Consider the following 57,046-nt stretch of genomic DNA (forward strand, 5'->3'; position numbering starts at 1 on the left):
CTTTTTCCTGGTCGCCGGTTTTTTAGCCGCAGCCGATTTCTTCGCAGGCGCGGCCGCTTTGCGGAAGGGCTTCCTGGCGCCATTGCCGCCCTTGGCTTCCTTTTCCGCAATGAGCGCCACCGCATCCTCGATCGTCACCGATTGCGGATCCTTGCCCTTCGGCAGCGTCGCATTGACCTTGCCGAAATTCACATAAGGCCCGTATTTGCCGTCGCGCACGACGATCTTGCCGCCGCCGGCAGGATGCTCGCCAAGTTCCTTGAGCGCAGCGGCTGTGCCGCCATTGCGGCCGCCTTTGCCCTTCAATTGCTTCTCGGCGATCACGGAGACGGCGCGATTGAGGCCGATCGAGAACACGTCCTCGATGCTGTCGAGATTGGCGTAGGTGCCGTCATGCAGCACGAACGGCCCGTAGCGCCCCAGCCCGGCCGAAATCATCTTGCCGGATTCCGGATGCTTGCCGACGTCGCGCGGCAGCGACAAAAGGGCGAGTGCCTTTTCGTGATCGATCGAATCGACAGTCCAGCCCTTGGGCAGGCTGGAGCGCTTGGCATCCTTGCCGTCGCCGCGCTGGATATAGGGGCCGAACCGGCCATTGCGCAGCGTGATCTCCTCGGCGGTATAGGGGTCCTTGCCGAGCACTTTGGTGCCGTCTTCGCCACCGCCGTTCTCGCCATTGGGATTGGCGGCGTCGCCGAGCTGGCGGGTGAAGGAGCATTCGGGATAGTTCGAACAGCCAACGAAGGCGCCGAACTTGCCGAGCTTCAGCGACAGGTTGCCGGTGCCGCATTTCGGACAGATGCGCGGGTTCGAACCGTCTTCCCGCGCGGGAAAGACCAGCGGCGCCAGTTCCTCGTTCAATGCATCGAGGACGTCGGTGACGCGCAACTCCTTGATGTCGGCGACGGCGCCGGAAAAATCCTTCCAGAAATCGCGCAGCACGTCCTTCCATGCGAGCTTGCCGTCGGAAATCTCGTCGAGCTTTTCCTCCAGCGAAGCGGTGAAGTCGTACTCGACATAACGCTCGAAGAAGCTTTCGAGGAAGGCCGACAAGAGCCGGCCCTTTGCCTGCGGCACCAGCTTGCGCTTGTCGATGGTGACATAGTCACGATCCTCGAGCGTCTTCAGGATCGCCGTATAAGTCGACGGCCGGCCGATGCCCAACTCTTCCAGCTTCTTGATCAGCGAAGCTTCCGAATAACGCGGCGGCGGCTCGGTGGTGTGCTGGGTGGCGTTGATCGCCTCGCGTGTGAGCTGCTCGCCGGCACGGATCTCGGGCAGGCGGCGGCTTTCCTCGTCTTCCGAATCTTCTTCCTTCTGCTCGATGTAAGCGGCAAGGAAGCCGTCGAAGCGAACAACCGAGCCTACAGCGCGAAGCTCGGCGGTGCGCGGGCCATTGACTGCCTCTATCTCGACCGTGGTGCGCTCTATCTCGGCCGGCTGCATCTGGCTGGCGATGGCGCGTTTCCAGATCATCTCGTAAAGCCGCGCCTGGTCGGCGTCGAGATACTGCTTGACGGAAGCCGGCGTGCGCATGAAATCGGTCGGACGGATCGCTTCGTGCGCCTCCTGGGCATTCTTGGCCTTGGCGGAATAGTAGCGCGGCTTTTCAGGCAGGTATTTAGGGCCGAATTCCTTGGCAATCGCATCGCGTGCGGCAGAGATCGCCTCCGGTGCCATCTGCACGCCATCGGTCCGCATATAGGTGATCAGGCCGGTGGTCTCACCGCCGATCTCCATGCCCTCATAGAGCCGCTGCGCCACCTGCATGGTGCGGTTGGCCGAAAAGCCGAGACCCGATGAGGCTGCCTGCTGCAGCGTCGAGGTGGTGAAGGGCGGCCCGGGATTGCGCTTGGTCGGCTTCGCTTCGACAGACGCCGCCTTGAAGCTGGCGCCTTCGAGCATCGCTTTGATGTCGTCGGCCTGCGCCTTGTTGGAAATGTCGAGCTTTTGCAGCTTCTTGCGCTCGAAGGCGGTCAGCCGCGCCTCGAAATTTTCCTTGCGCGGCGTACCGAGAATGGCGGCGACCTGCCAGTATTCCTCGCGGATGAAGCGCTCGATCTCGGATTCGCGGTCGCAGACCAGACGCAGCGCCACCGACTGGACGCGGCCGGCGGAGCGGGCGCCGGGCAGCTTGCGCCACAGCACGGGCGACAGCGTGAAGCCGACGAGATAGTCGAGCGCGCGGCGGGCGAGATAGGCATCGACCAGCGGCGCGTCGATCTGGCGCGGATTGGCCATCGCCTCCAGCACGGACGCCTTGGTGATGGCGTTGAAGACGACGCGGCTGACCGGCTTGTCCTTCAACGCGCGCTTTTGCTTCAGCACTTCCAGGACATGCCAGGAGATCGCTTCGCCCTCGCGGTCCGGATCGGTGGCGAGGATCAGCCCGTCGGCGTCCTTGACCGCCTTGGCAATATCGGCGAGACGCTTTCCAGACGCGGTGTCGACGGCCCAGGACATGGCAAAGTCCTCATCCGGACGCACCGAGCCATCCTTGGCCGGCAGATCGCGGACATGGCCGAACGAGGCCAGAACCTTGTAGTTCTTGCCGAGGTATTTGTTGATTGTCTTCGCCTTGGCCGGCGATTCGACGACGACGACGTCCATACGGTCTCATATCAGTTGTGATGCGGCAGAAGAATTCCGCTGCGCGCGACGAAATCTCGTTCAATGTGTCGCTCACATGGCCGCGCTTTTGCATCCGGTCAAGGCCAAGCAGTCAAAATGCGGCCCTGTACCGAATGCGCAACCCAGCGGCGCGCCATGCGATTTTCCGCAATCCTGGATAAGGGAAATGGCCAGCCTATCACTGGACAAGCCCGGCAATTGATCCTGGAGAACGGGACAAACTCTCCCGCGGATATAAGAGAAACATCGAGCACGCGCCAGCCCTGCTTGAACAGATGCTGTGAAGCGCGCAATCGGTAGCCCGGCATTTTGCTCGGACAGTCGCAAGGAAGTACCGTGCTGAAAAGCTGGCCGCCGGGGCGGTTGGGTCGAGTTCCCAGCGACCAGCCGTGTTACCGCCGGTTACAGCCGATCAGAAGCTCAAGGCCTAGTCGGCCTTGGCGATATGCCAGACGCCGCCGACACCCTCGCCGGTCACGTCGCCGGCCTTCTTGTCCTTGATGAACGTGTAGAGCGGCTTACCTTCGTAGGCCCACATCCTGGTGCCGTCGGTGCGGTCGACGATCGTCCACTCGCCCTCGGCCTTGGCGTTGGCGTCAGCCTTCAGCGGCGGCCAATTGGCGGCGCATTTGTCGTAGCAGTTCGACTTGCCCGCCTCGTCCTTGTCGTAGGTGTAGAGCGTCATGCCGCTGGCGTCGGTGTAGATCTTGGTGCCGCCGACCTCCGCTTCCTTCCACGCCTCGGCGGCGAAGGATGCGGCAGTGCCGAGCAAAAGCGCGGCCATGCCAGTTGCGATCGTTTTCATGGATTTCTCCCTGGATCATTCGAAAAGCGCGCGGAACAACGCAGCTTCGTATGATCAACGCTGCCTGGCTGCCCTTTCTTCCCGGGCGGGCGTCGACTTGCTACCCAATGTGATGGGGCCACGCGATGGTGATTGGCGGACGGCTGTTGTCGCGGCTATATGGCTGCGCAGTCATCGGGAGACGGAAATGGCATTGGACGTCGGCTATGTCAGTGCGATCGGGGCGGGAGCGATTTCGTTCCTGTCGCCTTGCGTGCTGCCGCTGGTGCCACCGTACCTGTGCTATATGGCCGGCGTGTCGGTCGACGATTTCCGCGGCGAGGCCGGCATTACGGCAAAGGCCGGTGCGCGAGGCGCGCTGGTTAATTCCTCCATCGCCTTCGTGCTCGGCTTCTCGACCGTCTTCGTCGCGCTCGGCGCCGGCGCCTCGACCATCGGCCATCTGCTGCGAGTCTGGCAGGAGCCGCTGGCAATGGCGGCCGGCGTGCTGATCATCCTGATGGGGCTGAATTTCCTCGGCGTACTGCGCATCCCTTTGCTTTCACGCGAGGCGCGCTTCCAGTCACAAGGCAAGCCGGCCAGCCTGATCGCCGCTTATGTCATGGGATTGGCCTTTGCCTTTGGCTGGACGCCCTGCATCGGTCCGGTGCTGGGGCCGATCCTGACGCTTGCCGGCGGCCGCGAGACGGTGGGCGAGGGCGCGCTGCTGCTTGCCGCCTATTCGCTCGGCCTCGGTATTCCCTTCCTCGTTGCGGCGCTGTTTTCAGGCGCCTTCATGCGCTTTCTCGGGAAATTCCGCGTCCATCTCGGCCGCGTCGAAAAGGCCATCGGCGCGTTGCTGGTGGTCGCCGGCGTGTTTTTCCTGACCGGCGGCGTGCAGGCGGTGTCCTATTGGTTGCTCGAGAATTTTCCGGTGCTGGGGCAATTGGGATAGGTTTGCCGCCCGGCCGAAGCGCGAGGCCGTAGCTGCGGCGCAAGGCACCGCAGCTACGCGGTCCATTCACCTTCGAAATAGCCCGGCTGGTCGATATCGGCGATGAGCCCGGGTCCGCTCGGCGCCCACCCCAGCAGCGCGCGAGTCCGCTCGCTCGAGGTCGGGACATCCATCGCCGCGAACATCGCGAACCAGCCAAAATGATCGGCGGCTTCTTCCGCGGACTTGGCGACGACCGGCACGTTCAGGCGCCGGCCGATCACGCCGGCGATGTCCTTGAACGGCACGCCTTCTTCGGCGATCGCGTGATATCGCCCGCCATCGGCTCCATGCTCGAGCGCAAGCCGGTAAACGCGGGCGGCATCGAACCGATGCACGGCAGGCCAGCGATTGAGCCCTTCGCCGATATAGGCCGACACGCCCTTCTTGCGAGCGAGGTCGATGAGAATAGGAACGAAGGCGTGGTCGCCTTGGCCATGGACCGACGGAGGAAGGCGCACAACCGACGCGCGCACGCCGCGTGCCGCCAGCGCGGCGGCTGTCGCTTCGGAGGCGCGGGGATACGAAGCGGAAGAGGGGACAGGCGCATCTTCCTCGGTCGCGATACGGCCCCGCGCCTGGAGCGCGGTTCCGGAGGTGACGAGCAGGGGCCGCTCGGAGCCTTCGAGTGCACCGCCCAAGGCCTCGATGGCGCGCCGGTCCATCTCGCAATTTTGCGCGAATTTCGAGAAGTCGTGGTTGAAGCCGGTATGGATCACTCCATCAGCTGCCGCTGCGCCCCTGCTGAGGCTTTCGAGGTCTTCGAGGTCACCTCGATGCACCTCGGCTCCGGTGGCTGCAAGCGACTTGGCCGACGCCGCCGAGCGGGCGAGGCCGAGCACCTGATGGCCGGCGCCGATGAGTTCTTGAACGACGGCAGAACCGACGAATCCGGTCGCTCCGGTAACGAAAACACGCATCACGACTTCTCCTTGTTCGTTTCTGACCACGACCATTTTCGCGGCTCAGTTGTGTCGTGATAGGCGCTTGAGAAAATACGATCTATGCGGCAAAGTCCGTATTATCTTCGCAATCGTCCGGAATGACCTGTGGATCCCCTTTCAGATGTGCTCTCGCTGCTGAAGCCGCGAAACTATATGTCGGCCGGTTTCGATGCTGGTGGTGAATGGTCGATCCAGTTCCCCGACCAGCAGCAAAGCATCAAGACCGGAGCGGTGATCTCCGGCCGGTGCTGGCTATTAGTGGAGGGCGTTGCCGACGCAGTGCGCCTTGAGACGGGCGACTGCTTCCTGCTGCCGAGTGGACGGCCTTTCCGCCTTGCAAGCGACATGAGCTTGTCGCCTGTTGAAGCCGTCAAGATTTTTCCGCCAGCGCGGGCCGGCGGTGTCGTGACCCACAATGGCGGCGGTGATTTCTTTCTGGTCAGCAGCCGCTTCGCGCTTGGCGGCAATCATGCCGGCATCCTGTTGCGGATGCTGCCAGCCATTGTGCATATCCGCAAAGAGTCGGACCAGTCGGCGCTGCGCTGGTCGGTGGAGCGGATGATGCAGGAGCTGCGCGAGTCACAGCCGGGCGGCTTTCTGGTGATCCAGCACCTCGCCCACATGATGCTGGTTCAGGCGCTGCGGCTGCATCTTTCGGAAGGATTGAAAGGCGGCATCGGCTGGCTCTTTGCCCTCGCGGACAAACAGATCGGCGCGGCGATCAGCGCCATGCATGACGATCCGGCGCATGGCTGGACGTTACAGGAACTGGCGGAACGGGCCGGCATGTCGCGATCGACCTTTGCGCTCAGATTCAAGGAGACGGTTGGCGCGTCGCCGATGGACTATTTGACGCGCTGGCGAATGCTGCTGGCCGGCGACCGGCTGACGAATTCCAGCGATCCCGTCGCCGTCATAGCGCTTTCGCTCGGCTACGAATCCGAAAGCGCCTTCAGCACAGCCTTCAAGCGAGTCATGAACTGTTCGCCACGGCAATACGGCCGTGGCCGAGCCTCCAGTTTCGCATCACGCAACGAGGCGGAAGCCGCCTGAGCCGATCGGCTTGAGCGTGTCGCGGGTTGGAGGTTCCACCGTCTCACCGGAATTTAACCGCATTGGTGCAGCATGGCGCCGGTGCTACTAACGCTTCGATTCCAGACCCCTTTCAACGGTTGCTGTCCCCATGAGCCAGAGATCCTGCCTGTCCATCATCCTCGCCGCCGGCGAAGGCACGCGCATGAAGAGTGCAGTGCCGAAAGTGCTGCACACAATCGCCGGCCTGCCGATGGTTGCCCATGTCGTCAAGGCGGCCGAAGCCGCCGGCAGCGGCGAGTTGGCGCTGGTGATCGGCCATGGCGCCGATGAGATGCGCAAGGCCGCACTCAAGTTTGCGCCGAAGGCCGAGGCTTTCGTTCAGGAAAAACGTCTCGGCACCGCGCACGCCGTGCTTGCCGCACGCGCAGCAATATCAAAAGGTTATGACGACATCTTGGTGATGTTTGGCGACACGCCGTTGATCGATCCGGAAGCGCTCGCGGCGGCGCGGCTGAAGCTGGCGGAAGGTGCGGCCGTCGTCGTGGTCGGCTTCCGTACGGAAAATCCTTCGGGCTACGGCCGGCTTATCGAAAAGGCCGGCAAGCTCGTGGCCATCCGCGAGGAGAAGGACTGCTCGGACGAGGAGAAGAAAATCACCTTCTGCAATGGCGGGCTGATGGCGGTCGCCGGCAGGCACGCGCTGAAGCTGCTCGATCAAGTCGGCAGCAAGAACGCCAAGGGCGAGTATTATCTCACCGACATCGTCGAGATCGCCGCTGCGCAGGGACTTGATGTCGTAGCCACCGAAGCCAGTTTCGAGAACGCGCTCGGCATCAACAACCGTGCCGAGCTTGCCCAGGCGGAAGATATCTGGCAGCAGCGCCGCCGGCGCGAGGCGATGCTTTCTGGCGTTACGCTGATCGCGCCCGAAACCGTGTTCTTCTCGCACGATACCGAGATCGGTGCCGACACGATCGTCGAGCCCAATGTCTGGTTCGGACCGCGCGTGAAAATCGCCACGGGCGCCAAGATCCATGCCTTCAGCCATATCGAAGGCGCCACCATCGCGTCGAATTGCGATGTCGGGCCGTTCGCGCGGCTGCGGCCCGGGGCCGATCTGAGAAACAAGGCCAAGGTCGGCAATTTCTGCGAGGTCAAGCAGGCGATCGTCGAGGAGGGCGCGAAGGTCAACCATCTGACCTATATCGGCGATGCCCGCATCGGCGCCGGTGCCAATATCGGCGCCGGCACCATCACCTGCAATTATGACGGCTATTCGAAATTCTTCACCGATATCGGCGAGGGCGCCTTCATAGGCTCGAACTCCTCGCTGGTGGCGCCGGTGTCGATCGGCAAGGGCGGCTACATCGCCTCGGGCAGCGTCATCACCGAAAGCGTACCCGACGATGCGCTGGCCTTCGGCCGCGCCCGCCAGCGGACTCTATCCGGCAAGGGCAAGGAGTTGCGAGAGCGTTTTTCTCAGGCCGCGGCGGCCCGCAAAAAAGGGTAGACTAGCGGAACTCGGCGACAAGCTGGATTTCGCCGACGATTGCATCGTTGAAGGCCGACAGGTCTTCGGCCGGGATCCAGTATTCCAGATGCGCCCGGCTGCCGGCATGCTGGACGCTGTAACGGTCCAGAAAGCTACGACGCACCTCGAAACGCGTCACGAAACCTGATCCGCTCGCGGGCACATTCCAGTCTCGGGCGATCTGGGTGGCATAGGCCTCGCTGGTGACCGGATAGAAGATCGGCTGATCGGCAAGTCGAGGAGGAAAGGCGCGCATCCCTGCCCCCTGGATCAACTCCAGTTCGCGGGGCCCAACCGGACGCCAAAGCGTCACCGTGTCAATTCGTTCGTTCATAGCCGCATCATGTCTTTGACTGATTTCTGGAGCCGTTGAGCCGAGATAGGATACATAAGCGGAGAAACTGAGCAATTGCAGTAACCGGATTGCAAGTGCGCCCTGTCATGGTGCATCTGTGCAGGATAGTCCGGCTGATGCCGGACGAAATGGAATGTGATTTTTCGCGGCAGCCCGGCAGTCTCTAAATAGCGCCGGGTTTGAGGTCGGAATCGGGGGCAAGCGCCATGTGCGGTATCGTTGGAATTGTCGGTAACTCGCCGGTTGCGCCGCTTATCGTCGATGCGCTGAAAAGGCTCGAATATCGCGGCTATGACTCGGCCGGCGTCGCCACGATCGAGCACGGCAGGCTTGACCGCCGCCGCGCCGAGGGCAAGCTGGTCAATCTCGAGCGCCGGCTGAAGGACGAACCGCTCGACGGCATGATCGGCATCGGCCACACGCGCTGGGCCACACATGGCGTTCCGAACGAGAGCAATGCGCATCCGCATTTTTCCGACGGCGTCGCCATCGTCCATAACGGGATCATCGAGAATTTCGCCGAATTGCGCGACGAGCTGATGCGCGACGGCTACAGTTTCGCCTCGCAGACCGATACCGAAGTCGTCGCTCATCTGGTGGCGCGCGAACTGGCCAAGGGGCTGAAGCCGGTTGAGGCGGCGCACAAGGCGCTGAAGCGGCTGGAAGGCGCCTTTGCGCTCGCCATCATGTTCAAGGGCGACGAGGATCTGATCGTCGGCGCGCGCAACGGCCCGCCGCTCGCGGTCGGTCATGGCGACGGCCAGATGTTCCTTGGCTCCGACGCCATTGCGCTTGCCCCTTTCACCAATTCGATCACCTATCTGGAAGACGGCGACTGGGCGGTGGTGCGCCGCAACGAGGTCGATATCTTCGACATGGGCGGCAACAAGGTCGACCGCAAACGCCAACAGTCGCTCAGCACGAGCTTCATGGTGGACAAAGGCAACCGCCGCCATTTCATGGAAAAGGAAATCCATGAGCAGCCGGAAGTGATCTCGCACACGCTGGCGCATTATGTTGATTTCGTCGGCGGCGTCTCGAAGCCGCTCGAGCTGCCGTTCGATTTCGCCAAGGTCGACCGGCTGGCGATCTCGGCCTGCGGCACCGCCTATCTCGCCGGGCTGATCAGCAAATACTGGTTCGAGCGCTATGCGCGGCTGCCGGTCGACATCGATGTCGCTTCGGAGTTCCGCTATCGCGAGATGCCGCTGTCGAAGAACGATGCCGCTTTCTTCATCTCGCAATCGGGTGAGACCGCCGACACGCTGGCGTCGCTGCGCTACTGCCGCAAGGCCGGCATGAAGATCGGCGCGGTCGTCAATGTGCGCGAATCGACCATGGCGCGCGAATCCGACGTCATCCTGCCGACGTTGGCCGGCCCGGAGATCGGCGTCGCTTCGACCAAGGCGTTCACCTGCCAGCTTTCCGTGCTGGCCTCGCTGGCGGTGCGGGCGGGCGTGGCGCGCGGAACGATTTCGCAGGAGCAGGAGAAAACGCTGATACGCGAGCTGTCGGAAGCGCCGCGTTATGCGAACCAGGTGCTAAAGCTCGACGGGCAGATCGAAAAGGTCGCGCGCGACCTCTCGCACTACAAGAATGTGCTTTATCTCGGCCGCGACACCAATTTTCCGCTGGCCATGGAAGGTGCGCTGAAGCTCAAGGAGATCTCCTACATCCATGCCGAAGGCTATGCTGCCGGCGAGTTGAAACACGGCCCGATCGCGCTGATCGACGAGAACATGCCCGTCATCGTCATCGCGCCGCATGACCGCATCTTCGAAAAGACCGTGTCGAACATGCAGGAGGTCGCGGCACGCGGCGGCAAGATCATCCTGATCACCGACAGCAAGGGCGCCGCACACGCTACGGTGAAGACGATGGAGACGATCGTTTTGCCGGACGTGCCGGAAATCATCTCGCCGATCATCTACGCGCTGCCGATCCAGATGCTCGCCTACTTCACCGCCGTGTTCATGGGCACGGACGTCGACCAGCCGCGCAACCTAGCGAAATCGGTAACGGTGGAATGATCGGTTTCCAAACGGCTGCCGATAGGGTCCAGCGACAATTTAGTATCAGTTATTGATACATATTTCTTGCACCCTGTCTTGTATCAATGTATGACACAAGACGAGGGCGGAAGCTGATCGTTTCGTTCAAAGGCAAAGCGGTGGAAGCGGTTGCCGAGGGGAAGGCACCGAAAGGTTTTCCACCGGATCTGGTTGCCCGTGGCGAACGTCGTCTTCGAGCGATCGAAAACGCCGCACAATTGAACGACCTTCGATCGCCACCCGGAAATCGCCTTGAAGCCCTGAAAGGGAGCAGAGCTGGGCAGCATTCAATTCGTATCAACGACCAATGGCGTATCTGCTTCAAATGGACCAACGCTGGCGCCGAAGAGGTGGAGATCGTCGACTACCATTGAGCGGGCACTTGCCCTAACCCTTGAGGTCCCTGAACCATGCTCAAGTTCGTACGTCCAATTCACCCCGGAGAGTTCCTGCGCGAGGAATATCTCGTCCCGCTCGGTATGAGTGCCGGTGCGCTGGCGAAGAAGCTCAATCTTCCTCGTACCCGTATCGAACGCATTGCCAAGGAAGAGATCGGCCTGACTCCTGATACCGCGCTTCGCCTCGCCAGGTTCTTCAACACCACGCCGGAATTCTGGATGAATTTTCAGCAGGCTTATGAACTTGAAACCGAGGCGAAGAAACTCGCACCGGAGCTCGAGAAGATCGAACCGCTGGAAGCCGCGGCATAGTTGATCTTTTAAAAACTTCGCCATTCCAAAGCGCCTTGGGGTTCAGTAGTGTCGCGCTGCAAACACACGCTGCGGTGAACCATGTCGGATGCTCTCAAGACCTCAGGCATGACCCGGCTGAGAAACTATTTCCTGACCGGCTTCGTCGTTTGCGCGCCGCTGGCGATTACTGCCTACATTGCCTGGTCGCTGATCGGCTGGGTCGATTCCTGGGTGAAACCCTACATTCCGGTACGCTACAATCCGGACACCTACCTGCCGTTTCCAGTGCCGGGTTTTGGGCTGATCGTTGCCTTGATCCTCATCACCTTCATCGGCTTTATGACCGCCAATATCGTTGGCCGCGCCATCGTCAACTTCGGCGAGCGCCTGCTTGGCCGCATGCCGCTGGTGCGCGGCATCTACCGTTCGCTGAAGCAGATTTTCGAGACCGTGCTGTCGAACAAGGGCGACATGTTCCGCCAGGTCGGGTTGGTCGAATATCCGCGTAAAGGGGTCTGGTCGCTTGTCTTCGTCGCCAGCGAGAAAGAAACCGAGATCAACCAGAAGCTCGACCGGGAAGGCGATCCGCTGATTGCCGTGTTCATGCCGTGTACGCCCAATCCGACGACGGGCTTTTTGATGTATGTGCCGAAATCCGACATCGTGCTGCTCGACATGACGATCGAGGACGGAGCCAAGCTGATCGTTTCGGCCGGCCTGGTGGCGCCGGCAGTCAAAATGGTGACGGTGAACGGCGAGCAGATCCACGGCGCGCTTGCCAATCCTCCGCTCGACACGATGCCTCAGCCGGCACGCAGGAGCCGCACGGCCTCGTCGCGGCCGAACAGATAGAGCAACAGGCGCAGCGCCGTGCCGCGATCGGACTGCAATTCCGGATCGCGCGACAGGATCAGCCGCGCATCGTCCCGAGCGGCCTCGAGCAGGTCGGCATGCGCCTCGATGCGCGCCACCTGGAAGCCCGGCGTGCCGGACTGGCGGGTGCCGAGCAACTCGCCTTCGCCGCGCAGCTTCAGATCCTCTTCGGCGATACGGAAGCCGTCCTCGGTCTCGCGCATTACCGACAAACGGCGTTTTGCCGTCTCGCCGAGCGGATCCTTGTAGAGCAGCACGCACGATGAAGGCTTGTCGCCACGCCCGACCCGGCCGCGCAATTGGTGCAACTGGGTAAGGCCAAAACGCTCGGCATGCTCGATAACCATGATTGTCGCATCAGGCACATCGACGCCGACCTCTATCACTGTGGTGGCGATCAGGATACGGGTGTCACCCTGCTTGAAGGCGCGCATCGCCTCGTCTTTGTCGGTGCCTTTCATGCGGCCGTGCACCAGGCCGATGCGGTCGCCGAACAGCGGCTCCAGCGAGGCAAAACGGTCCTCGGCCGACATCAGCTTGATCTCCTCGGATTCCTCGACCAGCGGACAGATCCAGTAGATTTTCTGGCCATCGGCGACGGCGTCGAGCATGCGTCCGATCAGTTCGTCGAGCCGTTCAAGCGGCAAGGTGACGGTGCGGATCGGCTGGCGGCCGGCCGGCTTTTCCGTCAGCTTCGACACATCCATGTCGCCGAATGCAGTCAGCACCAGCGTCCGCGGTATCGGCGTTGCCGTCATCACCAGCATGTCGGGCGCGTCGCCCTTGGCGGTGATCGCAAGGCGCTGGTGGACACCGAAACGGTGCTGCTCGTCGACGACGGCGAACACGAGGTCACGGAACGTCACCGTTTCCTGGAACAGCGCATGGGTGCCGACGACGATGTCGATGTCACCATTGGCCAGCCCGGTCAGCGTGTCGGCACGCTCGCGGCCCTTTTCGCGACCTGTGAGGACGGCGACACGCAGGCCGGCCCGTTCCGCCAACGGCGCAATCGTTGCCAGATGCTGGCGCGCCAGGATTTCGGTCGGCGCCATCAATGCCGCCTGGCCGCCGGCCTCGACGGCACGCGCCATGGCAAGCAGCGCGACCACCGTCTTGCCGGAGCCGACATCGCCCTGCAAAAGGCGCAGCATGCGTTCGGGGTCACCGAGATCGGCGTTGATTTCGGCAAGCGCCATTTCCTGCGACATGGTCAGCGAATAGGGGAGTGCCACGCGCAGTTGTTCGACTATGCGGCCGTCGCCGACGAGTGGCCGGCCAGATAATCGGCGGACCTTGGCCCGCACCAGCGCCAGCGATACCTGGCCGGCCAAGAACTCGTCATAGGCAAGGCGCCGCCACGCTGCGCCGTCGACAGAGACGTCGATCGGGTCGGCAGGATTGTGGATGCGGTTGAGCGCATCGCTGAAAGCAGGAAAGGCATGGCGGCGCCGGAACTCACCGTCCTGCCATTCGGGCAGCACCGGCAGGCGGGCCAGCGCCTGGCCAATCGCCCGGCGCAGCACCTTGCCAGAGAGCCCGGCGGTCAGCGGATAGACCGGCTCGACCAAGGGAAGGTTTTCCGTGTCGCCGGCAAGTGCGATATGGTCGGGATGAACCATGGTCGGGCGGCCGTTGAACCATTCCATGCGGCCGGAGACGACGACATGCTCGCCTACGGGCATTGCTTTTTCGAGATAGGCGGCATGGGCATGGAAGAAGGTCAGCGCGATCTCGCCGGTGTCGTCATGGGCGTAGACTCGGTACGGGACCGACCTGTTGCCGCGTGGCGGCGGCTGGTGGCGGTCGATGCATACATCGAGTGTGACGATGGCGCCCTCGGCCGAGCCGGCGATGCCGGGCCGGTTGCGGCGGTCGATGACAGTATGCGGCAGCACGAACAAGAGGTCCCCGGCGCGCGCGGCCCGGTCGCCGAGGTCGGCTGCTACGACTTTTTCGATCAGGGCGCCAACTTTTGGCCCGACCCCGACAAGCGAGGTGATCGGGACAAACAGCGGATCGAGGAGGGAGGGACGCATGATGTCAGCTTATGTTGCGGCGACTGTAGCGCAAGGCTGACACCGCCTTCTATCCACGCTATATGCGCCGCCTGGGCAAGGATGTTGCAAGATGACCGGAACGAAACGATCAAGCGAGGGGCTCGATGCCCGCCGCCGCAAGCTTCTGTTTCGTTCGTGGCACCGCGGCATGCGCGAGATGGACCTTATACTCGGCAGCTTCGCCGACGCCGAGATCGGCGCCTTGACCGGCGACGAAATCGACCAATATGAGAGGCTCCTCGACATTCCCGACACCGAATTCCTGCCTCTCGTCACTGGCGAACGCCCGGTTCCGGCGGATATCGACTGTGCCGTCCTGCAAAAAATCCTGGCTTCGCGCCGGGAGATGACCTTCTGAACAACGTGTAGCCATGAGCCTTATCCCTACGATCGGTCTGCCGAAAGGCCGCGCCGGCCAGTTCATCGTCGATGGCGTCGCCGACGGCTACGAAGCCTTTGCGCTGGTGCAGGCTGCGCACGAGATCGCCCCTGACAAGCCGGTGCTGTTCGTGGCGCGCGACGGCCAGCGTCTGCCGGCGATCGTCGAGGCGCTTGCCTTTGCCGCTCCAGGCCTGCCGGTGCTGGAACTGCCGGCCTGGGACTGCCTGCCTTACGACCGCGTCTCGCCCGGCGCCGATGCCGCCGCAAGGCGGCTCGACGCACTGGCCGCAATGATTGCGCTGGCGAAAAAGCCGCACCGCGCCGTCGTCCTCACCACCGCGAATGCGCTGTTGCAACGCATTCCGCCGGCTGAACTCGTCGAGGCGCAGACCTTCCACGCCAAACCCGGCAACCAGATAGACATGAACGTGCTGGTGTCGCGGCTGGAGACTTCCGGCTTCGAGCGAGTGCCGACGGTGCGCGGCATCGGCGAATTTGCGGTGCGCGGCGGCATTCTCGATCTCTTCGCGCCCGGCTGGATGGAGGCACTGCGCCTCGATTTCTTCGGCGATACGCTGGAATCGATCCGCGTCTTCGACACCGCAACCCAGCGCACCATCGGCCAACGCAAATCGATGGCGCTGCAGGCGATGAGCGAGGTGGCGCTGACGCCGGAAACCATCAGCCGCTTCCGCCGCGCCTACATCGAAGCCTTTGGCGCGCCCTCCCGCGACGATGGGCTCTATGCGGCGGTCAGCGAGGGCAGGCGGTTTGCCGGCATGGAGCACTGGCTGCCGTTCTTCTATGAGCGGCTGGAAACCGTCTTCGACTACCTGCCCGATGCGCCTGTGGTTTTCGACCATCTGGCGCATGAGGCACTGGCCGAGCGCCACACTCTGATCCTCGACCACTACGAAGCGCGCAAGAAGCAGGCCGACGGCGCCTTGAAGGACGCGGTGCCCTACAAGCCGGTGCCGCCGGATCTGCTCTATCTGTCGCCCGAGAACCTGATTGCCTCGCTTGGCCCGCGCGAGGCGATAGATTTCACGGCCTTCGACGCGCCCGATGCCGGCGCGAAAAAGGTGTTCCATGCCGGCTCGCGCCACGGCCGCAGCTTCGTCGAGGAACGCGCCGATCCTAACGCCAACGTTTTCGACGTCGTCGTAAAACACATTTCCGACGAGCGCGCTGGACGCCGCCGCGTCATCGTCGCCGGCTGGACTGAGGGTTCGCTCGACCGGCTTGGTCAGATCCTGGCCGAGCATCATCTTGGCAATCTGAAGCCGGTGGCGACGCTTGCAGAAGCCGAAAAGCTTGAGCCGGGGCAGGCGGGACTGGCCGTGCTGCCGCTCGAATCCGGCTTCGAGACAGAGAAACTGGTCGTCGTCGCGGAGCAGGACATTCTCGGCGACCGGCTGATCCGGCGCTCGAAGCGCAAGAAGCGTGCGTCCGACTTCATCGCCGAGGCTTCGGCCTTGTCGTCAGGCGATATCGTCGTCCATGCCGACCATGGCATTGGCCGTTTCATCGGGTTGCGTACCATCGAGGCGGTTGGTGCGCCTCACGATTGCCTCGAGATCCACTATGCCGGCGACGATCGGCTATTCTTGCCGGTGGAAAACATCGAGCTGCTGTCGCGCTATGGCTCGGATTCGGCCGAGGCGACGCTCGACAAGCTTGGCGGTGGCGCCTGGCAATCGCGCAAGGCGCGGCTGAAGAAACGCCTGCTCGACATGGCCGGGCAGCTGATCCGCATTGCCGCCGAGCGGCAGATGCGGGCAGCACCGGCGCTGGTGCCGGCGGAAGGCCTCTATGGCGAGTTTGCAGCGCGTTTTCCCTATGAGGAGACCGATGACCAGCAGACGGCGATCGATTCGGTCATGGATGATCTAGGCGCCGGAAAGCCGATGGACCGGCTGATCTGCGGCGACGTCGGCTTCGGCAAGACCGAAGTTGCACTTCGCGCCGCCTTCATTGGGGCGATGGAAGGCTTTCAGGTGGCCATAGTGGTGCCGACGACATTGTTGTCGCGCCAGCATTTCAAGACTTTCTCGCAGCGCTTCTCCGGCCTGCCGATCCGCGTCGCCCAGGCCTCGCGGCTGGTCGGCGCCAAGGAATTGGCGGAGACCAAGAAGGGCATCGCCGAAGGCCAGATCGATATCGTCGTCGGCACGCATGCACTGCTCGGCTCCTCGATCTCGTTCAAGAATCTTGGTCTGCTGATCATCGATGAGGAGCAGCATTTCGGCGTCAAGCACAAAGAGCGGCTGAAGGATCTCAAGACCGACGTCCACGTTCTGACGCTGTCGGCGACGCCGATCCCGCGAACGCTGCAGCTTGCCTTGACCGGTGTGCGTGAGCTGTCGCTGATCGCCACGCCGCCGGTCGACCGCCTGGCGGTGCGCACCTTCATCTCGCCCTTCGATCCGCTGGTCATCCGCGAGACGCTGCTCAGAGAACGCTACCGCGGCGGCCATTCCTTCTACGTCGTACCGCGCATCAGCGATCTCGCGGAAATCCATGATTTTCTGCGCGAATCTGTACCTGAGCTGAAAGTGGCGGTGGCCCATGGCCAGATGCCGCCCGGCGAGCTCGACGATATCATGAATGCCTTTTATGACGGCCAGTACGACGTGCTTTTGTCGACCACCATCGTCGAATCCGGCCTCGATATACCGACCGCCAACACGCTGATCGTGCATCGCGCCGACATGTTCGGCCTGTCGCAGCTCTATCAGTTGCGTGGCCGCGTCGGCCGTTCGAAGGTGCGCGCCTATGCGCTGTTCACGCTGCCCGCCAACCGCAAGCTAACCGATACAGCCGAGCGTCGGCTGAAAGTGCTGCAGTCGCTCGATACGCTAGGCGCCGGTTTCCAGCTGGCCAGCCACGACCTCGACATCCGCGGCGCCGGCAATCTGCTCGGCGAAGAGCAGTCCGGGCACATCAAGGAGGTTGGCTTCGAGCTCTATCAGCAGATGCTGGAGGAGGCGGTGGCCGAAGTGAAGGATTCCGGCGAGGTGCAGGACGGCGGCTGGTCGCCGCAGATCGCCGTCGGCACGGCGGTAATGATCCCGGAAAGCTATGTCCCGGACCTGCAGCTGAGGCTCGCGCTCTATCGTCGTCTTGGCGATCTCGAAAATACGGAAGAGATCGATGCTTTCGGCGCCGAGCTGATCGACCGGTTCGGGCCGCTGCCGGAAGAGGTTGAACATCTGTTGAAGATCGTCTTCATCAAGGCGCTTTGCCGCAAGGCCAACGTGGAGAAGCTCGACGCCGGGCCGAAAGGCGTCGTCATCCATTTCCGCAAGCGGGAATTCCCCAATCCGGTCGGGCTGGTCAAGCTCATCGGCGAACAGGGCTCGCTGGCCAAGATCCGTCCGGACCAGAGCGTCGTCTTCAGCCGTGACTGGGCGACGCCCGAGAAGCGGCTGGCTGGCTCAGCGGTTGTCATGACGCAGCTGGCGCGGCTGGTGGAGAAGGCGGCGTAGCAGCGCGTCGCTGGTGGTCTGGGCACAGCCGCACCGGCACTTTCGCCGTGCCGTGCTCATTCGCCACGCGACCACTTCCGGTCTAGAATAGGAAATCGGCTTCGTGTATGGAGCCGCGACCCCATGTGGGGCGGATTGGCGGGCGATGGCGTCCGTGTGAAAGAGCGTTAGGTGCTTCGATGACGAAATGGTCGCCGAATTCGTGGAGAGCTAAGCCGATCCAGCAGGTTCCTGCCTATCCGGAACTTGCCGCGCTGAGGAACACGGAAGCCCAGCTTGCCACGTTTCCGCCGTTGGTTTTTGCAGGTGAGGCACGCAAGCTGAAGAAGCAGCTTGCAGCCGTCGCTGCCGGTGACGCATTCCTTCTGCAGGGCGGCGATTGCGCCGAGAGCTTCGCCGAGCATGGCGCCGACAATATCCGCGACTTCTTCCGCGTCTTCTTGCAGATGTCGGTGGTGCTGACCTTCGCCGGCGCACAGCCGGTGGTGAAGGTCGGCCGTGTCGCCGGCCAGTTCGCCAAGCCGCGCTCGTCCGACAATGAGACCAAGGGCGGTGTGACGCTGCCCAGCTATCGCGGCGACATCATCAATGGCATCGAGTTCGATGCCAAGTCGCGCATTCCCGATCCTGCGCGGCAGGAGATGGCGTACCGCCAGTCAGCGGCCACGCTCAACCTTTTGCGTGCCTTCGCCCAAGGTGGCTATGCCAGCCTGGAGAACGTGCATCAATGGATGCTTGGCTTCGTGTCCGACAGCCCGCAGGGCGAGAAATACGAGTCTCTCGCCAACCGCATCACCGAGACGATGGACTTCATGAAGGCCGTCGGCATCACCTCGGAGACCAATTACGCGCTGCGCGAGACCGATTTCTACACCAGCCACGAAGCGTTGCTGCTCGGCTATGAGGAGGCGCTGACCCGCGTCGATTCGACCTCCGGCGACTGGTACGCCACCTCCGGCCACATGATCTGGATCGGCGATCGAACGCGCCAGCCCGACCATGCCCATGTCGAATACTGCCGTGGCATCAAGAACCCGCTCGGCCTGAAATGTGGCCCGTCGCTGACGCCGGATGGCCTCTTGCAGCTCATCGACCTGCTCAATCCGGAGAACGAGCCCGGCCGGCTGACGCTGATCGCGCGTTTCGGTTCCGACAAGGTTGCTGACCACCTGCCGAAGCTGGTGCGCGCGGTGCAGAAGGAAGGCCGCAGCGTGGTGTGGTCGTCCGACCCGATGCATGGCAACACCATCGAGGCCGCCGGCTACAAGACACGGCCGTTCGACCGCATCCTGAAGGAGGTGCAGACCTTCTTCGAGGTGCATCGCGCCGAAGGCACGCATCCGGGCGGCATCCATGTCGAGATGACCGGCAAGAACGTCACGGAATGCACCGGTGGCGCCCGCGCCATCACCGCCGAAGAGCTGCAGGATCGCTACCACACCCATTGCGATCCGCGCCTCAACGCTGACCAGGCGATCGAGTTGGCGTTCCTGGTCTCCGATCTGCTCAAGAAGACCCATCCGGTCCAGCACAAGCAGGCCGTCAACGGCTGATACGATCTGAACTTTGATGTCATTGAAGAAGCGCCGGGCGAAAACCGGCGCTTTTTGTATTCAATCCCGCCGGTGTCGCATTTGCTCGTGCCTAACGCGCGCAAAACTGGAATCCTGCCAGGCGATGGCAATTGCATCGGGAGGCCGACATGGCTGACAGTCACAGCGGATCATGCTTGTGCGGGGCAGTGCGGTTCCAGACACGAGGACCGCTACGCGGTGTCGTCTACTGCCATTGCTCGCAGTGCCGGAAGCAGAGCGGGCATTTTTATGCGGCGACCAATGTTGCCGACCGCGACATCACAATCACCGGCGCGGAGAGCATCACCTGGTACGAGGCTTCTTCGTTCGCCAGACGCGGCTTCTGCAAGACATGCGGCTCTCTGCTGTTCTGGAAGCCGAGCGATGATGGCTATGTTTCGGTCATGGCAGGGCTGTTCGACGCGCCAACCGGGCTTCAAGGAGAATGCCATATCTTCGTCGGCGACAAGGGCGATTATTACGCCATCGATGACGGGCTGCCGCAGTTCGAGAAGTCGACACCGTCGATCAAGGTGGCAGGCGACTGATTTTGAAGAGGTCGCCTTATTCCCTTGGTCCAGCCATTGCGCTAATCCCCTGCCGGTGATTCCGAAGGGTTTTGGCATGCAGCGGCTGATCGACGCTTTTTACAATTCGGTGCGGGCGTTTCGCAAACTGGCCGCCGGCGAGGAGGCTTTCCAGTTGGAGCTGACACTGCTCGTGCTTGCCTTGCCGCTCGGCTGGTTCCTTTCGGAATCGTGGCGCGGCTATGCGTTGCTGATCGGCGCGGTGCTGCTCATGATCATGATCGAGGTGTTGAATACCGGCATCGAGGCGGCATGCGACGCGTTCAGCCGCGAATTCAACATCGATATCCAACTGGCCAAGGATTGCGGTTCGCTGGCGGTGCTGATTTCGGTGGTGATCGCTGCCGGCGTCTGGGGCGTCGCCGTCATCGAGCGGATCCTCGGGGTACCGATCTGAGGTTTCAGACACTACATGCCGTCACTGCATTTCTCGTTTTGACCATGATCTTTTCCGAAAACCGGTACCACTTTTCGGGATCATGGTCTGAGGAGACCGATATGGCCGATACCGCCGGATTTCTGCTGCTCGAACGTGAGGGCCTGCCGGACGATCTTCGCTGGCTGGTTGAAAAATTTCCACGCGAGGTCTGGCAGGCGCATGCCAACATCCACGGCGTGGCCAATATGTGGCTGCAGCGGCACGATATGTTCCGCGAGCTTGGCGGCATGCTCACCAATGGTATCGGCGATTATCGAGAAGGTAGGCTGAACGCGCCGGAATTCGCGCGCTGGTTCGCGCCGCGCCTCAACCATTTCCTCGGCAATCTCGACGGCCACCACAATGTCGAGGACCATCATTATTTCCCGGTCTTCGCCAGGGCCGAGACCCGTCTGAAGCGCGGCTTCGAAATCCTGGATGCCGATCACCACACAATCCATGAGGGACTGGAGCGCAATGGCCAGGCGGCAAATGCCTTCATCCGCACGCTTCAGGAGAGCGAAGACAAACAGCGTTTCGCCGCCGATGCCTATGCTGACGAGAACAGCCGGCTGATCGCCATGTTGACCCGGCATCTTGCCGACGAGGAAGACCTGATCATTCCGCTGATCCTCGAGAAGGGTGATCGTGCGCTCGGCATTGATTGACGATCAGCTTCCCTTGTGGAGTTCCTTCTTGGCGACGATATGGGCCGCGAGCCAGCCGAGGATGGCCACAACGAGGCCGATTGCCAGAGCGATCAGCAACCGCTCGTGGCGGGCCAGCGCCTGGCCGACGATGTGCTCCGCGCCCAGCCCGAAGACATAACCGACAGTGCAGAACAGTGCCGCCCAGACTACCGACGAGATGGCGTTGAGGATGATGAAGCGCGCCGCGGCGATGCCCGACAGCCCGGCCGCGATTCCGCCGACCAGTCGCAGGCCATAGATGTAACGGTTCGACAGCACGAAAATGTTGGGATGAGAGGTGACAAGGCGGTAGGCGTGGCTGAAGCCCGGCCGGGCTCGGAGCCTGATCACGAATTTATGGTCGGCGAAGCTCCGTCCCAAGATGAAGAACAACGTGTCGCCACCGAAGGCGCCGAGCGCGGCTGCGAGAAACGCCTGCCACGGGACGAAGACATGCTGATGCGCAAAAAAACCGCCAAGAATTGCGGCGCTTTCGCCCTCGGCGACGCAGCCCAGAAAAACCGCGACCAATCCATATTGCTCAATGAGACGATGGATGACTTCCGTCATGAAGACGTTCGCTGCTTCGACAGAATGTCGTCGATGCGCTTCACCTGCTCGGCCAGCCGGGCGATCTCGTCTCGCATGCCGATGATCTGGCTGTGGCGCAGTTCGTCGAGCTTTTCGTGTAACGCCATGATCTCGATCTCGGCCTTGAGATTAACCTCATAGTCGTGGGCGGCGTCGATTCGATCGCGCTCCGTCTGGCGGTTCTGCGCCATCATGATCACTGGCGCCTGCAGGGCGGCAACCATGGAAAGCACGAGATTGAGAAAGATGAAGGGATACGGATCGAAGGCGGCGCGCGACAAGAGCCAGACATTGCCTGCCGTCCACAGGATCAGGAAGCCAATGAATGCCAGGATGAAGGACCACGAGCCGCCGATCCGTGCGATGGTGTCGGCCAGGCGATCTCCAAACGTCTGGTGAAAGGCGACGGCCTTGTTGGTGTCCTTGGAGATCGTGGTGCGCTCGAGCGTAGATTGCAGTACCCGGCTTTCGAGCGCGCTGAGGCCGTCCGGCTTTCGCTTCAGCCAGCGGCTTGCCAGGTCCTCGATCGTTTTGTTCATCGTCGCCTCCGTCGTCAGCGATGAGGTAGAAGCTGCCGGTTCATACGGGAAGTGGTAGATTGACGCGATGGGGTCAGGAAACAATGGTGGATTTTCAGAAAATTCGCGCCCGTGCAGCGAAGCGCAAAGGCGGTGAGGCAGCGCTGACGTCGCTGCTGGGTCCTATGCCCGACAATGCCGCGGTGGCAAAAATTGCGGACGACCGGATCCTGTCGACCATGGCCGAGCGGGTTTTTGCCGCCGGCTTTGTCTGGCGGGTCATCGAGCAGAAATGGCCGGGTTTCGAGGAAGCATTTCTTGGCTTCGAGCCGAGGCGGCTGCTGTTCCAGCCTGACGATTTCTGGCACGATCTCACAGCCGACAAGCGCATCGTCCGCAATCCGCAGAAGATCAAATCCGTACGCGACAACGCAGCCTTCGTCGCGCGCGTGTCGAAGGAGCATGGCAGCTTCGGCAAGTTCCTGGCCAATTGGCCGGCGGATGACCAGGTCGGATTGATGGCCTATCTCGGCAAGCATGGCAGCCGGCTCGGCGGCAATACCGGCCAGTATTTTCTGCGCTGGCTGGAGTGGGACGCCTTCATCGTCTCGGCCGACATGACGGCAGCGCTGCGCGACGCCGGGCTCGACCTCGCGCAGAGCCCGACATCGAAGAAGGACCTGGACAAGATCCAAGTGCAGATAAACGCCTGGGCGGCGGAAACCGGGCTGCCGCGCCGGCACATTTCGCGCATTCTGGCAATGTCGATCGGCGAGAACCATCCGCCGGAAGCCTTGCGCGAATATATGGGCGAATAGGATCGACTGTTTGGTCCAAACGAACGCCATTGCTCGACGAATTTTGCCGCGCTAAACCCACGGGCATGACAGACAAGACCGCTCCAGACATATTGCGCATCGCCGTCGCCCAGCTCAATCCGACGGTCGGCGACGTCGCCGGCAATCTTGCCAAGGCACGCGAGGCGAGGGCGGATGCCGCCCGCCAAGGCGCCGACCTCGTGCTGTTTACCGAGCTTTTCCTTGCCGGCTATCCGCCTGAGGATCTGGTGCTGAAGCCCGCCTTCCTGAAGGCCTGCGAGCGGGCGGCGGAGGATTTCGCCGGCGATACCGCCGACGGCGGCCCGGGTTTCGTCATCGGCACGCCGTTGAAGCGCAAGACCGGCACGCACAATTCGATCATCTTTGCCGATGGCGGCAAGATCCTTGCCGAACGCTACAAGCTCGATCTGCCGAATTACGGTGAGTTCGACGAGAAGCGCGTCTTCCAGGCCGGCCCCGAGATCCAGGGGCCGGTCAATTTCCGCGGCGTGCGCGTGGGAGTGCCGATCTGCGAAGATATCTGGGGCGAGGTTGCCGTCTGCGAGACGCTGGCCGAAAGCGGCGCGGAAATCCTGCTGGTCCCGAACGGCTCGCCCTATTACCGCGGCAAGGTCGACGTCCGCCACCAGATCGTCATCCGCCAGGTCATCGAATGCGGACTGCCGATTATCTATGCCAACCAGCTTGGCGGCCAGGACGAGCTGGTTTTCGATGGCGCATCGTTTGCCATAGGTTCTGACAAGACGCTGGCCTTCCAGATGAGGCAGTTCGAGGAGACGGTCAACGTCACCACCTGGAAGCGAAAGAATGACATCTGGGTCTGCTCTGACGGACCGATGTCGAAAATCCCGGAGAAGGAGGAGGCCGACTACCGCGCCTGCATGTTGGGCCTGCGCGATTACGTCAACAAGAACGGCTTCAAGAATGTCGTGCTCGGCCTTTCCGGCGGCATCGATTCGGCGATCTGCGCGGCACTTGCCGTCGATGCGCTGGGCGAGGAACGGCTGCGCGCCGTGATGATGCCTTACCGCTACACTTCGAAGGACTCGCTGAAGGATGCCGAGGACTGCGCCCGCGCACTCGGCTGCCGCTACGATATCGTGCCGATCTTCGAGCCGGTCGAGGGCTTCCTGCACACGTTGACACAGCTTTTCGAGGGCACCAACGAAGGCATCACCGAGGAAAACCTGCAGAGCCGGGCCCGCGGCACCATCCTGATGGCGATTTCCAACAAATTCGGCTCGATGGTGGTCACCACCGGCAACAAAAGCGAGATGTCGGTCGGCTACGCGACGCTCTATGGCGACATGAATGGCGGCTTCAATCCGATCAAGGACCTCTACAAGATGCAGGTCTATGCGCTGTCGCGCTGGCGCAACGCGCATATGCCGCCGGGTGCGCTCGGTCCGTCCGGCGAGGTGATCCCGAACAACATCATCGACAAGGCGCCCTCGGCGGAACTGCGAGAGAACCAGACGGACCAGGATTCGCTGCCGCCCTATCCGGTGCTCGACGACATATTGGAATGTCTGGTCGAAAACGAGATGGGTGTCGACGACATCGTTGCGCGCGGCCATGACCGGGCGACGGTGACGCGCGTCGAGCACCTGCTTTACGTCGCCGAATACAAGCGCCGGCAGGCGGCACCCGGTGTGAAGATCACCAGGAAGAATTTCGGCCGCGACCGCCGCTATCCCATTACCAACCGGTTCAGGGATGGCGGGTAGGCGATTGGCCTGCGTAACGGTTTAGCCATGGCCAACCTTGAAATCAGCTTTGACCTGTCGCGGATCGACTTCCGGGCGACATCCGACATGTTGAAGGCGAGCTATTGGGGCAGTGGCCGCAGCGATGAACTGCACCGCCGCGCTTTTGCCAACTCACTGTGTGTCGGCGCCTATGTCGGCGGCAATCAGGTCGGCTTCGGCCGGGCGATCACCGACCGTACGGTATTTGCCTATCTCGCCGACATCATTGTCTGGCCCGGGTATCGCGGGCAAGGCATCGGAACCCGGCTTGTCCAGGCGCTTATCGATCATCCGGATTGCAAGACTGTCACGCATTGGAGCCTGTCGACCAACGACGCCCATGCGGTTTACGAGAAGCTCGGCTTCAGGCCTTCCGCCGACGGCCGCTATATGCGCTTCGACCGTATCCCGGCAACCTGAACAGAGGCAGCGCACAACCGCGATTGTTGCAAAATCGTCTCACTGCTTGGACCAGATGCGCTTTTGGCTATCTACTGACTTGGCGCGGCGTTGAGGCGTCTCTATAAACACCTCTCCGCGATTCCCCTTCAGGAGGAACCGAATGCCAGGATTTGACATCGTTATGCGAGGCCGCGAAGCCTAGGTCTTGGTCAGTGCGCCGCGAGATAGCCTCGCGGCAAGGCTGAACCGAGGCAGGTATTTCGCCGCTGCCGGTCGCCGCCCCTCTACAGGGCCGCCAAATACGCCAAACCTCCGCATCTCCGGGCGCCTAACGGCGCCGACGCGGTTTTTCAATTTCTACTTTCGTGGGATCGGGCTCGTTTGCGCCCGAATGACATCATGACTCGTTTTCGAATAGATTTGCGCGCGGGCGCCTTTCGCAGCGTTCTTGGCTTCACGCTCAGCCATTGGCGGCGTCAGCCGTGGCGGCTTGCCGGCATTATGGGCACGTTCCTGCTGTCGACCTTGGCCGACGTGCTGACGCCGCTCTATTCCGGCCGGCTGGTGGATGCCGTCGCCAGCAGTGCTGCGGCCGACGATGTTGCGTGGAACGCGGCGACAGCGGCCTTTTCGATGCTGGTGGCCCTGGCGCTCACCGGTGTCGTGCTGCGCAATCTCGCCTTCATGGCCATTGTCGAGCTGACGTTGAAGATGATGGCGGATATCGCCGCCGACGCCTTCCACCGCGTCCAGCGCTTCTCCACCGACTGGCACGCCAACAGCTTCGCCGGATCGACGGTGCGCAAGATAACGCGCGGCATGTGGGCGCTCGACCTGCTCAACGACACGATCCTGATCGCGCTGCTGCCATCGGTCGTCATGCTCGTCGGCTCGACGCTGCTGCTTGGCTGGTTCTGGCCGCTGATGGGTGCTGTCGTCGCCACCGGTTCGGTTCTGTTCATCGCGGTGACGACGATGCTGTCGCTTGGCTATGTCGCGCCCGCGGCAAGGCTTGCCAATGCGTGGGATACACGGCTCGGCGGCTCGCTGGCCGACGCGGTGAGCTGCAACGCCGTGGTCAAGGGTTTTGGCGCCGAGGAACGCGAGGAGACACGGCTTGCCGAGGTCGTCGCTAAATGGCGCGGCCGCACGCGCCGCACCTGGATGCGCGGCACTGTCAACGGCACCACGCAAGGGACGATGCTGCTGCTTTTGAGGGCAGCGGTCATCGGATTCTCCCTGCTGTTGTGGTCGTGGGGGCAGGCGAGCGCCGGCGATGTCGCCTTCGTGTTGACCTCATTCTTCGTGCTGCAAGGCTATCTGCGCGACATCGGCACACATATCCGCAATCTGCAGCGCTCGATCAACGACATGGAGGAACTGGTCGACTTCCAGTCCGAACCACTCGGCATCGAGGATCGGCCCGGAGCCAAACCGATCCGGATCACCGATGGCCGTATCACCTTCGACAAGGTCACGTTCCATTATGGCAGCCACCGCCTGCCGCTCTATCGCGACTTTTCGGTGGACATCGCGCCGGGCGAACGGGTTGGGCTGGTTGGCCATTCGGGCTCCGGCAAGACGACATTCGTCAAGCTGATCCAGCGCCTCTACGACGTGACTGCGGGCAATATCCTGATCGACGGCCAGGATATTGCCAATGTGGCGCAGGCGTCGCTGCGCGCACAGATCGCGATTGTCCAGCAGGAGCCGATCCTGTTTCACCGGTCGCTGGCCGAAAACATCGCCTATGCCCGGCCGGCCGCCACGCAGGCCAAGATCGAGCACGCGGCGCGATTGGCCAGCGCGCATGACTTCATCGCCAATTTGCCGAAAGGCTATGGCACGCTGGTCGGCGAGCGTGGCGTAAAGCTATCGGGTGGTGAGCGTCAACGCGTTGCAATCGCACGCGCCTTTCTTGCCGATGCGCGCATTCTCATCCTGGATGAGGCAACGTCGAGCCTCGATTCGGAATCGGAGGTGCTGATCCAGCAGGCGATGGAGCGGTTGATGGTCGGCCGCACGACGCTGGTCATTGCCCACCGGCTGTCGACGGTGCGGGCGCTGGACAGGCTTTTGGTGTTCGATCGCGGCCGCATCGTCGAAGAGGGCTCGCATGACCAACTGATCCGGCTGCAAGGCGGCATCTACCGCCGGCTGTTCGAACGCCAGGCGCTTGAACTGACCAAAGGCATGGTGATCTGACGGTTGCGGCGCCGCGCGTCCTGATGGACGCGTGGCGCTGCAGTCTTTTCTTCGCCTTCGTCATGTTCTATGTCTGCCGCCGAGCGCGGGGGCGCGTCTTGTCAACAGCAAAACCATCCGGTACGCCCCGCTCATGACAGTTACCGTCCGTTTCGCCCCGTCACCGACCGGCCGCATCCATATCGGCAATGCGCGCACCGCTCTGTTCAACTGGCTGTTCGCCATCAAGAACAAGGGCCGCTTCATCCAGCGCTTCGACGACACCGACGTTGCCCGTTCGACGCAGGAATTTTCCGACGCCATCCTTTATGACCTGCATTGGCTGGGCATCTTCCCCGACGCCACGGAGTATCAGTCGCGGCGGGTCGAAATCTATGATGCCGCACTGCAGAAGCTGAAGGAGGCGCGCCTCGTCTATGCCTGCTATGAGACGCCCGAAGAGCTCGACCTGAGGCGCAAGGTGCGCCGCACGCGTGGTCTGCCGCCAGTCTATGGCCGCGAGGCGCTGACGCTGGCACCCGAGCAGGTGGCGGAATATGAGGCCGATGGCCGGCGGCCGCACTGGCGCTTTCTGCTGCCCAACTTCAGCAGCGATCCGCTGCAGCCGGAGCGCACCGAAATCCACTGGAACGACCTGGTGCGCGGCGAAGAGACCGTCGACCTCGCCTCGCTTTCAGACCCGGTTCTGCGGCGTGAGGACGGCACCTACCTCTATACATTGCCTTCGGTTGTCGACGACATCGACATGGGCGTCAGCCATGTCATTCGCGGCGACGACCACGTCACCAATACCGGCGTCCAGATAGCCCTGTTCCGAGCACTTGGCGCGGAGCCGCCGGTGTTCGGCCACCACAATCTCCTGACAACGGCATCAGGCGAGGGACTTTCGAAGCGCACCGGCGCGCTGTCCATCCAGAGCCTGCGTGAGAGCGGCATCGAGCCGATGGCGATCGCTTCGCTGGCGGTGCTCGTCGGCACCTCGGAAAACGTCGTGGCGGTGCCAACGATGGCCGAGCTAGCCGAGCGCTTCGATCCGGCTGCAACATCGAAATCCGCCGCCAAATTCGACCCGGACGAGCTCTTCGTGCTCAACCGCACGCTGCTGCATCACATGCCGTTTTCCGAGGCGCGCGACCGGCTGATCGTGCTCGGCATCTCCGGCGAACAGGCCGAGCCTTTCTGGCTGGCGGTGCGCGGCAATCTCGACAGGCTGGCCGATGCGGCGATCTGGTGGCGTACGCTTCGAGACGGTCCAGAGGAGCCGGCGGAGTTTTCCGACGATGACCGCGACTTTCTTCGCCAGGCGTTCGAACTGCTGCCGGAGGAGCCTTGGAACGGCACCGTCTGGAAAAACTGGACCGGCAAGATCCGAGAGGCGAGCGGCCGTAAGGGCAAGGCGCTGTTCATGCCGCTCAGGCTGGCGCTTACGGGACAGCCTTCGGGTCCGGAGCTTGCAGATCTGTTGCCGCTGCTGGGTCGGGAAGGAACGTTGGCCCGACGACCCTGACCTTGCGCTGTTCCGGCGGGGGCAGGGACGTCGGCGAAGGCACGGGCTTGACGGCAAGGCGTCTGATCGCCTCACGATCGAGGCCGTCTTGCGCGTTGGCCAAGGACTCCGGATCGGCGCCCGGATCAGGCCTAGCAACCGGCAGCGGAATGAACGGGGTACTCTCTACATTCGCCTCAGATTGTGCCCGGGTTGGCGGGTTGCCGGCGATGATCTCGAAATTCTGCGCGGCATTGCAGCCGCAGGCCGGCGGCCGCGGCATGTCGGACTGCTTGTAGAGGTAGGCCGTCGGCAGTTCGATATAAGGCCTGCCGGTCACCGAAGACGTCATGGACGCCGAATCGCCATTCATGCCGCGCGTGTAGAAAACCTGCATTTCTGTGCCGGGGCAGCTCGATTCGCAATTCTTCTGGTCGCGCTCGAAATCGCCCAGCGAGGCAGCATTCGACATCGGGAAGAAATAGCCGTCGCAGGTCCGCACACACATGGTGCGGAATTCGCCTCGCGGCTGGCCCAACTCGTCGGCGTTGTTGAGCATGGTGCGAATGTTGCGCGGCTGACTTAGTTCTTCAGCCTGGTCGGGCTCTTCAGGCTGATCGGGCGCACCGGGTTCAGTTGCGTCACTGCCCAAAAGCTGGTCGAGCAGGTTTCGCTTGCCGTTTTCACGGCTGGCTTCGCGGACCGGCGCGGGCGTCCGCGCCGCCCCATCATCGCGGCAGCCATTGGCGTCAAGCAACGTCAATATGCGCGCGCGATCGCGTCGCGAACCACCGCCGGCAAGGTCGGCGCGCTTGGCCTGCAGGGCGTCGAGATTGGCTGCCATGCGATCGATGGTGGCGTCGAGTGCCGCGCATGCATTGGCGTTGCGGCGAGACAGCGAAAAGCCGCAGCCGGCGCTGCTGGCCTGGCTGACGGCCTTTGAAATCTGCTGGCGCTGCCGGACGATTGCGTCGTCATATTTCCTGAGCAAAGCCGGTTTGCCACCGCCACCACGAGAAGCGGCGGCAAGATCGGCTTCAAGCTGGCGGCAGAGGCGCGGAGCGGCCTGCGCCTGAGTGACGGCAATGCCGCACAGTAGCAGGGCGCCGAGCAGCGCGGCGGCCCGCGTCAGCTTCCAACATGCGCCCGTCATCCCTCCGAAACTCCGCCTGCCTGTCGTTCAGAAAGCTACCGCGCTTGCGGTTAACCGTTTGTTTACCATACCGCCGATTCCGGCTTCATCCCAAATCGGATGGCTCGCGCCGGTGCGCGGCTTCGACCACGACCAGCGCTGTCATATCGACCACGCCGCACGACATACTCGGACAGAGCCACGACCGAGACATCCTGGCGATGCACGAAAAAGGCGTATTCGCCCAGAAGAATGCCCGGATCCAGAATGCCCGGAGGCTTGGCATGACCGCGATTACCCGTCGAGCCGCAGTGCAGTTTGGTCTTTTGTGCCTGGCGATGCCGGATGCCATGGCGCAGGAAAAGCCCATCACGCCGGATTGGGGTACCAAATTGGTCGAAGCTGCCCGTGAGCAGATCGGCGTCACCATGCTCTACGATCCGACCTATACACGCCTGGCCTATCCGGGCGGGGACGTTGGGCCCGAGCGGGGTGTGTGCACGGATGTCGTGATCCGTGCCTATCGCCGCGCCTTCGATCTCGACCTGCAAGAATTGGTGCATGAGGATATGCGGGCCAATTTTGCCGCCTATCCGAAGGCTTGGGGCTTGAAGGCGCCCGACCGCAACATCGACCACCGCCGTGTGCCCAACCTTGCGGTCTATTTCGAGCGGCGCGGTGCTGCCTTGCCCGTCAGCCAAGACCCGGCCGACTATCGGCCAGGGGATCTCATCGCCCAGATGCTGCCCGGCAATCTGTCGCATATTGCCATCGTGTCGTCCAATCGCTCCACTTTGGTACCGACAAGAAGACTGGTCATTCACAATATCGGCGGCGGCGCCAGGGAAGAGGACACTTTGTTTGCCTTCAGGCAGACAGGACATTTCCGGTTCAGGCCAATCTGAGAAAGCCCGCGGCTATTCCAGATCGACGATGGCTTGCGCCTTGTGCGCGGCTTCGACCACGGCCAGTGCCGTCATATTGACGACGCCGCGCGACGTCACCGACGGCGTCAATATATGCGCCGGGCTGTCGGTGCCGAGCAGGATCGGGCCGACATGCAGCGCGTCCATCATTGTGCGCAGCGCCGTCAGTGTGATGTTCGCCGAATCGAGATTGGGGAACACCAGCAGATTGGCTTCGCCTTTCAGCCGCGAATGCGGATAGACGCGTTGGCGCAGCTGCTCCGACAGTGCCGAGTCGGCATGCATCTCGCCGTCGCATTGCAGGTCGGGCGCGATGCGCGCCAGGATCGCCGCCGCCTGCCGCATCTTCATGGCGCTTGGCGAATCGCGGGAGCCGAAATCAGAATGCGACAGCAGCGCTGCCTTGGGCTCAATGCCGAAACGCTGAATTTCCTCGGCCGCCAAAACGGTCATTTCCGCAATTTCTTCGGCGGTCGGATCGACGGAGACATGGGTGTCGGTGAGGAAAATGATGCCGCGCTGCGAGATCAGCATCGAAAGCGTCGACAGGTCGCGATCCCTAATGCCGGCGCGCGGTCCGATGATCAGCGTGACGTTGCGCAGATGGCGCTCGAAACGGCCTTCGAGGCCGCAGACCATGGCGTCGGCGTCGCCGCGTTTCAGGGCAAGGGCGGCGATCACCGTATTGTCGGTGCGCACCATGGTGCGCGCCGCTTCCGTCGTCACCCCACGCCGGCCGGCAAGCTCGATCAAGAGATCGACGTAGTGACGGTAACGCGGATCGTCTTCCGGGTTGATCAAGCCGAAATCGACGCCCGGCTTGATGCGCAGCCCGTAGCGCTTCAGCCGCACCTCGATGACATGCGGGCGGCCGATCAGGATCGGTTCGGCAATGCCTTCCTCGAGCACGACCTGCGCGGCGCGAAGCACCCGCTCGTCCTCGCCGTCGGCATAGATGACGCGCTTGGCGCTCGACGTCTTGGCCATCGAGAACACTGGCTTCATGACCAGGCCGGAGCGGAAGACGAAGCGGTTGAGCTTGTCGATATAGGCGGGGAAATCGGTGATCGGCCGGGTCGCGACGCCGGTCTCGCACGCTGCCTTGGCGACAGCAGGGGCAATGCGCAGGATCAGCCGCGGATCGAAGGGCGAGGGGATCAGGAACTCAGGACCGAAGATCGGCGTCTCGCCGGAATAGGCGCGGGCGGCGACATCGGACGGCTCTTCGCGGGCAAGCGCTGCAATCGCTCGCACGGCGGCCATTTTCATCTCTTCGTTGATGGCGCTTGCACCACAATCCAGCGCGCCACGGAAGATGTAGGGAAAACAGAGTACGTTGTTGACTTGGTTGGGGAAATCGGAGCGGCCTGTGCAGATCATCGCGTCGGGCCGTGCTGCCCGCGCCGCTTCCGGCATGATCTCGGGATTGGGGTTGGCCAGCGCGAGGATCAACGGCTTGGGCGCCATGTGGTGGAGCAGTTCCGGTTTCAGTACGCCGGCGGCAGACAGGCCGAGAAACACGTCGGCGCCGGGCAGAACGTCAGCCAGCGTGCGCGCCTCGGTGTCCTTCACATAGGGGTCTTTCCAGCGGTCCATCTCCTCGACACGGCCCTTATGGGCGACCCCGAACCGGTCGGTGACCCAGATGTTTTCGACCCGCGCGCCGAGCGAGACCAGAAGGTTGAGGCACGCAAGCGCCGCAGCGCCGGCGCCTGACGTGACTATCTTGATGTCCGAGATGGACTTGCCGGCGAATTCCAGCCCGTTGAGCACGGCGGCAGCGACGATGATGGCGGTGCCGTGCTGGTCGTCATGGAAGACCGGTATGCCCATGCGCGCTTTCAACTGCTCCTCGACCTCGAAGCATTCGGGCGCCTTGATGTCTTCCAGGTTGATGCCGCCGAAGGTTGGTTCCAGCGCCGAGATCGTCTCGACCATGCGCTCGATGCCCGGTGCGTCGATCTCGATGTCGAAGACATCGATGCCGGCGAACTTCTTGAACAGCACCGCTTTGCCCTCCATCACCGGCTTGGAGGCGAGCGGACCGATATTGCCGAGGCCGAGCACCGCCGAACCGTTAGTGACAACGCCGACCAGATTGGCGCGGGCTGTATAGTCGGCAGCGGTTGCCGGATCGTCGCGGATTTCAAGGCAGGGGGCGGCGACACCCGGCGAATAGGCAAGCGCCAGGTCGCGCTGGTTGCCGAGCGGCTTCGTCGCCTGGATTTCAAGCTTTCCGGGACGGGGGTGCTTATGGAAATAGAGCGCTGCTTCGTCGAGGTCGGATCGGGCCGCCTTCTTGCTTTCGCCTGTCATGACGGCCGCCTCCTCAGTTCAGTCCGTTTGGTGTTTTGAGTCTCTTAGCATGCAGCCGAGCCTTTTCGAGGGGTGATATGTCGCAAGCGCGAGCTTATGGCTTCGCATCGCCCGCCGGCCTGTACGGTCTGCCATTGAAATGTTGGGGCGATAGGCGCGTTGCTGGAGCGAGCTGCGAGCCGAATGTCTGCTTCAGGTGGTTTGCGGACGATTAGGTATTCTTTCGCTAGTTCGCTGTGGGGCTGTTGCTCCTATAAAGTGCACGAAAGAAACTCTTGGAATAGCGATCGTACCAAGCGGCAGCCCACTCGCCGACAAGTCGCTCTGTCGACGACACCCTACGCCGGTAGTCGACTGTTCGGCGGATACCTCCTTCTTCCTCAAGCTCGATGTCCAGGTGAGTAAACTTTGGGGTCGCATCCGAAAACCTGAGATACATGTATGCAAACACCGCGATATGACGTTTACCCATTGATAAGCAACGATTTTCTATCGCCACCACCGCAGACTGGACTGTAGCGAAATCCTCTAGCCTAACCGCTCGTTCTAGACGAACGAAGTCAAGGAACAATCTCCTGTCGGTAATTGCAAGGTTGCCGTCGGCCGTGTCTCGAACCCCGTGCGACAGCAGTTTTTGCGCAACAAAGCGATAAATAGACGCCATTCGCCGGTCTCATTTTCATGTGCGAGGCAGGACATAACATGCGGACTAACCCTAGTCCTTGTGAACTGGGCGCCGTTTTGAGCATAATGTTGCCCTGTTTCGGCTTCCCTGAGGGCGCCTGTTGCCCGCCGTTTCCAGCGGGTATCAAGCCTTGGATTCTGCCACTAAAACGCGCTGACATAGAGGCCGCCGTCCACCGGTATGTTCTGCCCGGTCAGGTAGCCGGCATGGACCGAGCAGAGGAAGGCGCAGATCTGGCCGAATTCCTCCGGCGTGCCGAGTCGCTTGGCCGGAACATTGGCGGCTGCTTGCGCCTTGCGCGCGGCGGCGGCGGCCGGATCTTCGGGCGTGCCGGCCTCGTGTGGGCCGCGCAGCCGGTCGGTGTCGAGCTTGCCGGGCAGCATGTTGTTGATCGTCACATTGCGGTCGATCACTGTCCGTGCGACGCCGGCAAGGAACGAAGTGAGGCCGGCGCGGGCGCCGGACGACAGGTCGAGGCCGGGGATAGGAACATAGACCGACAGCGATGTGATGTTGACGATGCGGCCGAAGCCGCGCGCCGCCATACCGTCGATCACCGCCTGAACCAGTTCGACTGGGGTCACCATGTTCTGGGTGACGCCTTCGAGGATCTTTTCGCGGTCGAGCGCGCGGAAATCGCGAAACGGCGGACCGCCATTGTTGTTGACGAGGATGTCTGGATCGGGGCAGGCGGCAAGCAGCGCCTTCTGGACATCGGGCTTGGATACGTCGCCGACGATCTCGGTCACCTTGACGCCGAATTTCTCGCGCAGTTCAGCGGCGGTTTTGGCCAGCACGTCGGCGTTGCGGCCATTGACCACCAGATCGCAGCCTGCCTCTGCCAGTGCCATGGCGCAGCCGCGTCCCAAGCCTTTGCTCGAAGCGCAGACGATGGCCTTCTTGCCGCGAATGCCGAGGTCCATGGTGATTTTCTCCTCTGATTTCGGCGGCAACCTACCCGTATGGCTGGACCAATCGCAACCGTCATACGGTTGTTGCATGAATCGGGGCATAGGCTCAGGCGAAAGCAACGGTGACAAATGATGTCCGGCGCAGAGCCCCGCACTTTCCGCAGCATGTTCATCTCCGACGTCCATCTCGGATCGAAGGCGGCGAAGGCCGAGTTCCTGATCGATTTCCTGCGCCATCACGATGCCGATATCATCTATCTCGTCGGCGACATCGTCGACGGCTGGCGCTTGAGACGGAGCTGGCATTGGCCGCAGAGCCACAATGACGTCGTCCAGAAGTTGCTGCGCAAGGCGCGCAAGGGCGCCAGTCTCACCTACATCGCCGGAAACCATGACGAGTTCGCGCGCCAGTTCCAGGGCGTTCATTTCGGCGGCATTGTCGTCGCCGACCGCGCCATCCATGAGACCGCCGATGGCAAACGCCTTCTCGTCATCCATGGCGACCAGTTCGACACCGTCGTCCATAATGCGCGCTGGCTGGCCTATCTCGGCGACTACGCCTATGACGCGGCGATGCTGGTCAACCGCGTCATCACGCGCCTGCGCCAGGTGCTCGGCTTGCCTTACTGGTCGTTCTCGTCCTGGGCCAAGGTCAAGGTCAAGAAGGCGGTGAATTTCATCGGCTCGTTCCAGACCGTGCTGACCGAGGAGGCGCGCCGCTCGCATGTCGACGGCGTGATCTGCGGGCACATCCACCATGCCGCGATTGAAAGCTATGAGGACGTGCAATACATCAACACGGGCGACTGGGTGGAGAGCTGCACGGCGGTGGTCGAGCATTTTGACGGCAGGATGGAGATCCTGCACTGGGCGCATGTCCTGCCGGAGACTCCGGTCGGCAGCGAGGTGCTCGTGCCGATCGACATCAAGGGCAGGGCAGTCCAGGCGGCTTGACCAAATCCGGCCGCATCTCGCTTCAATCGGTTAGTCCAGCGGTTTCATCGACTTTTTCGCCGTGTTAAGCAGCGGCAGGTGTGGCGGGCCGACCCGGCTGAATGCCGTGCCGACGGATCGCCTGTCAATGTCCTCGCTGCCGCCGCTTTCGCCCGAACAGCTCGTCAAGCCACGCCATTTCGAACTGCGCATGAGCTTGATCTTCTTTACGCTCTTCGTTCCGCTCGGGACGCATGTGCCGTATTTCCCGCTGTGGCTGCAGGCGAAGGGGGTCGGCGTCATCACCGCCAGCCACGCATTTCTCTACGGTTTCGTGTCGATCTACTGGAAGTCGATCGGCATCAGCGATTCGGTTGTCGGGCTTCTGTGGGGGTGGGGCGTCGTCGCCGAGATATGCATGTTCGTCGTTTTCACCCGCGCTTTCGCCTCCTTCTCGGTCGTCTCGATCATGCTGATTGCCGGGATTGGCGCGATCGTGCGCTGGTTCGCCTTTCCGCTGATCTGGCCGCTTGGGCTTGGCGTTGGCGGGTTTTTCGCGATCCAGACGCTGCACGCGGTGTCGGTGGCGCTGGTGCTGATCGGCCTGCAAAAGATGATCGGTGAGACGGTCGCGGAAGAACGCACCGGAGCGGCGCAAGGCATCGCCTACTTCTCCAATGGCTTCTTCATGGCGGCGGCGACGCTGATTTCCGGTCCTCTTTACGACCGCTTCGGCGCGAATGGCTTCTTTGCGATGATCCCGATCGCCCTGACGGGCCTGGCTCTGATCGGGCTTGCCGCGCGTTCAGCCCCACAGCGTCCGCTCGGGCGGTGACACCAGCGAACCTTGGTAGACGAGACCGGGAACGCGGTCGCGGGCCAGCAGCAGCGGACCGTCGAGGTCGACGAAATCGGCATCCTGCGCCAACAGCACGGCCGGCGCCATCGCAAGCGACGTGCCGACCATACAGCCGACCATGACACCAAGACCCAGTTCGCGGGCGCGGTTGCGAAGCACGAGTGCAGCGGTCAGGCCACCCGATTTGTCGAGCTTGATGTTGACGGCGTCGTAAAGGCCGACAAGCGCTTCAAGGTCCTTCGCCTCGTGCACGCTTTCGTCGGCACAGATCGGTACCGGATGCGCGATGTGGCGAAGAATACGGTCATGTCCCGCCGGCAGCGGCTGTTCGATCAAGGCGATACCGTGCTCGGCGGCAAAGGCGAGGTTTGCGACGATATTGTCGTCATTCCAGCCCTCATTGGCGTCGAGAATGATTCGGCTGTCGGGTGCTGCCGCCGTCACTGCACGGATGCGCGCGATGTCGTTGTCGCCGCCGATCTTGACCTTGAGTAGCGGGCGCTGGGCGTTAGCGCGGGCCTGCGCCGCCATCGCCTCCGGCTCGGCGAGCGACAATGTATACGCCGTCTCAAGCGGTCGTAACGGAACGGTTCGTATCGTATGCGCCACCGGTATTCCGCTGATCTTCGCTTCCAGGTCCCAGAGCGCGCAATCGATGGCGTTGCGTGCCGCGCCGGCAGGCATGGCATCGAGCAGGGCGATGCGGCTGATGCCGTACGCGATCTCACTGCGCATCGCCTCGATCACGTCGCGCACACCCTCCATGGTCTCGCCATAGCGCTTGTAAGGGACGCATTCGCCGCGTCCTGTACGGCCGTTTTCGGTGATGGCGCAGGAAATCACCTCCGCTTCGGTCTTCGAGCCGCGCGAAATGGTAAAGGTCCCGGCTATCGGAAAGCGCTCGGCCTCGACCGAAATGACACGCGCCATATTTTTCTGCTCCAGCTGTGCGACAAGAGGATATCGGCAAATCGACAGGTCGGCCCCGTCAGGCTAAACAGGACGCCATGTTGACCATCCGCAAACGCGACGCAAGCGGCCCTGCCAAGGAGCCCGACCACCAGCCGCGCATCGCGATCGGCGAGGAGGGCGACGTTCTCGGCTGCGCTTTCTCGGGAACCTGGACGACACGTACCGTTGCCCTGGTCGATGCCGAGATGCGTAAGATCGAGAAGCGCGGCGGCTTCAAGACGCTGGCGCTCGACCTTTCACAAATCGAGAAGATGGACACAGCCGGGGCGTGGCTGATCGACCGCCTGGTCAGCAGCTTCGAAAAGAAGGGCGTCGAGATCACGATGCAGGGGCAAAGCGAGATTGCCTCCATCCTGCTCGGCGCCGTCGGTGATGCGGTCCGACGCGAGGCCGAATCAGGTCCGGCAAAGCCGCCCAACTTCATCATTCGCGGGCTCGAGGCGGTTGGCCGGCGCGTTTATGAGATGCGCGACGATTTCCTGGCCGCAATGAATATCCTCGGCGCCACGATACGCGGCTCTCAGATGAAGCTTGGCCGTGGCCATGGCGTCAACATGGCGGCGATCTTCAATCAAATCGATCGCATGGGTGTCGGCGCCATACCGGTAGTCGTGCTGATGTCGGCCATCGTCGGTGCGATCGTTGCCCAGCAAGGCGCTTATCAGCTCAGCTATTTCGGCGCCGACATCTTCGTCGTCGACCTGGTCGGGGTGCTGATCCTGCGCGAGCTCGGCGTGCTGATGACGGCGATCATGATCGCCGGCCGCTCCGGCAGCGCGATCACCGCCGAGATCGGCTCGATGAAGATGCGCGAGGAGGTCGATGCGCTGAAGGTGATCGGTCTTAATCCAATCGGCGTGCTGGTGTTTCCGCGGCTGGTCGCGCTGGTCGTCGCGCTGCCTTGCCTGACGATCATCGCCAACTTTGCCGCGCTGGGCGGCGGCATTTTGGCTGCATGGCTCTACTCCGATATTGCACCGGCAGCGTTCATCGACCGGCTGCGTGTCGCAATCGACCTCAGCACCATTTTTGCCGGCCTGATCAAGGCGCCGTTCATGGCCATGATCATCGGCATAATTGCCTCGGTCGAGGGCATGAAGGTTGGCGGCAGCGCCGAATCGCTTGGCCAGCATGTGACCGCCTCAGTGGTGAAGTCGATCTTCGTGGTTATTATCCTCGACGGGCTTTTCGCCATGTTCTATGCAGCGATCGAGTTCTGACTTGGCGCTGCCGGGCACAAACACGACCAAGGTGGCGGCGAAAGCCAAAGAAGACGAGATCGTGCTGTCGGCGCACGATATCACGGTGTCGTTCGCCGACCAGGTTGTTCTCGACAAATTGTCGCTCGATATCTGGCGCGGGGAGATTCTCGGCTTCGTCGGTGCCTCCGGTGCCGGCAAATCTGTTCTCTTGCGCACCATCCTTGGCTTGACGCGCAAGCAATCGGGAACAATCAAACTGTTCGGCGTTGACGTCGAGAAGGCAACCGAAAGGGAGCGCCTTCGCATCGACATGCGGCTTGGCGTGCTGTTCCAGCATGGTGCGCTTTTTTCGGCGCTGACGGTCCTCGAAAACGTCCAGGTGCCGATGCGCGAATATCTCGATTTGCCGAAGAAGCTGATGGACGAACTTGCCATGCTCAAGGTCGAGCTGGTCGGATTGCCGCCGGATGCGGCGCAGAAATTCCCCTCCGAGCTCTCCGGCGGCATGATCAAGCGTGCTGCGCTGGCGCGCGCTCTGGCGCTCGACCCGGATATCGTCTTCCTCGACGAACCGACGTCCGGGCTCGATCCGATCAGCGCGGCTGAGTTCGACGAATTGGTCGTCAAGCTGCGCGATACGATGGATTTGACCGTGTATATGGTCACGCACGATCTCGACACGCTGTTTACGGCGTGCGACCGCGTGGCGGTGCTCGGCAACAAGAAAGTGCTGGTCGAGGGCACGATCGACGACATGCTCAGGAGCGAGGAACCCTGGGTAAAATCCTATTTCCGCGGAAAACGCGCCCGGCAACTTGATCTTGCGGCGCGCGCATAGCCATAAGTGAGCAATGGAAACCAGGGCCAACTACGTCATTGTCGGCATTTTCACGCTGGCCGCGATCCTCGCGGCTTTCGCTTTCGTCTATTGGACGGCGGCAATCGGCGAAAAGGGTGAGACGACGGTGCTGCGCGTGCGCATTCCAGGCTCCGCTTCGGGGCTCGGCCGTGGCAGCTTCGTGCTGTTCAATGGCGTCAAAGTCGGCGACGTGCGCCGTGTCTATATCGACGTCGACAATCCGACCGCTGCTATCGCCGACACCGAAATAGACCGGAATACGCCTATCACCAAGTCGACGCAGGCCGATATCGGGCTTGCCGGCCTCACCGGCCAGGCCAACATCGAGCTCAAGGGCGCCGACCCCAAAGAGCCAAAACTTCTCGACGAGGCGGAAAAGGAAGGCCGTGTCGCCGAGATCGTTGCCAACCCGTCGGCGGTCACCAACCTGCTGCAGACGGCGCAGAACATCTTCACCCGCGCCGACAAGGTCCTTTCGGAGCTCGAAGGCTTCACCAAGGATGTTCGCGGGCCGCTGACGCAGACCGTCAACAATGTCCAGACCTTCTCCGATGCACTGGCCAGGAATGCGGACGGCGTCGACAAGTTCCTGGCCAGCGTCAGCTCGCTGGCGGACGAACTGAAGGGTGTTTCGGGCAAGCTCGACGGCACCCTGAAGGCGGCGGAAGGGCTACTCAACGCCGTCGACAAGGACCAGATCAAGAGCATCGTCGCCAATGTCGACACGGTCACTTCCAACCTCAAGGAAACCAGCAAGCAGTTCGACGCGGTCATCAAGAACGTGGACACCGCGGTAGGCTCGATCAACGAGTTCGCCCAGAAGACGCAAGGCACGCTGGCCAAGGTCGACGGCGTTCTCGACGGCATCGATCCGGCTGAAGTTCGCACCGCGCTGGCCAATATCCAGAAGGCCAGCGAAAACGCCAATGAAGCTGCCGCCGACATCGCCAAGGTGACCAACAAGTTCGCCAACCGGGCCGACGACATCGACGAAACCATCAAAGACGCGCACCAGCTCGCAGGACGCCTCAACGATGCCTCGGTGCGAGTCGACGGTATCCTTGCCAAGGTCGACAAACTGCTCGGCTCCGGTCAGGCCGACGGCGTCATGGCCGATGCCAGGGCGACGCTCAAATCGTTCAAGCAGGTCGCCGACACGCTGAACGCCCGCCTCGGCACCATCACCGACAATCTGGCGCGGTTCTCGGGACAGGGGCTGCAAAACGTCGAATCGCTGGTCCAGGACAGCCGTCGTTCGATCAACCGCATCGAAGAGGCGGTGACCGACCTCAGCCGCAATCCACAGCGGATCCTGTCCGGCGGCGAGGGTGAGGTCCGGCAGTTTGACGGCAGGGTGCGCCGTTGACTTCGGCCTGCGCCCACCGCAAGAACATAGCTTGCGGATGCGCGTTGTTTCCACGATCCGGGGGGGATCGCGTTTGAAGTCGATCAGTTCAGGCAGCGTCAGATCGAGTGGGTTCAAGACCGGAGCGGCACTGCTGGCGCTTTCGCTCGCCGGCTGCGCGGCGCTGGGCGGCAAGCCGGCGCCGCTGGATACGTTTGAGCTTTCGGCGCCGTCGCTGGAAGCGCGTGCCCACAGCCGTCGCCAGATACTCATCGCTCAGCCATCGGCGCTCAAGGCGCTGGACAGCCAGAACATCGTCATTAAGCCATCGCCGCGATCGATCCAGTATCTCAAGGGCGCGCAATGGGCCGACCGGCTGCCGATGATCGTACAGGCGCGGCTGGCAGAGACGTTCCAGCGCTCGGGCAGCTTCACCGGCGTCGGCAAGCCAGGCGAGGGGCTGGCGATCGACTATCAGGTGATCGTCGAGATCCGCTCGTTCGAGGTGCGTGTCGACGGTGGCGAACATGCCGAGGTCGAGCTGTTCGTGCGCCTGTTGAACGATCGCAACGGTGAAGTGCGCGCTTCGAAGACGTTTAGCGCAATCGCGCCCGTTTCGGGCAATGGCAACCAGGCCTATGTCGGCGCGCTCGATGCCGCGTTCGGCGATGCGGCAGGGCAAATCGTCCGCTGGACGGACACCGTGATCTGACACAGCCGGAACTGCCGGCACGGCACTCTACAGCGCCAATGGAATTCAGTACGGCATGAAAAAGGCGGGAAATCCCGCCTTTTCGTTTGTTCTCTGTCGCCCGCTTAGTGCAGGCGGCCGCTGGCGTGGGCCAGCATGGTGTAGACCTTGCCGGTGTCCGACGTCAGGTAGGTCTGCGCCATGATGTTGTCGCGGTCGTTGCGCGACACGTCCTTGAGCAGCTTTTCGAAATCGTCGCAGTAACGATCGACAGCAGCGCGGAACTCCGCCTCTGACTGATATTTGCGGCGGATCTCGTCGAACGTCTGCTGGCCCTTCAGCGTGTAAAGTCGGCGTGTGAAGACGTCACGCTCGCCACGCCGGTAGCGGTTCCACAACTCGATCGACGCATCGTGATCGATGGCGCGTGCGATATCGACCGAGAGCGAGTTCAGCGATTCCACGACATGAAGCGGCGAACGCGCAGCGGGAGCCGGGCGCGGCGCTTCGGCAGGCGCTGCCGGCTTGGCGTCGTCTTCGCGTGATGCACCGGTCAGGAGGTCACGCACCCAACCGCCCTGCGGCGTGCGGCCGTTGGGGTCGCGCTGGCGCGGCGCTTGGTCTGCGGGACGTTCGAGGTCGAGCGTGCCGCGCAGCGCCGTCTCGCCCGAAGGCGCCTGCGGTGCACGGCGCTGTTCGGGAGCCGGAGCCGGGCGACGTGGCGGTTCGGCGGGGCGTGCGGCAGGCGCTTGCGGCGCCGGACGCAGGTTGCGCTGTTCCGAACTGTCGGCGCTGCGGCCAGATTTCGCAACGATTTCAGAAAGTTCCTTCAGCGCGTTGATCTGCTCTGAAACGGCACGGCGGATAGCCGTGGTTGATTCCTTTGCCTCTTCCGGCATCTCGATGACGCCTTTCTTAAGCTCGGCCCGGGTGAGGTCGAGCTCGCTCTTGATCGAGCCGGCGGTACGCCGCATCTCCTCGGTCGCATCGGCAAAGCGCTTGGTTGCCGAATCGACCACTTCGGAAATCGCGGTACGGATCTTGTCGGCGGATTCCAGCGTCTTGCCTTCGGCGTTCTGCAGCGTCTGGCCGACCAGATTCTCGAACGAGCGCATGACCCTTTCGAGATCTTCCGACTTCTTGACAAGGCCGACGGCAAGGTCCTCCAGCGACGATTGCCTTTCGAGTGTGTGCTCAAGATTGCTCTGGGCCGAGCTCAACAGGTCCGAGGCACTGGAAAGCAACCGGCTGTGCTCGTCGAACTTGGTGGCGATTGAAGCAACCTCGCGCAAGGTCGACGACGACAGCTCGGTGAGCCGCGTCGTGTTCGAATCGACCAGGCGCGCCGAGCTGGCGAAGGTCTGCGCGGTCTTTTCGGTAGTCGCTGCGAAGCTTTGCGTGCTGCCGGTCAGGCGTTCGTCGACCTGGCCGAGATTGGCCGCCGCCTGCTCGATCAACTGACCGAGCTGCGAGCTGGAGGTGGTCATGCGGCCGATGAGGTCGGCAACGCTGTCGGCAAGCGTCGAGCGCGCGCCTTCGACGGCCGACAGCGTTTCGGCCGTGCGGCTGGCGAGGGCGTCGACGAGGGCGGCGTTTTGAGTGCGCAGCTTCTCGGTCGCACGTTCGGTGACCTCTTCCATGCTCTTTTGCAGCTCGGAGCCGCCCTGGGCGAAGCGCTCGACCAGAGGCCGTGCCGTCTCGTCCAGGATTTTCGATATTTCGGCCGAACGTGCCGCAAGCATCGTATTGAGCTCGCGAGTATTGGCACCGATGGACTTTGCAGCGTCATTGGTGCTCTGGCCGATATGCTGGCCGACCGCGGTGAAGGTTTCGGCGATCGAGTTGGCGCGCGAGACCAACTGCGCCTCGGCATTCGAGACCTGTTCATTGAGCTTTTGGCCCATTGTCTCGGCGGAGTAGGCGAGGCGGTTCTCGACGCTGGCGACCTGCTCCTCGACGCGGGCCGCAGTGGCAGCAGCACTCGATGCCAGGCGTTCGTCGGCACCGGCAAGCAGTTGCTCGATTTCACGGGCATGGACGGCGAGTTCCTGGCCAGTCTGCCTGGCGCGTTCGGCAACCCGCTGCTCGGTGCTGGTGAAGGCACCGACAATGGTGTCGGCATGTTCGCCGATTGCGGTGCTGCTGTCGGCAATGCGGGACACCAGACGATGATCCGCCTCCTCGAAGATGCGGCCGATCTCGGACGCACGGGCCGAAAGTGCTTCGGAGCCTTCGGCAATGCGCGAAATAAGTTGCTGGTCGGCGGCATCGAAAATGCGGCCGAGATCCGACGCACGTGCCGCGAGAGCTTCGGCGGATTCGCCGATGCGCACGCCCAGCCGCTCGTCGGCTGTTTCGAAATTGCGCAGGATGTCGCCGGCACGTGCAGCCAGCGACTGGGCCGTTTCGATGGCGCGAGAGACCAGCCTGTGGTCCGCCACGTCGAAGGTGCCGGCAATCTCACTTGCTCTGGCTGCCAGCTGATCGGCCGTCTCCTGGGCACGCGCGAACAAGGTGTTCGACGTGTCGTCGGCGCGGGCAATCAGTGCGCTCGACGTATCCTCGGCGCGGGCGGCGAGGCGACGATCCGCCTCTTCAAAGGTGCGGGCGATGTCCTCCGCCCTGGCGAGCAGGGCGGCCGAGGTCTGCTCGGCGCGCTCGGCGATCTTGCGGTCGGCATCGCTGAATGCCGCGCCCGCCTGCTCATGCAGCGCGCTGGTAACTTCCATGACCTTCTCGCGCAGCGCGCCGGCGACGAAGACCGCGCTTCTTTCGAGCACACTGCGCACGTTGTCGACACCCGTCGACAGCGCCCGCTCCATTGTGCTGGCGCGCTCTTCAATGATGCCTGTCTGCCGGCTGAACGCCTGCTCGATCTTTTCTACGTCCGCAGCGATCGCATCGGAGATGTCGGTGCTCCTGGCGGCGATCTGGTCGATATGGCCGGACAGCGAACGGTCGACATCCTTGCGCGTTTCGGCGAGCCTGGAGAGATCGTCCTGCAATGCGCGGGTCAGCATGTCGCGGCCCTCGCTCAGCTTGCCGACATGACCGGCGACGATCTCGTCGACTTCGCTGCGGCTCATTGCAAGCCTCTCCAGATCGGCTTCCAACGCGCGCCTGAGGATGTCGCGGCCTTCCGCCAGTTTCTCAACCTGGCCGGCAACCAGCCCATCGATGCTCGAGCGGCTTTCCGCCAGCTTGGCGAGATCGTCCTCGAGCGCCTTCGACAGGGTCGAGCGGTCCTGGACGAGCTTCTCTGCGTGGGTTGCGACAAGGCTGTTCACGTTGCCGAGATCGGCTTCCAGCGCACGCGAAAACTGCGCGCGATTATCGGTCAATAGCTGCGACTGATCGGCGATGGCGCCCCTGATCGTGCTGAGATCGGCCTCCAAGGCGCGCTTGAGGATGTCGCGACCTTCGGCCAGCTTCTCGACCTGGCCGGAAACCAGTCCGTCGATGCTCGAGCGGCTTTCGGCCAGCTTGGTAAGATCGTCTTCCAGCGCGCGCTTGAGGATGTCGCGACCCTCGGCCAGCTTCTCGACCTGGCCTGCGACCAGCCCGTCGATGCTCGACCGGCTCTCTGCCAGCCTGGCAAGATCGTCCTCGAGCGCCTTTGACAGGGCCGAACGGTCCTCGGCGAGCTTGTTCATATGTTCGGAGACGACGCCCCGCACGGTCTCGAGATCGGTCTCTAGTGCCCGCGACAGCTGACCACGATCCTCGGCCAGCTTCTCGGATTGGCCGGCGATGACATCCTTGACAGTGCTCAGATCGGCTTCGAGCGCACGCTTGAGGATGTCGCGGCCCTCTGCAAGCTTTTCGACCTGGCCGGCAACCATCACATCGATGCTCGAGCGGCTTTCGGCCAACTTGACGAGATCGTCTTCGAGCGCCTTCGAAAGGGTCGAACGGTCTTCGGCGAGCTTGTCCATGTGATCGGAGACAACGCCCCGCACAGCCTCCAGGTCGCTCTCCAGTGCCCGCGACAACTGGCCACGGTCTTCCGCCAGCTTTTCAGACTGGCTGGCGATGACGCCCTTGATCGCGTTCAGGTCCGATTCAAGCGCGCGCTTGAGGATGTCGCGGCCTTCGGCCAGCTTCTCGACCTGGCCGGCAACCAGCCCATCGATGCTCGACCGGCTTTCGGCCAGCTTGGCAAGATCGTCTTCAAGCGTCTTCGAAAGCAGGCTGCGGTCATCGGCGAGCCTGCCAGAATGATCGGCGATCAGGCTCCTGATGTCGGACAGGTCGTTATCGAGTGACTGGGAAAGCCCGCTGCGGTCTTGCGCCAATTTCGCCGAATGAGCCTCGATGAGGCCATTGATGCCGGCGATGTCGGCTTCCAACGCACTGGCGAGTATGGCGCGACCCTCGGCGATCTTTTCGACTTGACCGGCGACGAGGCCGTCTATGCCGGCGCGACTCTCTGCCAGCTTACCGAGGTCGGCCTCGAGCGCGCGCGAAAGAATGCTGCGGCCTTCAGCGAGCTTGCCGACGTGTCCGGCAACCATTTCATCAATTATCGTGCGGGCTTGCACGAGTTTTCCAGAGTCTTCGTTCAAGGCCTGGGCAAGCCTGTTGCGACCCTCTTCAAGGCTTTCGAGATGGCTGCCCAGCGAAGCGTCGATCGCTGCGCGCGATTCGTTGACCTTGCGCAGGTCCTCTTCAAGGGCGCGCGAGATCAGGCCGCGGCCTTCGGCTAGCTTCTGCACCTGGTTGGCCACCGCTGCGTCGATTTCGGCGCGACCTTCGGCGAACTTCGCCAGATCGGCCTGCATTGCCGCCGCCATCCGGTCGCGGCTTTCGGAAAGCTTGCGGCTGTGGTTCTCGACGGCTTCCTCGATGCCGGCGCGAGCATCGGCAAGCCGCTGGATGTCCGTATCGAACGAACGCGATACGACATGGCGCGCCGCTTCCATGCGCCCGGCGAAATCGCCGGCGCGGGCTTCAAGCATGGTCGAGGTCGATGAAATGATGTCGGCCATGTCGGCGCCGATCTGGGTCTTGCCCTGATCGATCATCGCCGACAGCGTCTCCCTGCTATCCTGGAAGGTGTGGGCGATTTCGCGCGCGCGCTCGACCAGCGTCTCGTTGATCTGGCGTGCGCGAGCCTCCAGCGCGGCGTTGAGCTTCTGCGTGCCGGTGTCGAGCGCCTCGGCGCGGGTCTGGAACTCGCTGATCAGCGCCTGGCCACGTTCAGCAAGCGTCCGCTCGATGCCGTTGAGGCTGGCTTCGAATTCCGAATTGAGTGTGCGGGCGGCACCGCCGAGCAGCGACACCATGCCGCTCGTGCGGTCGTCGAGCAGGTCGGTCAGCGACCGCGTCAGGCCATCGGTGGTGTCCGTCAGCTTGGCGATCCGGGTGTCGAGCAGGCTGGCGAAGGCCTCGCCCGACGTCGACAGCCGATCGGTGATCGATTCGAGCCGGCCTTCCACCGAATCGAAGATCGACATCGAGCTTCCGTTGATCCTATCGATCAGCGTGTCGCCGGATTCGTTGATCGTCATCGACAGCTTGGTCGAGGCGTTGAGAATGCTGTCGCGAATGATATCGCTGGCGGCGTTGATCTCGTCTTTCAGTGTCTCGTGGGCGCCGGTGATCGAGGCGCGCACGCGCTCGGCATGGGTGACGACCGCTTCGCGCTCGCTGCCCAGCCCGTCGACCAGCGAGCGGATGCGGGACTCGTTCTCTGAATAGGAGCGCTCGATCTGGTTCACCTCGCTGTGGACCAGCGTTTCGAGCTCGACGGCACGCGCAAGCGTGCGTTCGATGCCTTCGCCCATGGCTGCCACCTCGCGGCGAACCGCTTGGCCGATCATCATGACGCGATCCTGGGCAAGATTTTCCGGCTCGGCCAGACGGAAGGCCACCTCGGTCATCGACTGCGCGGCAAGGCGCATCTCCTGAGCGCGGCGAATCATCACTGCGAATGCCCAGAACAGGATGACGGGCACGATTGCCGCGACCGCCAGGCCGATCAGCTCCGGACGGGCGAAAAACTGATCGAAGGTGCGGATGTTCCAGATGCCAGGTCCGAACAACAGGTTCGCAAGGCCGCCAGCGCCGGCGATCCAGGCCAGCGAAACGAAAGCCACGACCCAGTAGATCGTGTTCGAGGCGCGCCGATTGAGGGTGTGCAGGAGCGTCTTATAGTCTTTTTGACGATCGTCGTTGGCCGGCGAGAAAGCTGCCGGCTGCGAGCCATTGCGCGTTGCGACAGGACGCAACTCAGCCGGCTTGGCCTTTGGCGCGGGTTTTGCGATCTGGCTTTGATTGGCGGCAGGTGCCGCGTTCTGGGTCTGGTCCGGGGCAGGCGCTTCGTTCTGGCTGCGACCTTCGCGCGCCAACTCGTCGGCGGCTTGCGATATTTGCGCTTCGAGATCTTCCATGGATGCAGCCATGTCGAAGTCGCCGCCGGCATCGCCGCTCAGATCGATATCAAGTGCCTTTTCAAGTTCCCTGGCTACGTCGCTGTCGAGCGTTCTTGTCGTCGTTGGTTTCTTCGCCATGCCTTCGCTACCCTGTACAAGCTGCCGCGGGACTTATGGTTCTGCTTATTGATTCTGCCTAGCGTGTCCCGCGCAGGAGGCTGAAAATGGACCTGTCGTATCGTAATGACACAGCCGGGTAAAGAAAACATGCATTCCGCCCGATACGTAAAACTTTAAATATAAGGTTAACACAGCCGTGATTCCGGCGCCGTTATCGCGACATTTTTCCGGGCCAATCATTAACCCGTTGTCCACCGGATACGCCTAGTTTTTGCGGCGGTCGAAGAACGGAGTCTCAAAGTGATACGTGGCGAAAACGGCATTGCCTTCTCGATGCCCGGCGGCGACGTGTCGGGGACAGCCGGGGCGCGGCCGATCGACCTGGCGCATCTTGCGCGCCAGACGATGGGCGATCGGAGCCTCGAGCAGGAGGTGCTGGCTCTGTTCGTGCAGCAGGCGCTGTCGGTGCGCGACAAGATCGTCGATGCGGATGTCAGGCAGCGGCTGCTATTGGCACACGGGCTCAAAGGCTCGGCGCGCGGGGTCGGCGCCTTCGCCATTGCCGATTGCGCCAGCGCGATCGAATGCCGGCCCGAAGACGCCAGCACGCTGAAGCGGCTTGGCTCGCTGATCGAAGAAGTGCGCGACTTCGTCGCCGCCATCAGCCGATAGGACTTATCCCAAAGACGCCACGCACGGGCGCTTTCGCGCCGCAGTTGACTTGTCCGGCAGAGTGATTATGTCGGCTCAGACTCCCTTCAGGTGACAAATGACCAAGCTGACCTTCATCGCCCATGACGGCACGCATTTTGACGTGGATGCCGAAAACGGCTCGACCGTCATGGAAAATGCGATCCGCAATGCGGTGCCGGGAATAGAAGCGGAATGCGGCGGCGCCTGCGCCTGCGCGACCTGCCATGTTTATGTCGACGAAGCCTGGACGGCGGAGGTCGGCGAGCCGGAAGCCATGGAAGAGGACATGCTGGATTTCGCCTACGAGGTCCAGCCGAACTCGCGGCTGTCATGCCAGATCAAGGTGCGCGACGCCCTCGACGGGCTGGTCGTGCGCGTGCCGGCCCGCCAGGGCTGAAGCCGATTTTTGCGGCTGCCGCTTGGCAGCGGACCAATGGTCATGCAGTGTCGCGCCGTTTTCCCATAGAGGCGCATGCTTCATGACCGCTATCACCAAGACGGACGTACTCATTGTCGGGGCAGGGCCTGTCGGCCTGTTTGCCGTATTCGAGCTCGGCCTCTTCGACATGAAGTGCCATCTGATCGACATACTCGACCGGCCCGGCGGGCAATGCGCCGAACTCTACCCGGAAAAGCCGATCTACGACATTCCGGCTTGGCCCTCGATCTCGGCGCAAGGCCTGGTCGACAAGCTGCTTGAGCAGATCGCGCCGTTCAAGCCCGAATTCACCTATAGCCGCATGGTTTCGAGCCTGGAAAGATTGGAGGACGGCAGCTTCCGCGTCATTACCGACGAAAACGAGGTGTTCGAAGCCAAAATTGTGGTGATTGCCGCCGGCGGCGGTTCGTTCCAGCCGAAGCGCCCGCCGATTCCAGGCATCGAACCCTATGAAGGCAAGAGCGTGTTCTACTCGGTGCGCCGGATGGAGGACTTTCGCGGCCACGACCTCGTCATCGTCGGCGGCGGCGATTCGGCGCTCGACTGGACGCTGAACCTGCAGCCGGTTGCCAAGAGCGTGACGCTGGTGCACCGGCGGCCCGAATTCCGTGCAGCGCCCGACAGCGTCAACAAGATGTATGCCATGCAGGAGATGAAGCAGCTGGAATTCCAGGTCGGACAGGTGACTGGCCTGACCGGCAGCGACGGCCAGCTAGTCTCGGCCACGATCAAGGGGCCGGAGGGCGATGTCGAAGTGCCGTGCACGCGGATGCTGCCGTTCTTCGGCCTGACGATGAAGCTCGGCCCAATCGCCGAATGGGGCCTCAACCTCCACGAGAACCTGATCCCGGTCGACACCGAAAAATTCCAGACGTCGGTGCCCGGCATCTTCGCCGTCGGCGACATCAACTGGTACCCCGGCAAGCTGAAGCTGATCCTGTCGGGCTTCCACGAGGTCGCCTTGATGGCGCAAGCGGCCAAGCGCATCGTCAGCCCCGGCGAGCGCATCGTTTTTCAGTATACGACCTCGTCAACCAGTCTGCAGAAGAAGCTCGGCGTGGTCGACTGAACCTCGCCATATTTTCGTCGGGCCGGTCTACTCCGCCAGGGCTGGAGCCACAGCCTCGGCATGGCCGCGAAGCGTTTTCTCCGGCATCAGCCAGAGCGTGATGAGCGACAACAGCAAGATCGCGGCCGCGGCAAGAAAGATCATCACGAACGGCATGGCCGAGGCGATATGGCCAGCCGGCTGCGTGCCTTCGCTGGCCAGCGGCAGCCCGTAACCAAGGGCGACGGCACCCAGCATAGCGACGCCAAGCGCGCTGCCCAGCGAGCGCAGGAAGGTGAGAACGCCGGTCGCTACGCCAAGGTGCATGCGATCGACGGCGTTCTGGACCGAGACGGTGGCAACCGGAAAGGTCGTGCCTGTACCCAGGCCTACGCAGGTCGTCAACACCTCGACGAGCAAAAGTGAGGCATGCCCGGCGACCAGGCTGAGCACGCCGAGGCACAGGATCGAGAAAACAGTTCCGATCATGGCAATGCGCTTATAGTGGAAAAAGCGCGGGATCATTCGCGCGCTGAATGTCGCACCGGCCACCGTGCCGAGCATCAGCCCAAGCAACGCGGTGCCCGATTGACTGACCGACAGGCCGACGACCGATTGCAGGTAGACCGGCAGATAGACCGACAAGCCGACACTGGCGGCCTGCAGCAGGAACATCGACAATGTGCCGGCGAGAACGATCGGATTGCCGAGCACTTCGAGCGAGATCAGCGGTTCGGCCGCGCGCATGAGCCGCAGCGCGAACGCGCTCCAGAACACCGCCGAGCAGGCGAGCAGTCCAAGGATTTCAGGCGACAGCCACGGATACTCGCTGCCGCCCCAGTTCAAGGCAAGCAGCAGCAGCGAGGTGGCCGCGACCAGAAGCAGCGCGCCGAGGCCGTCGATGCGGTGATGTTTTGCGGCGATCGGCAGCTTCTTGAGCGGGTTGTTGATGATCGCCATGGCCAGCAGGCCGAGCGGAATGTTGATCCAGAAGATCAGCGACCAATGCAGATGTTCGGCGAAGGTGCCGCCGAGCAGCGGCCCGGCGATGCTGGCGACGGCCCATGTGCCCGAGATCCAGGCGGCGTATCGGGCCCGCTCGCGCGGCGGCACGAGGTCGCCGATCACGGTCTGCGTCAGGGCGAACAGGCCGCCGCCACCGGCGCCCTGGATCGCCCGGCCGACAACCAGGACCAGCATGTTAGGGGCCGTGGCGCTGACCAGCGAGCCGGCGAGAAAGATCAGGATTGCAGCATAGACGGTCGGCCGGCGACCATAAATATCGGAGATCTTGCCGTAGAGCGGCGCCACGGCGGTCGCGGTCAGAAGATAGCCGGTCACGATCCATGGCAGATATTCGGCATGCCCGAGCAGACGTGCCATCGTCGGCATCGCCGGCGCGACGATGGTCTGGTCGAGCGCCGCCAGCAGCATCGACAAAAGCACGCCGCCGATGATGGCGTTTTTCTCGGTTTCGGTCAGCGGCGCGCTGGTTTCCACCATCGTTTGCTTGTCGACAGCCTGGTCCATATCCGTTCATCCATTATGCCTGCGTGCACGTCCGCGACGGGCTGGGAAGCATCTAGTACGCCGATTGGCGTTTGCCGGAGGCTGATCCCTGCGAACCTGGCATATGTCGTTCGCTATAGGCCGATTTCGACAGCGGCTCGAAAGTTTTCCGAAGCTGGCACTATGTTTCGGCAAAATTGGCTTTGTCCGACGACGCGGAGTTCAGCCGGGAGCGAGTCGGCCGTTCTCAATGCGCTCGATGCGATAGTGCAAAAGCCGCAGGATGCGGCTTTGGAAATTGGCGCTTTCGACACGATCGAAGCGCATCTGGTCCTGGTCGTGTTTGGCAAGCATGGCCGCAGTGATTTTTGCGGCCTTGGCCTTTGCCAGTTCGCAGGTCTTTTCCGGGTAGCTCGCCTTCAAGGCGTCTTCTAGTTCGCGGCCGTGGTTCTTGGCAATCTCGACGTGGCGTTCCTCATGGCGCTTGATGTCGGCGGACAACGTATCCCAGAACAGCCTGACGCCGGCATCGGCTTTGCGCGGGCGGCGCCACTCAGGAAGGATGACCTTGACCTTGACGGTGACGACAGCGTCGGCAATCCAGCACGAGCCCGGCTTTTGCGCATAGCTGACGCGGGTGGTGAACGCCATCTGGGTAGCGCCTGGATGCCGCGACCCGGTGCTTTTCACCTGAGGCCCGAGTTTCGACAGCTGGGTCTCGATGTCGTCGAGCGTCCTGCCGCCGATCGGGAAATAACTATATGTCTTGACGAGAGTTGCAGCGCCGGCCGGGAATGCGGTCAGGGCGAGCATCAGGGCGCAAAGGAGGGATCGTTTCATCGTGTTGCCTCTTTGCCCACCTTGCTTTACCGCCGTCTCCGGCGCAACGGAATTGATCCCTGGCCACGCCGCGGGATCGAACATGGTTGATGGGCAATGATGACAGGGCGATGGCAGTTGGCGCACGGACGCCATCTCGACATTGGCGGCAAGGCCGTGGTCGTCGGCATCCTCAACATCACGCCGGACAGTTTTTCCGACGGCGGCCTGTTCGATGCGCCGGAAAAAGCAGTGGCCCAGGCGCGCCGCATGGTCGAGGAGGGGGCCTCCGTCATCGACATCGGCGGAGAATCGACACGTCCCGGGGCGTCTGCGGTCTCCGCAAAGGAAGAGCAGGCTCGCATATTGCCGGTCATCGAGGCGCTCGCGACGTCTGGCGGAACGCTGATCTCGGTCGATACCTATCGCGAGGATACGGCCCGGCTTGCCGTCCAAGCCGGCGCGCATATCGTCAATGACGTCTGGGGCCTACAGCGCGAACCGGGCATTGCCCGCGTCGCGGCCGAAACCGGCGCTGGCCTTGTCGTCATGCACACTGGACGGGACCGGCAGAAACTGCCCGACGTGATTGCCGATCAGCTCTTCTTCCTCAGGAAGTCGCTGGAAATCGCGCGGCGGAGCGGTGTTGCCGACGACCATATCGTGCTCGATCCGGGCTTCGGCTTTGCCAAGGAGACGGCAGCGGAAAATCTTGACCTGATGGCACGGTTTTCCGAGCTTCATGCGCTGGGTTTTCCACTGATGGCCGGCACATCGCGAAAGCGCTTTATCGGCACCGTCACCGGCCGCGACGCAGCCGCAAGAGGCGCCGGGACCGCGGCCACCAGCGTTATCCTGAGGCTCAAAGGCGCGCATCTCTTTCGCGTCCACGATGTCGCAATCAACGTGGATGCGCTGGCCATCGCCGATGCTATGCTGGCACGTGAGATCGGGGAACGCTGAGCCATGTATGTCATCCGCATGAAGAACTGCGCCTTCTTTGCCCGGCACGGTGTGCTGGACGAAGAAGAGACGCTCGGCCAGCGTTTTTATGTCGATGCGGCACTCACGGTGGATCCCGGGCGGGCGCTGGTCGAGGATTCCATCGAGGACACCGTCAATTACGGCATCGCCTTTGCGGTCATCGAGAAGATCATTACCGGCGAACGGCGCTTTCTGATCGAAGCGCTGGCGCTCGAAGTGGCGAGGGCGCTGACGGCGCGGTTTCCGCAGATCAAAAAGGCCGAGATCACCGTGCGCAAGCCGAACGCCCCGGTGCCGGGTGTGCTCGATCATGTCGAGGTGACCGTTGTCTGGCCAGAATAGTAACAACAACAACACCGTCTATCTCAGCCTTGGCGGCAATCTCGGTGATCCGGCGAAGTCGATGGCTGCGGCACTGGGCATTCTGGATGCCAACGAGAGAACGCGCGTCGTTACCGTTTCGTCGCTCTACCGCACGCCGCCCTGGGGCAAGCTCGATCAGCCGGATTTCCTCAACGCGGCGGCCGAAATCTCGACCGCGCTCGCGCCACGGGCTTTGCTCGACGTTTGCCTCGACGCCGAGCGAAAACTGAAGCGGGTGCGCGAGGAGCGCTGGGGTCCACGCCTGATCGATATCGACATTCTGGTGTTCGGCGACCGCATCATCCACGAGACCGGACTGGAGGTGCCGCATCCGCGCATGTTGGAGCGCGCCTTCGTGCTGGCGCCGCTGGCAGAAATTGCGCCGGAGCTTGTGGTCGACGGCAAGAGCGTATCGGAGCGGCTGGCCGCCGTCGACACATCGGGCATTGAACGGCTGCCGTCAGGCCGGGATTGGTGGAAAACCTGACGCTGCCGCCATCGGTGCCTGAAATCAGCCGGAGAACCCACCTCCGTCGAGGAACATTTGTTCGTCCGGTGTCGTCTCGCGGCCAAGCATCCTGTTTCGATGCGGAAAGCGGCCGAAGCGCTGGATGATGTCGCGATGCTCGATCGCATATTTCAGATAGATCGGGGCTTTGGCGGCGGTAAGCTCTGCCGATTTGAGCTGATCGGCGAGGTCCTCCGAATGCTCATAGGGCAGATAGAGAAAAACGCGGAGCTCTTCGTCGAGTGCCAGGTCATGGCCGGCAGCGATCGCTTTCCCGGCGAAATGCCGCGCCAGCGGGTCCGTGGCGTACATGTGGCCGGTGGCGCGAAAGCAGTTTCGCGGAAACTGGTCGAGCAGGATCATCAGTGCCAGCGACCCTTCGGCGTGTTCGGACCAGCCGTCGCATTCGCGGCGGGCGGCGGCAAAGTGCAGATCGAGAAACCGGGTGCGGAAGTCGGCATCAAAGGCGTCGTTCTTCTCGAACCACGCGTCCTCCCCGGCGTCGCGCCAGAATCTGGTGATGGAGACAGCGCGCTCGTCCAGTTCGTTCATCATTCGCGTCTTTCCAACGTTTAATCGGCCGGTTCGGATTTCTGCAGCACGCCGGCGGTCTCCTCGTTGAGCGCCTGGCCCACGCGCCGTGGCGTGCTGAGCGGCGTCGGGATGGGGGTGCCGATATTGCCTTTGAGGAAGCGCCGCCCGGCGCGGATGCCTTCTGCCTGTTGAAGTTCGAAACGGGCAGCATCGCGGCGGCGGACGTCCTCGACTACCTCGGCGACCTCTTCCGGATCGACGCCGAGAGCTTCCAGTGTCGAGCCGCCGAAGACAAGCGCCGATTCGAACGTCTCGCGGAGCTGATAGTCGACGCCGGCACGAATGAGCTGCAACGCCGTGCCGCGGTCGAAAGCCCGCGCCAGCACCGTCAGCAACGGAAACTCCGCCTTGATGAGCTCGGCGATGCGCACGGCGGCATCGGGCTTGTCAACGCAGATCAGCACGGCGCGTGCGCGCCCGGCTCCCGCGGCACGCAGGATGTCCAGCCGCGTGCCGTCGCCGTAATAGACCTTGAAGCCGAAATCGGCCGCTGCCTGGATCATCTCGACCTCATTGTCGATGATCGAGACGTCGATGCCGCGCAACAAAAGCGGCTGGCTGGCGATCTGGCCGAACCGGCCAAAGCCGATGATCAGCACGCTGCCGGTCAGGCCGTCGGCGACATCGACGCCTTCAAGCGACTGCTCGTCGCGTGGCGTCAGATACCGCAATGCTATGATCGCTAAGGGCGTCAGCACCATGGAAATGATGACGATGGCGGTCAGCATCGCATTGGCCTGGCTATCGATGATACCGACAGCCGCCGCTGCGGAATAGAGGACGAAGGCGAATTCGCCGCCTTGCGCCATGAAGACCGCGCGCTCGAGCGCTTCCCGGTGGCCGGTTTTGAGAATGCGGGCGACGATATAGATGCCGATCGCCTTCATCATCATGTAGGCGACGACATAGATGGCAATGAGCTGCCAGTTGACGACGACCACATGCAGGTCGAGCGACATGCCGACAGCGAGGAAGAACAGTCCGAGCAGAATGCCGCGGAACGGTTCGATGTCGGCCTCCAGCTGATGGCGGAAGGTCGATTCCGACAAAAGCACGCCGGCCAAGAAGGCGCCCATGGCCATCGACAGGCCGGAAAGCTGCATGGCGAGCGCCGACCCGAGCACGACCAGAAGGGCGGCTGCGGTCATCACCTCACGGGCGCGCGCATCCGCCAGGATACGGAAGAACGGATTGAGCAGATAGCGTCCTGCAAGCACCAGCCCGACGATCGCGGCAAGGCCGATGCCGACCTCCGTCAACCGATCCGACAGGCTCATATCGGCGCCGCCCGGCGCGAGGAAGGCGATCAGCGCCAGCAATGGCACGATGGCCAGATCTTCCAAAAGCAGGACCGAGACGATGCGCTGGCCCTTGGGCGTGGCCAGGTCGCCGCGTTCTTCCAGCAATTGCATGACGATTGCCGTCGAGGTGAGTACGAAACCGGCGCCGGCGACGAAGGATTGCGCGATCGGGAAACCTCCCGCAAGGCCGACGCCGGTCAGCAGGACCGCGCAGACGCCGACCTGCAGCGCGCCAAGCCCGAAAATCTCGCGGCGCAGGCCCCATAGCCGTGACGGCTGCATCTCCAGCCCGATGATGAACAGGAACATAACGACGCCGAGTTCGGCGACATGAAGAATGGCTTCCGATTCGGAAAAAATGCGCAGGCCGAATGGGCCGATCACGACGCCGGCCGCCAAATAGCCGAGGATGGAGCCAAGTCCCAAACGCCTGAAGATCGGCACCGCAACGACGCCGGCGGCAAGCAGCGCCACCACCTGGATCAGATCGCCGTTCGATGCCTCTGCCGCCATGCCTGCCGTTCCGCTCTCTTGCAACAAGCGGCCAAGATAGGGGCTACGGGGCGGATCGAACAGTGCGAATCCGG

General features: G+C 62.5%; 48 protein-coding genes (1 of these 48 only partly in view). 31 read left to right on the forward strand and 17 right to left on the reverse strand.

All coding sequences use genetic code 11. The features are described 5' to 3' along the window. On the reverse strand, positions 1-2,610 hold the 5' portion of the coding sequence (gene topA, locus NKI16_RS03880; RefSeq protein WP_352622640.1) for a type I DNA topoisomerase. 6 nt of this gene lie to the left of the window's left edge; the window shows 2,610 of its 2,616 coding nt (coding positions 1-2,610); the start codon lies at positions 2,608-2,610; its stop codon lies beyond the left edge, outside the window. A gap of 448 nt (positions 2,611-3,058) precedes the next feature. Then, positions 3,059-3,436, reverse strand: coding sequence for a COG4315 family predicted lipoprotein (locus tag NKI16_RS03885; RefSeq protein ID WP_352568795.1), 378 nt, complete (start codon positions 3,434-3,436; stop codon positions 3,059-3,061). Between the two features lie 187 nt (positions 3,437-3,623). Between NKI16_RS03885 and NKI16_RS03890 the strand changes: the two genes are divergently transcribed. Further along, positions 3,624-4,370 carry a cytochrome c biogenesis CcdA family protein gene (locus NKI16_RS03890; protein ID WP_031212847.1) on the forward strand — a complete coding sequence of 249 codons (747 nt, stop codon included), beginning with the start codon at positions 3,624-3,626 and terminating at the stop codon, positions 4,368-4,370. A gap of 53 nt (positions 4,371-4,423) precedes the next feature. On the opposite strand, the gene NKI16_RS03895 is transcribed toward NKI16_RS03890, so the two are convergent. After that, entirely contained in the window at positions 4,424-5,329 is a 906-nt protein-coding gene (locus NKI16_RS03895; protein ID WP_023679971.1) for an SDR family oxidoreductase, read from the reverse strand. A 129-nt stretch (positions 5,330-5,458) separates the two neighbouring features. Here NKI16_RS03895 and NKI16_RS03900 point away from each other — a divergent pair, with 129 nt between their 5' ends. Together NKI16_RS03900 and glmU are read left to right on the forward strand one after the other, a co-directional pair. Beyond that, positions 5,459-6,406, forward strand: a complete 948-nt coding sequence (locus tag NKI16_RS03900; protein WP_352455653.1) for an AraC family transcriptional regulator — start codon at positions 5,459-5,461, stop codon at positions 6,404-6,406. A gap of 130 nt (positions 6,407-6,536) precedes the next feature. Further along, positions 6,537-7,898, forward strand: coding sequence for a bifunctional UDP-N-acetylglucosamine diphosphorylase/glucosamine-1-phosphate N-acetyltransferase GlmU (glmU, locus tag NKI16_RS03905; RefSeq protein ID WP_352622638.1), 1,362 nt, complete (start codon positions 6,537-6,539; stop codon positions 7,896-7,898). Position 7,899: 1 nt separating this feature from the next. Here glmU and NKI16_RS03910 read toward each other — a convergent pair whose 3' ends face one another. Next, positions 7,900-8,253, reverse strand: coding sequence for an ADP-ribosylation/crystallin J1 (locus NKI16_RS03910; RefSeq protein WP_352622636.1), 354 nt, complete (start codon positions 8,251-8,253; stop codon positions 7,900-7,902). A gap of 227 nt (positions 8,254-8,480) precedes the next feature. Between NKI16_RS03910 and glmS the strand changes: the two genes are divergently transcribed. The 4 genes from glmS (at position 8,481) to NKI16_RS03930 (ending at position 11,869) form a co-directional block, all read left to right on the forward strand. Beyond that, positions 8,481-10,304: a glutamine--fructose-6-phosphate transaminase (isomerizing) gene (gene glmS / locus NKI16_RS03915; protein ID WP_352622634.1), complete on the forward strand. Its 1,824-nt coding sequence runs from the start codon at positions 8,481-8,483 to the stop codon at positions 10,302-10,304. 113 nt (positions 10,305-10,417) lie between these two features. Further along, positions 10,418-10,699 (forward strand): type II toxin-antitoxin system RelE/ParE family toxin, encoded by a 282-nt coding sequence (locus NKI16_RS03920; protein ID WP_352622664.1) that lies wholly within the window; start codon positions 10,418-10,420, stop codon positions 10,697-10,699. A gap of 36 nt (positions 10,700-10,735) precedes the next feature. After that, complete coding sequence (locus NKI16_RS03925; protein WP_031212869.1) at positions 10,736-11,035, forward strand: HigA family addiction module antitoxin; 300 nt, start codon at positions 10,736-10,738, stop codon at positions 11,033-11,035. Positions 11,036-11,116: 81 nt separating this feature from the next. Continuing rightward, complete coding sequence (locus NKI16_RS03930; RefSeq protein WP_023680026.1) at positions 11,117-11,869, forward strand: DUF502 domain-containing protein; 753 nt, start codon at positions 11,117-11,119, stop codon at positions 11,867-11,869. Here NKI16_RS03930 and recG read toward each other — a convergent pair. Beyond that, the gene (gene recG, locus NKI16_RS03935; RefSeq protein WP_352594485.1) at positions 11,821-13,929 is read right to left on the reverse strand and encodes an ATP-dependent DNA helicase RecG; all 2,109 of its coding nucleotides are present in this window, start codon (positions 13,927-13,929) and stop codon (positions 11,821-11,823) included. The genes NKI16_RS03930 and recG overlap by 49 nt on opposite strands. 91 nt (positions 13,930-14,020) lie before the next feature. Here recG and NKI16_RS03940 point away from each other — a divergent pair, with 91 nt between their 5' ends. The 6 genes from NKI16_RS03940 to NKI16_RS03965 all read left to right on the forward strand — a co-directional run bounded on the left by NKI16_RS03940 (position 14,021) and on the right by NKI16_RS03965 (position 21,066). Continuing rightward, positions 14,021-14,308: an FAD assembly factor SdhE gene (locus NKI16_RS03940; protein ID WP_023680023.1), complete on the forward strand. Its 288-nt coding sequence runs from the start codon at positions 14,021-14,023 to the stop codon at positions 14,306-14,308. A 13-nt stretch (positions 14,309-14,321) separates the two neighbouring features. Beyond that, a complete protein-coding gene (mfd, locus tag NKI16_RS03945) occupies positions 14,322-17,819 on the forward strand; it encodes a transcription-repair coupling factor (RefSeq protein ID WP_352594484.1) in 3,498 nt (1,165 codons plus the stop codon). Positions 17,820-17,998: 179 nt separating this feature from the next. Then, positions 17,999-19,372, forward strand: a complete 1,374-nt coding sequence (locus NKI16_RS03950) for a class II 3-deoxy-7-phosphoheptulonate synthase (protein ID WP_023680020.1) — start codon at positions 17,999-18,001, stop codon at positions 19,370-19,372. A 149-nt stretch (positions 19,373-19,521) separates the two neighbouring features. After that, a complete protein-coding gene (locus tag NKI16_RS03955) occupies positions 19,522-19,941 on the forward strand; it encodes a GFA family protein (RefSeq protein ID WP_031212867.1) in 420 nt (139 codons plus the stop codon). Positions 19,942-20,017: 76 nt separating this feature from the next. After that, the gene (locus NKI16_RS03960; protein WP_031212866.1) at positions 20,018-20,377 is read left to right on the forward strand and encodes a diacylglycerol kinase; all 360 of its coding nucleotides are present in this window, start codon (positions 20,018-20,020) and stop codon (positions 20,375-20,377) included. 101 nt (positions 20,378-20,478) lie between these two features. Next, positions 20,479-21,066: a hemerythrin domain-containing protein gene (locus tag NKI16_RS03965; protein WP_031212865.1), complete on the forward strand. Its 588-nt coding sequence runs from the start codon at positions 20,479-20,481 to the stop codon at positions 21,064-21,066. 3 nt (positions 21,067-21,069) lie between these two features. Here NKI16_RS03965 and NKI16_RS03970 read toward each other — a convergent pair whose 3' ends face one another. Then, the gene (locus tag NKI16_RS03970; protein ID WP_023680016.1) at positions 21,070-21,657 is read right to left on the reverse strand and encodes a DedA family protein; all 588 of its coding nucleotides are present in this window, start codon (positions 21,655-21,657) and stop codon (positions 21,070-21,072) included. Beyond that, positions 21,654-22,217: a DUF1003 domain-containing protein gene (locus NKI16_RS03975; protein ID WP_023680015.1), complete on the reverse strand. Its 564-nt coding sequence runs from the start codon at positions 22,215-22,217 to the stop codon at positions 21,654-21,656. The genes NKI16_RS03970 and NKI16_RS03975 overlap by 4 nt, the downstream gene beginning before the upstream one ends. 83 nt (positions 22,218-22,300) lie before the next feature. On the opposite strand from NKI16_RS03975, the gene NKI16_RS03980 reads away from it, so the two are divergent. The 5 genes from NKI16_RS03980 (at position 22,301) to gltX (ending at position 28,897) form a co-directional block, all read left to right on the forward strand. Then, on the forward strand, positions 22,301-23,014 hold the full coding sequence (locus NKI16_RS03980; RefSeq protein ID WP_023680014.1) for a DNA-3-methyladenine glycosylase I: 714 nt from the start codon (positions 22,301-22,303) through the stop codon (positions 23,012-23,014). A gap of 65 nt (positions 23,015-23,079) precedes the next feature. After that, entirely contained in the window at positions 23,080-24,762 is a 1,683-nt protein-coding gene (locus NKI16_RS03985; protein WP_352922262.1) for an NAD+ synthase, read from the forward strand. Positions 24,763-24,789: 27 nt separating this feature from the next. Beyond that, complete coding sequence (locus tag NKI16_RS03990; protein ID WP_023680012.1) at positions 24,790-25,203, forward strand: GNAT family N-acetyltransferase; 414 nt, start codon at positions 24,790-24,792, stop codon at positions 25,201-25,203. Positions 25,204-25,584: 381 nt separating this feature from the next. Then, complete coding sequence (locus NKI16_RS03995) at positions 25,585-27,390, forward strand: ABC transporter ATP-binding protein (protein WP_031212864.1); 1,806 nt, start codon at positions 25,585-25,587, stop codon at positions 27,388-27,390. A gap of 133 nt (positions 27,391-27,523) precedes the next feature. After that, positions 27,524-28,897, forward strand: a complete 1,374-nt coding sequence (gene gltX / locus NKI16_RS04000) for a glutamate--tRNA ligase (RefSeq protein WP_023680010.1) — start codon at positions 27,524-27,526, stop codon at positions 28,895-28,897. On the opposite strand, the gene NKI16_RS04005 is transcribed toward gltX, so the two are convergent. After that, positions 28,815-30,029 carry a DUF2865 domain-containing protein gene (locus NKI16_RS04005; RefSeq protein ID WP_023680009.1) on the reverse strand — a complete coding sequence of 405 codons (1,215 nt, stop codon included), beginning with the start codon at positions 30,027-30,029 and terminating at the stop codon, positions 28,815-28,817. The two genes, gltX and NKI16_RS04005, sit on opposite strands and share 83 nt — an antisense overlap. A gap of 263 nt (positions 30,030-30,292) precedes the next feature. Here NKI16_RS04005 and NKI16_RS04010 point away from each other — a divergent pair, with 263 nt between their 5' ends. Next, entirely contained in the window at positions 30,293-30,913 is a 621-nt protein-coding gene (locus tag NKI16_RS04010; protein WP_051406245.1) for a DUF1287 domain-containing protein, read from the forward strand. A 12-nt stretch (positions 30,914-30,925) separates the two neighbouring features. Here the strand turns inward: NKI16_RS04010 and NKI16_RS04015 are convergent, their stop codons facing one another. The 3 genes from NKI16_RS04015 to NKI16_RS04025 all read right to left on the reverse strand — a co-directional run bounded on the left by NKI16_RS04015 (position 30,926) and on the right by NKI16_RS04025 (position 34,858). After that, positions 30,926-33,250 (reverse strand): NADP-dependent malic enzyme, encoded by a 2,325-nt coding sequence (locus NKI16_RS04015; protein WP_352622630.1) that lies wholly within the window; start codon positions 33,248-33,250, stop codon positions 30,926-30,928. Positions 33,251-33,476: 226 nt separating this feature from the next. Next, a complete protein-coding gene (locus NKI16_RS04020) occupies positions 33,477-33,914 on the reverse strand; it encodes a hypothetical protein (RefSeq protein ID WP_023680006.1) in 438 nt (145 codons plus the stop codon). A 164-nt stretch (positions 33,915-34,078) separates the two neighbouring features. After that, entirely contained in the window at positions 34,079-34,858 is a 780-nt protein-coding gene (locus NKI16_RS04025) for an SDR family oxidoreductase (protein WP_352448726.1), read from the reverse strand. Between the two features lie 120 nt (positions 34,859-34,978). Here NKI16_RS04025 and NKI16_RS04030 point away from each other — a divergent pair, with 120 nt between their 5' ends. Then, entirely contained in the window at positions 34,979-35,800 is an 822-nt protein-coding gene (locus NKI16_RS04030) for a UDP-2,3-diacylglucosamine diphosphatase (RefSeq protein ID WP_352782864.1), read from the forward strand. Between the two features lie 127 nt (positions 35,801-35,927). After that, positions 35,928-36,614: an MFS transporter gene (locus tag NKI16_RS04035; RefSeq protein WP_352782862.1), complete on the forward strand. Its 687-nt coding sequence runs from the start codon at positions 35,928-35,930 to the stop codon at positions 36,612-36,614. Here the strand turns inward: NKI16_RS04035 and dgcA are convergent. After that, complete coding sequence (dgcA, locus tag NKI16_RS04040; protein WP_352782861.1) at positions 36,585-37,568, reverse strand: N-acetyl-D-Glu racemase DgcA; 984 nt, start codon at positions 37,566-37,568, stop codon at positions 36,585-36,587. The genes NKI16_RS04035 and dgcA overlap by 30 nt on opposite strands. Positions 37,569-37,645: 77 nt before the next feature. On the opposite strand from dgcA, the gene NKI16_RS04045 reads away from it, so the two are divergent. From NKI16_RS04045 to NKI16_RS04060, 4 genes are read left to right on the forward strand one after another with little or no spacing between them, the layout of a single operon-like run. Beyond that, positions 37,646-38,830, forward strand: a complete 1,185-nt coding sequence (locus NKI16_RS04045) for an ABC transporter permease (protein WP_352619836.1) — start codon at positions 37,646-37,648, stop codon at positions 38,828-38,830. After that, the gene (locus tag NKI16_RS04050; protein ID WP_502897557.1) at positions 38,811-39,650 is read left to right on the forward strand and encodes an ABC transporter ATP-binding protein; all 840 of its coding nucleotides are present in this window, start codon (positions 38,811-38,813) and stop codon (positions 39,648-39,650) included. Before NKI16_RS04045 ends, NKI16_RS04050 begins: the two co-directional genes overlap by 20 nt. 13 nt (positions 39,651-39,663) lie before the next feature. Continuing rightward, entirely contained in the window at positions 39,664-41,037 is a 1,374-nt protein-coding gene (locus NKI16_RS04055; protein WP_352636782.1) for an MlaD family protein, read from the forward strand. Positions 41,038-41,074: 37 nt separating this feature from the next. Beyond that, the gene (locus NKI16_RS04060; RefSeq protein WP_352502487.1) at positions 41,075-41,728 is read left to right on the forward strand and encodes an ABC-type transport auxiliary lipoprotein family protein; all 654 of its coding nucleotides are present in this window, start codon (positions 41,075-41,077) and stop codon (positions 41,726-41,728) included. 104 nt (positions 41,729-41,832) lie between these two features. Here NKI16_RS04060 and NKI16_RS04065 read toward each other — a convergent pair whose 3' ends face one another. Continuing rightward, positions 41,833-48,219, reverse strand: a complete 6,387-nt coding sequence (locus tag NKI16_RS04065) for an apolipoprotein A-IV repeat region-like domain-containing protein (protein ID WP_352636781.1) — start codon at positions 48,217-48,219, stop codon at positions 41,833-41,835. A 285-nt stretch (positions 48,220-48,504) separates the two neighbouring features. Here NKI16_RS04065 and NKI16_RS04070 point away from each other — a divergent pair, with 285 nt between their 5' ends. The 3 genes from NKI16_RS04070 (at position 48,505) to NKI16_RS04080 (ending at position 50,402) form a co-directional block, all read left to right on the forward strand. After that, positions 48,505-48,873 carry an Hpt domain-containing protein gene (locus NKI16_RS04070; protein WP_292660938.1) on the forward strand — a complete coding sequence of 123 codons (369 nt, stop codon included), beginning with the start codon at positions 48,505-48,507 and terminating at the stop codon, positions 48,871-48,873. Positions 48,874-48,970: 97 nt separating this feature from the next. Next, the gene (locus tag NKI16_RS04075; protein WP_023674833.1) at positions 48,971-49,291 is read left to right on the forward strand and encodes a 2Fe-2S iron-sulfur cluster-binding protein; all 321 of its coding nucleotides are present in this window, start codon (positions 48,971-48,973) and stop codon (positions 49,289-49,291) included. A gap of 82 nt (positions 49,292-49,373) precedes the next feature. Then, positions 49,374-50,402: an NAD(P)/FAD-dependent oxidoreductase gene (locus tag NKI16_RS04080; protein ID WP_352782858.1), complete on the forward strand. Its 1,029-nt coding sequence runs from the start codon at positions 49,374-49,376 to the stop codon at positions 50,400-50,402. Between the two features lie 27 nt (positions 50,403-50,429). Here NKI16_RS04080 and NKI16_RS04085 read toward each other — a convergent pair whose 3' ends face one another. Further along, the gene (locus NKI16_RS04085) at positions 50,430-51,911 is read right to left on the reverse strand and encodes an MDR family MFS transporter (RefSeq protein WP_023674835.1); all 1,482 of its coding nucleotides are present in this window, start codon (positions 51,909-51,911) and stop codon (positions 50,430-50,432) included. A gap of 201 nt (positions 51,912-52,112) precedes the next feature. Continuing rightward, a complete protein-coding gene (locus NKI16_RS04090) occupies positions 52,113-52,730 on the reverse strand; it encodes a DUF922 domain-containing Zn-dependent protease (RefSeq protein WP_023674836.1) in 618 nt (205 codons plus the stop codon). Between the two features lie 96 nt (positions 52,731-52,826). On the opposite strand from NKI16_RS04090, the gene folP reads away from it, so the two are divergent. From folP to folK, 3 genes are read left to right on the forward strand one after another with little or no spacing between them, the layout of a single operon-like run. Continuing rightward, entirely contained in the window at positions 52,827-53,672 is an 846-nt protein-coding gene (folP, locus tag NKI16_RS04095; protein ID WP_023674837.1) for a dihydropteroate synthase, read from the forward strand. Between the two features lie 3 nt (positions 53,673-53,675). Continuing rightward, complete coding sequence (folB, locus tag NKI16_RS04100) at positions 53,676-54,035, forward strand: dihydroneopterin aldolase (protein ID WP_023674838.1); 360 nt, start codon at positions 53,676-53,678, stop codon at positions 54,033-54,035. Next, a complete protein-coding gene (gene folK, locus NKI16_RS04105) occupies positions 54,019-54,543 on the forward strand; it encodes a 2-amino-4-hydroxy-6-hydroxymethyldihydropteridine diphosphokinase (RefSeq protein WP_023674839.1) in 525 nt (174 codons plus the stop codon). Before folB ends, folK begins: the two co-directional genes overlap by 17 nt. 24 nt (positions 54,544-54,567) lie before the next feature. Here the strand turns inward: folK and NKI16_RS04110 are convergent, their stop codons facing one another. Continuing rightward, the gene (locus tag NKI16_RS04110; protein WP_502894566.1) at positions 54,568-55,119 is read right to left on the reverse strand and encodes a DUF924 family protein; all 552 of its coding nucleotides are present in this window, start codon (positions 55,117-55,119) and stop codon (positions 54,568-54,570) included. 17 nt (positions 55,120-55,136) lie between these two features. After that, complete coding sequence (locus tag NKI16_RS04115; protein ID WP_352622621.1) at positions 55,137-56,972, reverse strand: monovalent cation:proton antiporter-2 (CPA2) family protein; 1,836 nt, start codon at positions 56,970-56,972, stop codon at positions 55,137-55,139. Between the last annotated feature and the right edge of the window lie 74 nt (positions 56,973-57,046).

Source organism: Mesorhizobium sp. M0698 (genome assembly GCF_040320455.1).
Lineage (GTDB): Bacteria > Pseudomonadota > Alphaproteobacteria > Rhizobiales > Rhizobiaceae > Mesorhizobium.

Coding starts and splice junctions, on each gene's coding strand:
- NKI16_RS03990 (WP_023680012.1), top strand. CDS start 24,790: ATGGCCAACCTTGAAATCAGCTTTGACCTGTCGCGGATCGACTTCCGG.
- NKI16_RS03965 (WP_031212865.1), top strand. CDS start 20,479: ATGGCCGATACCGCCGGATTTCTGCTGCTCGAACGTGAGGGCCTGCCG.
- NKI16_RS03985 (WP_352922262.1), top strand. CDS start 23,080: ATGACAGACAAGACCGCTCCAGACATATTGCGCATCGCCGTCGCCCAG.
- NKI16_RS04030 (WP_352782864.1), top strand. CDS start 34,979: ATGTCCGGCGCAGAGCCCCGCACTTTCCGCAGCATGTTCATCTCCGAC.
- NKI16_RS03960 (WP_031212866.1), top strand. CDS start 20,018: ATGCAGCGGCTGATCGACGCTTTTTACAATTCGGTGCGGGCGTTTCGC.
- gltX (WP_023680010.1), top strand. CDS start 27,524: ATGACAGTTACCGTCCGTTTCGCCCCGTCACCGACCGGCCGCATCCAT.
- NKI16_RS04110 (WP_502894566.1), bottom strand. CDS start 55,119: ATGATGAACGAACTGGACGAGCGCGCTGTCTCCATCACCAGATTCTGG.
- NKI16_RS04115 (WP_352622621.1), bottom strand. CDS start 56,972: ATGGCGGCAGAGGCATCGAACGGCGATCTGATCCAGGTGGTGGCGCTG.
- NKI16_RS04060 (WP_352502487.1), top strand. CDS start 41,075: ATGCGCGTTGTTTCCACGATCCGGGGGGGATCGCGTTTGAAGTCGATC.
- NKI16_RS03955 (WP_031212867.1), top strand. CDS start 19,522: ATGGCTGACAGTCACAGCGGATCATGCTTGTGCGGGGCAGTGCGGTTC.
- recG (WP_352594485.1), bottom strand. CDS start 13,929: ATGCGTCCCTCCCTCCTCGATCCGCTGTTTGTCCCGATCACCTCGCTT.
- NKI16_RS03975 (WP_023680015.1), bottom strand. CDS start 22,217: ATGAACAAAACGATCGAGGACCTGGCAAGCCGCTGGCTGAAGCGAAAG.
- NKI16_RS03980 (WP_023680014.1), top strand. CDS start 22,301: ATGGTGGATTTTCAGAAAATTCGCGCCCGTGCAGCGAAGCGCAAAGGC.
- NKI16_RS03885 (WP_352568795.1), bottom strand. CDS start 3,436: ATGAAAACGATCGCAACTGGCATGGCCGCGCTTTTGCTCGGCACTGCC.
- glmS (WP_352622634.1), top strand. CDS start 8,481: ATGTGCGGTATCGTTGGAATTGTCGGTAACTCGCCGGTTGCGCCGCTT.
- NKI16_RS04035 (WP_352782862.1), top strand. CDS start 35,928: ATGTCCTCGCTGCCGCCGCTTTCGCCCGAACAGCTCGTCAAGCCACGC.
- NKI16_RS03930 (WP_023680026.1), top strand. CDS start 11,117: ATGTCGGATGCTCTCAAGACCTCAGGCATGACCCGGCTGAGAAACTAT.
- NKI16_RS04015 (WP_352622630.1), bottom strand. CDS start 33,250: ATGACAGGCGAAAGCAAGAAGGCGGCCCGATCCGACCTCGACGAAGCA.
- NKI16_RS04025 (WP_352448726.1), bottom strand. CDS start 34,858: ATGGACCTCGGCATTCGCGGCAAGAAGGCCATCGTCTGCGCTTCGAGC.
- mfd (WP_352594484.1), top strand. CDS start 14,322: ATGAGCCTTATCCCTACGATCGGTCTGCCGAAAGGCCGCGCCGGCCAG.
- NKI16_RS04020 (WP_023680006.1), bottom strand. CDS start 33,914: ATGGCGTCTATTTATCGCTTTGTTGCGCAAAAACTGCTGTCGCACGGG.
- glmU (WP_352622638.1), top strand. CDS start 6,537: ATGAGCCAGAGATCCTGCCTGTCCATCATCCTCGCCGCCGGCGAAGGC.
- NKI16_RS04065 (WP_352636781.1), bottom strand. CDS start 48,219: ATGGCGAAGAAACCAACGACGACAAGAACGCTCGACAGCGACGTAGCC.
- NKI16_RS03890 (WP_031212847.1), top strand. CDS start 3,624: ATGGCATTGGACGTCGGCTATGTCAGTGCGATCGGGGCGGGAGCGATT.
- NKI16_RS03910 (WP_352622636.1), bottom strand. CDS start 8,253: ATGAACGAACGAATTGACACGGTGACGCTTTGGCGTCCGGTTGGGCCC.
- dgcA (WP_352782861.1), bottom strand. CDS start 37,568: ATGGCGCGTGTCATTTCGGTCGAGGCCGAGCGCTTTCCGATAGCCGGG.
- NKI16_RS04090 (WP_023674836.1), bottom strand. CDS start 52,730: ATGAAACGATCCCTCCTTTGCGCCCTGATGCTCGCCCTGACCGCATTC.
- NKI16_RS04080 (WP_352782858.1), top strand. CDS start 49,374: ATGACCGCTATCACCAAGACGGACGTACTCATTGTCGGGGCAGGGCCT.
- NKI16_RS04075 (WP_023674833.1), top strand. CDS start 48,971: ATGACCAAGCTGACCTTCATCGCCCATGACGGCACGCATTTTGACGTG.
- NKI16_RS04010 (WP_051406245.1), top strand. CDS start 30,293: ATGACCGCGATTACCCGTCGAGCCGCAGTGCAGTTTGGTCTTTTGTGC.
- folP (WP_023674837.1), top strand. CDS start 52,827: ATGATGACAGGGCGATGGCAGTTGGCGCACGGACGCCATCTCGACATT.
- NKI16_RS04055 (WP_352636782.1), top strand. CDS start 39,664: ATGGAAACCAGGGCCAACTACGTCATTGTCGGCATTTTCACGCTGGCC.
- NKI16_RS04045 (WP_352619836.1), top strand. CDS start 37,646: ATGTTGACCATCCGCAAACGCGACGCAAGCGGCCCTGCCAAGGAGCCC.
- NKI16_RS04085 (WP_023674835.1), bottom strand. CDS start 51,911: ATGGACCAGGCTGTCGACAAGCAAACGATGGTGGAAACCAGCGCGCCG.
- folB (WP_023674838.1), top strand. CDS start 53,676: ATGTATGTCATCCGCATGAAGAACTGCGCCTTCTTTGCCCGGCACGGT.
- NKI16_RS03950 (WP_023680020.1), top strand. CDS start 17,999: ATGACGAAATGGTCGCCGAATTCGTGGAGAGCTAAGCCGATCCAGCAG.
- NKI16_RS03995 (WP_031212864.1), top strand. CDS start 25,585: ATGACTCGTTTTCGAATAGATTTGCGCGCGGGCGCCTTTCGCAGCGTT.
- NKI16_RS03940 (WP_023680023.1), top strand. CDS start 14,021: ATGACCGGAACGAAACGATCAAGCGAGGGGCTCGATGCCCGCCGCCGC.
- NKI16_RS04005 (WP_023680009.1), bottom strand. CDS start 30,029: ATGACGGGCGCATGTTGGAAGCTGACGCGGGCCGCCGCGCTGCTCGGC.
- NKI16_RS03925 (WP_031212869.1), top strand. CDS start 10,736: ATGCTCAAGTTCGTACGTCCAATTCACCCCGGAGAGTTCCTGCGCGAG.
- NKI16_RS03895 (WP_023679971.1), bottom strand. CDS start 5,329: ATGCGTGTTTTCGTTACCGGAGCGACCGGATTCGTCGGTTCTGCCGTC.
- NKI16_RS03970 (WP_023680016.1), bottom strand. CDS start 21,657: ATGACGGAAGTCATCCATCGTCTCATTGAGCAATATGGATTGGTCGCG.
- NKI16_RS04050 (WP_502897557.1), top strand. CDS start 38,811: ATGCAGCGATCGAGTTCTGACTTGGCGCTGCCGGGCACAAACACGACC.